Origin of the sequence: Veillonella sp. (assembly GCF_018381775.1) — a bacterium.
Taxonomy (GTDB): domain Bacteria; phylum Bacillota; class Negativicutes; order Veillonellales; family Veillonellaceae; genus Veillonella.
This window is the reverse complement of the sequence record NZ_JAGZRH010000009.1, coordinates 1-56,057: the sequence shown is the minus strand read 5'-3', so window position 1 is coordinate 56,057 and position 56,057 is coordinate 1. Positions and strand designations below refer to the sequence as shown.

The following is a 56,057-nucleotide window of genomic DNA, read 5'->3' as shown; positions in this document are numbered from 1 at the left end:
TCATGGCATTAGCCTTCTTTCTCAAGATTAAACATATCTTTGAATAAATCCCAGTACAAACCTTCTTCCTCTGTACCAGCGATTTCGTTGAAGTGAATCATCGGTTCACGCAACATCTTGCGGATGATCATGCGACTCATAGAGTCCATAATGCGACGCTCTTTATCAGAAATATCAGGTAATTTCGCTAATGCCCGATGCAATTCACGACGGCGAATGCGTTCTGCTTTTTCAGTAAGCAATGCCATCATAGGGCGCACCGTTAAATAGCTCAATTTATCCAATAATTCTTCAATAGCATCGTGAATGATAGGCTCTGCACGACGAGCTTCCTCTTCGCGCTGTGCCTTATTCTCTTCTACTACACTTTCAAGGGAGTCAATATTGAATAAATAAATACCATCCATATCTGCTACAGCAGGATCGATATCGCGTGGTACCGCAATATCAATCATAACGATTGGCTCACCCTTGCGAAGGGAGGTAATTTTCTTTGCTTCACGTTCAGTAATAATATAGTGCGGCGCCCCTGTAGATGTGATGAGGATATCCGCATCTTTAGCGTAATCTACAAAGTTATCTAGCTTAACAGCTTTACCATTAAATCGCTCTGCTAAAGCCTCTGCCTTCGTAAAGGTTCTATTGGATACAAAAATCGTTTTTACGCCCTTTGCTTGTAAGTGCGTTGCGGTCAACTCACTCATGGTACCAGCACCTAAGATGAGTACCGTCGCTTCAGATAATGGTTTATCTAGGCTGTCCTCAGCAAGATTAACAGCAGTGTAGCTAACAGATACAGGCGTATTAGCAATGCCTGTGTTCGTCCGTACCTTTTTACCAACACTAATAGCGCGTTGGAATAAGATATTAAAAATTGTGCCTGTGCAACCTGCGCTATAAGCCTGAATATAAGCCCCTTTTAATTGGCTCAAAATTTGACCTTCCCCCAACACAAGGGAATCAAGGCTTGCAGACACACGGAATAGATGTTCAATACAATCTCGTTCTTCATAGAAGAAAAAGGCATCTTCATCGATGTGGTCGGCACCTTTTAAATCCTTTAACACAGCCAGCATATATTCTTTAGGGAACTCTACACCTTCTAAGGCCGCATAAATTTCAGTTCTATTGCATGTAGACAAAATAACACATTCTGCTACACAGTCGAATTCATAGAGGCGGTTTAGTGCTGAAGCTACCTCGTCCTTATCAAACGAGAAACGTTCACGTACCTCAACAGCGGCACTTCTATGATTTAGGCCTAATACCACTAATTTCATGGTCAAGTTTCTCCTCTATAGTCGTCCACTCTCCCTTGAGAATGGCCTCAAAAGTTTCTACGGTCAGATGGTCTCGCCAAAATTTCTGTCGAGCCTCTGGAGTAGGAAGTAGTAACTTTACTTCTTCTCTAAATATTTTAAGTCTAGGCATAGCCTTTTGCAACTGACCATAACGATTCATCATATCTTGCCTTACTAGACGATTGATACGAGGGCCTACGTTATTGGCACTGATTGCGATGTGAAGATCACCTAGTTCAAGGGATGAAGGCACAGTAAATCTGCACGCCCTAGGGTCATCACTGCGATTAGTCCAGACGCGGTGTTTTTTCCCCAGCTCATATAACATATCGTTTAATTCACCATTATCTGTGCAGATAAAGAACAAACTGCCCGTTATAATGAGATTTTCATCGTCCATTGTGAAAGCACGGTCGTACCAAGTGATACGCTCATCCTTTGCCCATTGGCAAATCTTATCTGTTACAGTAGGAGCAATCAAGACAATGTTGCACGGCTCATCAATAAAGAGCTGCATTCGTCGCTCTGCGACCTCCCCGCCGCCTACGAATAGGATTGTATCTTCAGTTGTAGGTTGAAATGTTATAGATACCATGGCTGTCCTACTATATATAAAAAAATCGGCTTGATGGTCAAGCCGATTTTCAATTGCCTACATGAATCGTTTCAGATATACGCCGATACGCCCCTTACGAGATGTACCTGTAATGGCTTCTACCTTCATTCGGCCACGACCACGCATAGAGATAATATCCCCTTCTTTAACTTCTTGGGATGCCCCTTTAGCGGGTTGCCAGTTTACTTGCAATAATCCTGCATTAATAGCGCTTACCAATTTGGTACGAGATACGCTAAAACCAGAACTTGCTACCGCATCTAAGCGCAAAGAAGCAACTGTAGTGCGGACCTCTTTAATTTTTTCTTCTTTTGGTGCAATATCTGATAGGTCAATAGCCTCTACAGATACGGAAACCATAGCAATTTTTGTAAAGTTTTGAATCACAAAGTCTGCTACACTTTCATCCACCATAATTTGAGCGCCCCCTTGTTGAACGATGACGTCCCCAAATTTGGAGCGATCAATGCCAAGGCCCATTAATGAGCCAAGCACATCGCGATGGGTAAGCAATCGGAACCGTGGGTCCCAATTTACCTTAAGGGCGCGAATGCCCATGTCCACAGTACCGTTAAAGTCGCTGTCTACAAAGGCAATGCGGATGCGTTCCGCCCCTTCATAGCCACCGTCTGTCTTAACCATAAGCTGTGGGTAATTAGCCTTGATTGCGTCTGCAATAACAAGGCCTGCAGGGCTCGTAAAGTCCGCCACGCGATAGGGGCGACCTTTTACAACCTGCTCAGCCAAGTCAAGCATGCGACGAGCTTCCTCACCACTGCCACTGGCTTCAAAATATCGAATTAATTTACTAGTATCTGCCAAAATTATTTCCCCAATTCATTCGACCGAGCAAGACATGCTACTACGCCGTCTTGGAGAGCACTGCGAAGTCCACCTTTTTCCATAGCACCAATACCGGCAATGGTCGTGCCACCTGGACTTGTTACTTGATCTCGTAGTACTGCTGGATGATTGCCACTTTCAAGAGCCATCTTACCAGCACCGTACATTGTTTGAGCCGCTGCCTTGATTGCCAAGTGACGAGGCAAACCAATGCGAACGCCCGCATCAGCTAAGGCATCGAGGATGACGAACATATAGCCAGGGCCCGCACCAGATAAAGCGCCTAAGCGGTCTAAATCGGCTTCGCTTACCACGGCCACTTCGCCGACAGCCTCAAACAAGGCTTGAACATCACGACCAAGGTCTGTATGTACATCATCCCCTGCAAGAGCCGTCATGCCTGCACCGATAGAAGCCGGTGTATTTGGCATAGCTCTAAACCAGTTAGCTTGCGGAATCGCTGCATCTAGAGTATCTAAGGTGATACCTGCAGCAACGGAAATCATAACAGTCCCATAAGGTACTTCTTTTAACGCCTCTAATACAGATGGTAACACTTGTGGTTTTACAGCCAAGAGAATAGTATTGTACTCATGCACATTAGGCATAGTCGTAAAACCTACTACACCAAGCTCCTCTGTAAGAGCCTTACATTGTTCTTCGCGACGTACTAGAATGTGCGTATCACTTGCTTTCAACACGCCATGCTGTAATGCACCGCGCAATAAAGCGCCCCCCATCGAGCCAACGCCAATACATAAGGTTTTACCTAACATCGTTGTCACCACCGTTTATAGAGAAATTATTTGTTTTCCCAAGCGTATTCGTTTTGCTCAGTTTTGTTACTTTCATTATCAGAATAATCAATGGAAATATTTACAGGTACGCACATGAAAATGTCCTTACCCACCTTTTCCAATTTACCATCCAATGCAAAAGTCGCACCAGATACGAAGTCCACAATACGTGCTGCTTCATGAGGATCTGTATTTTCAAAGTTAATCAATACAGGACGCATGTCGCGTAATTGATGTGTAATATTTTCAGAATCTTCAAATACTTTTGGTTCAATTACAACTACTTTCATAGCTGTTGGACGTTGTGTCATCGTAGATTGGCCTCCTACCTTGCGTGGATGAAATTCAGATGCGCCGGATACTGGAGCTACTGGAGCTACTGGTGTAGGTTCCGCTTCGTATTCCTCTTCATCTTCATAGTCATAATCATCATATTCATAGTCATCATCATTTTTGCCTAAGAATAAGTTTTTTGCTTTGTCTAAATAATCTCCCAATGCCATTTGGATTTCCTCCTAATACATAACGCTACCGATTACTAGGCAACCCGAGCCTTAATAATACACACGTTCCCCAAAAATTGCTGTGCCTACACGAACGATGTTAGCCCCTTCTTCTAAAGCGACTTCAAAGTCGTGAGTCATCCCCATAGATAAATATTGAATCTGCCCTTCTTCAAAGTAGCCCTTCATATCCTCATACAAGGCGTTTGCTACGCGGAAGATTGGACGTGCTTCCTCTGAATCATCGAAAAATGGTGCCATACACATTAAGCCCCGAACACGGACATGAGGTAATGTCTTTGCATAGTCTCGTATTTCTGGAAACTCTTCAACGGTCATGCCTGTTTTAGATGCTTCACGAGCTACATTAACTTGCAATAACACATCTTGCACCTTATCGTGCTTGGCTGCAACCTTTTCGATTTCATCTAATAATTTACGGCTGTCTACAGAATGAATTAAATCAAACATAGGCACCGCTTGACGCACCTTATTGACCTGTAAATGACCAATCAAATGCCATGTCAATTGTGGACCTTTATAGGTAAGCTGTTTTTCTTTAGCCTCTTGTACTCGATTTTCCCCCACATGAGTAACACCGAGACGTGCGACCTCTTCCACCGCTGATACAGGGTGGTTCTTAGTAACAGCTACTAATAATGCTGTATCTACGCGACCAACGCGCGCCATAGCATCTGCCATGCGCTGCTGTATAGCGTGTAGGGATTCTTCAATCATGTGATTCCCCTTCAATCTATATTTAAAAACCATAAAATATATTTGTATAGACTATTCTATTATATAGTATTTATTATTGATTGTACATCATTTAGGTCTTATAAAGCCTATAAATCTATGTATGTATATACTACCGTTCTTGTAGCATACCAAATAAAGCCATGCGACCTGTTTTACCAGATTCCCGACGATAGGAATAACAATCTTTATCTGTTACTGTATCGGTACCGCCAATAGCGATATTTTCTTTAGGCACACCATTCACCATAAGGCCTTCGGCGATAAAGTTCCATAAGTTGATATAGGCTTTATCTAGTTTATCACCTGGATAGTTTACAATATCAGCCACACTACGGTCGGTCATACCACGCCAAGCTATTTCAAAACGTTTCCCTAACTCTACATCGACTTCAAAGGATTCTGGCCCAATGCTAGGCCCAAGATATACATAACAATCTTTGAACTCCGTACCATACGCCTCTTTCATAGCCTCAATGGTAAGTACAGGCAAATGGCCTATCGCCCCGCGCCAGCCTGCATGTACCGTAGCGATAGCGTGATGCTTAGCATCATAAATACCTACAGCTACACAATCAGCAGTAAATAAAAATAGTGGTACATTCGGTAATTTTGTAAATACAGCATCACAATCGGCTATAGCTGTATCCTCTCCAAAGGCACCTGCCCCTATGAGGCCTTCTGTGATTTCCACAGCCTTTAAACCATGTACTTGATTACCACAAGAGATTCGCTCTGGTTCAACACCTAAATATTCAGCAACAATAGCACGGTTTTCACGAACATGCTGCGGCTTATCCCCTACGTGAAAGGCTAAATTTAGTGATTCATAGGGCTCTTGAGATACACCACCATGACGGTACGTATCACCTATTGTAATAGGAAAATGGTCTGCCCAATTAGGAGTTTCATAAGACCAAGTACCATGAGGTCCTTTAACATCTATACGTTTTACAGATTGATTCATAAGTGCCTCCTATTTACATACACCACATCGCTTACAGCCTTGTACACATGGCGGTGTATACGCTTCATCCACAGAACGTTTCCATTCCATTTCAAGATATCCATCGTCCATCCCCATGTCGAGGTGACTCCATGGTAAAAATTCATCAAAGCTGCGTTCACGATAGTTCATCTCGTCCATGTCGAGGCCGGCAGCCTTCATTTCAGACTTAAAGGACTTACTGCCACGATCTGCTGCACATGCCGCAAGAACAGCACCAAGACGGCGATCACCACGAGCTAGTACGCCTTGGATATACGCCTCTTTAGGTGATTCAACGAGCACCTCTATACGACGGTTCTTTTGCAATGCTTTTTTAATATATTGAAGTTTTTTCTCCACCGTTTTTTGATGATCCATAGCCATCCATTGGAATGGTGTAAAAGGCTTTGGAATAAATGGATTGATACTGAGCGTTAAACGACCTTTACAGCCTACCTCTGCCATATGGGCTTGCGTCCTTTCTGCCAGGCCTACGATTGCCTCGATATCTTCGTCTGTTTCCGTTGGAAGGCCAATCATAATATAGAGACGCATATGCTGGATGCCAGACTTAGCAGATAAGGTGGCAGCATTTTGTAAATGCTCTTCGCTAATACCCTTATTAATTACGCGCCGCAATCGTTCACTGCCCGTTTCTGGCGCAATGGTAATCGTCTTTTGCCCACTATCTGCCAAGCCATCTACAACGGCTTGTGTTAAGGAGTCTGCCCGCAAGGATGCGCAAGAATAACGCATATCTTTAGAACGAATATAAGTAACTAACTCATCTACCTCTGGATAATCAGAAATAGCGGCCCCCATAAGGCCTACCTTTTTACCTAATTTCTCTGCTCTATCTACGCCTTCTTTTAATATTTCTAAAGGTCGTACGCGCGGTACACGGAAACAATAGCCGGCCATACAGAATCGACAATGACGACCACAACCACGCGCAACCTCGATGATGTACATAGCGCCAAATTCTGTATAGTTTGTTGCTACTACGGTTTCGCCGCCACTAGTAAGCATTTCAAAGTGGCGTTTAATCGTTGTTGGTGCGCCTTCAGCAATATCATAACCTTTAAATTCGCCGTCGTCGCTGTAAATTGGCACGTACAATGATGGTACATACACCCCAGATATATTCGCTAATTGACGCAAAATAGCATGTCGATCTAGGCCCTCCATTTTGCCATCGCGAATGATATCTAGAACGCGACTAACGATACCTTCCCCTTCTCCGATGATGAAAGCATCGATAAAGTCTGCAAAAGGCTCTGGATTAAAGGTAGCACATGGGCCACCGGCAATGACGATAGGATCAAATTCTGTGCGGTCTTTCCCCATAATAGGTACGCGTCCATGACGTAACATCAACGGAATATGAAAATAGTCCATTTCAAAGGTCACGTCAAAGGCCACCACATCAAATTGATGCATAGGCCGCTGTGTTTCAACACTCATCAATGGCGTCTTAGTCTTATCGTATGCTTCTAATTCCTTTTTCTCAGGCAAGAAGATACGTTCACATACGCTATCATTGCGTAAGTTGATTTCCTCATAAATAATGTGGAGACCAAGATTACTCATGCCTACAAAATATGTATTAGGATAGACGATTGCTACCTTCTGCCCTGCATGCGGGTTAATAGTTACGCGGCTATCTTCATCTTTATAAAGTTCTTGTAATCGATCAATTAAATCTTTACGGTTCACTAATTTCCTTTCTATATAAGCCCACTACGAATAGTGGGCTTAAAAACATTTTATATATCGTTTGTATGTCTATATTTGTATGTCTATAAGAGTAGTATATAATACTTATCTTAACTATACTATAAGACCAAGAAACATTACAATTTAGATTTCAATTTATCCTTTGTATGAGAGGTCTTATCTTTAAGTGTTTTTACAATTTGAGGGCGATGTTTTTTTTCATAAGGGTAAATAACAACTTCCCCATCTTTGTATTCTGCAATGTATACATCCTTAATTTTATAGCCTTGCTTTTCAACTTCTTCTTCTAGCCAATCCTGGCCTTTTTCAATTATATCTAATGTAAAATGGTTAATTTGACCATCATCAATAAGGTCAAATTTAATATTCTCATCACCAAATTGAACTACGCTGAGCTGACCATTTTGCTCCAATACAGCACGCTTAACATCCGTAACATATTGAACACCTGCTGTACGAAGCTTTAACTTAAGCTCCGCCGCTTGAATGCCATAACGCATACATTCTTCTGTTAAGATATGACCATTTTCAATAACAATTACAGGATGTCCATCCAAAATAGTTTTAAAGAATCGGAAATTTCCTTTTAAGAACTTAAGCGTCATTACAAGTATAGTCCATAAAATGAGGACTAACATAAACTGTAAAATACCGATTTGGTCATTGTAAATAATGGCACCGATAATACCACCAAGTACATAGTTTTGTAATTGGTCCAAAGCAGAGGTTGGCGCTAAGTTGCCCTTCCCCATTAAGTTGATTTGTAAGATAATCGCCAAGAGACCGATGGCGAGTTTGGCAAAGACCATTCCATAGACGGCCATAGCTTCTGTCATTTACGCTCCTCCTTATGGTAATACGTCCGCTTTATCATGAATACGCTCTGTTGGGCTCACCTTATACACACGAGTAATTGTATAGGTTGAAAATTCTGGATTAAACTGAACCTCATAATAATCATCACTTACCTTTAAAATCATACCATTGCGAATTTTTAAGGAGTTGACTGCTAATTGCTCACTTGGTACAGAACGATCAGCACTAAAAGAATGTAAAAATTGAGCCATACGAGAAGAGTCTTCAGAATATGTTTTCATTCGATTATACTCTTGATACTCAAGGCCTAAGAAAAATACCACTATCAAAGACAAGATGACCATTAGGTCACGATAACGACTGGTAAAGCCATTTCGCAGAACTTGTATGCCCAAAACGAGTAGTGCTAATAAAACAGCAACAAAGATAATAAAGCCCCATGTTTGGCCCCCTACAGCCAAACTTTCAACATAGGATAATGTGTAGAAATCCATATCGTTCTCCTTTCATAGATTACTTTTTATTATACCATACCTTATGCCAATATTTTCGATATAACAATGTATAGTACCAAGAAATATATTATAAAACGATAAAAAAGCGACCCCCTTAGGAGTCGCTTTGGTATGCTTTATCTTACAAGAGATTACTATATAATACTCTTATTTTAACCAGCTCATCAAGTTGCGAAGTTCTGCACCAACTGGTTCGATTGGATGGTTAGCAGCTGCTTCACGGTGTTCTTTAAGGAATTTTTGACCATTTTTGGAATCAGCCAAGAATTCATCAGCGAATTTACCGGATTGGATATCAGCCAAGATTTGTTCCATCGCTTTTTTAGTATCTGCAGTGATTACGCGAGGACCTGCATGGTAGTCACCGTATTCAGCAGTGTTGGAGATGGAGTGGCGCATTTTTTGGAAGCCACCTTCGTAGATAAGGTCTACGATCAATTTCATTTCATGTAAGCACTCGAAGTAAGCGTTTACAGGTTCATAACCAGCTTCAGTTAATACTTCGAAACCAGTTTTGATCAATTCAGTAACACCGCCACACAATACAGCTTGTTCACCGAAGAGGTCTGTTTCAGTTTCAGATTTGAAGTTAGTTTCCAAGATACCAGAACGGCCACCGCCGATACCAGATGCCCATGCCAATGCAACTTCTTCAGTGTCGCCAGATGGGTCTTTTTCTACAGCGTACAAGCAAGGAACACCGGAGCCTTCTTGGTATGTACGACGAACTAAATGACCAGGGCCTTTAGGAGCTACCATGAATACGTTTACGTCTTCACGAGGAACGATTTTGCCAAAGTGAATGTTGAAACCGTGAGCAAATGCTAAGTATGCGCCTTCTTTTAAGTTAGGAGCAATATCATTTGTATAAACGTCAGCTTGTAATTCGTCTGGAATCAATACCATAACGATGTCAGCGCCTTTAACTGCTTCAGCAGTTTCTTTTACAGTAAGACCAGCTTCTTCAGCAGCTTTCCAGCTAGAAGAACCACCGCGAAGACCGATTGTTACGTCCATACCATTTTCTTTCAAGTTCAATGCATGAGCATGACCTTGGGAACCGTAACCTAAAACTGTAATTTTTTTGCCTTCCAATTTGCTCAAATTACAATCTGCATCATAATAAACTGTAGTACCTAAAATTTTACCTGCCATACTAGACAACCTCCAAAATATATTCAATAGAATATTTAATATATATACTGTACACAATCTCACAAATAAATGCAAGATTTGTAGTGTATATCGTAATTTATCGAATAGTCAAATAGACTAATCTACAACTTAAATTTGTACCCTTTTTGTATTAAGAAAAAATGAATTACCCTAATTTTAGCTCTTATTTAACTATAATCCATGGGCGATTTTTCTCCCATACAACAGATACATCAATACCAAATACGTCGCTGAGAATTTCATCTGTTAAGATGTCCCGCTTCTTGCCTTTATACACAATGAGGCCATCTTTAATAATAGCTACATGTGTAATACTGGGCATAATCTCTTCAATTTGATGAGATACATAAACAAAAGGCTTATGTTCCTCTCGTGCCATATTCTCAACAGTTGCTAAGAATTGCTCGCGAGCAGGCAAATCAAGACCAGAGCAAGGCTCATCTAAAATGAGCAAATCTGGATTAGCCATAATAGCACGTGCTAATAATACGCGGCGCTGTTCACCAGCAGATAGTGTATGAAATCTATGGCCTTCCAAATAGGCCAAACCAAACTCAGACAATAATTGCAGTCCTCGTTCACGTACTTCAGGCTCTACCTGTTGATAAATACCAATACTATTAAAAGCACCAGAAATAACAACATCTTCTACGACTTGTTTATCCAAGGTGGACTGGAATTGTCCAAGCGCCGAACTAACAAAGCCTAATCGGGCCTTGATCTTAGGCCACGCATATTTACCAAATTCATGACCAAATACGCGTAATAGTCCTGTTGTAGGAATTTGGTAAGCTGGAATCATGCTGAGCATTGTCGATTTACCAGCCCCATTGAGACCTAATAAGGCCCAATTTTCCCCTTCTTCAACATGCCAATTAATGCCTTTTAAAATTTCGCGACCTTCACGACGAAACTTGACGTCTTCATAATGGAGTAATTCACTACTCACACAACCATCTCCTAAATCTTTTCTCCACGGCTCATTGCGGTAATGCCAGTTTTGGCAATTTCAAGGACACCATAAGTTTCCATAATTTGAATGAAACCGCGTAATTTTTCTACGCTACCAATTACTTCAATAATCATAGAAGTAGGAGAAATATCGAGCACATTGCCACGATATACATCGGCAATTTGTACAATTTGAGAGCGTGTTGCAGCAGTTGCTTTTACCTTAATAAGCATTAACTCACGGCATACCACATCATGATCTTCAAAAACTTTAACCTTTACCACATCAATGAGCTTGTAAATTTGTTTTTGAATTTGGTCTAAGATGCGATCATCTGCCTCAACGGTGAGGGTAATACGAGCGTAGCCTGGTGTATTTGTAATGCCAGATGTCATCTTTGTAACATTAAAACCACGACGGTTAAAGAGTGCCAATATACGTGCACCAATGCCTGCTGTATTTTTTGCAATTACTAAGACTTGATGTTCTCTCGCCATTATAGCACCCCTTTCTTGCCCATCATACCACTTACGGTACCGCCAGCTGGAATCATCGGCAATACATTATCTTCTCTTGCTACACGGCAATCCAAGATGATACTTTCATCAGATGTAATGAAAGATTTAAATTCTTTATTGAAATCCTCTACATTATCGATACGAGCAGCTTTCAAATCAAAGGCATCTGCCAATTTCAAGAAGTCTGGACTCACTTCCAAATCTACATAGGAGTAGCGGCGATTATTAAAGATTTGTTGCCATTGACGAACCATGCCAAGGTAACCATTGTTGATGATTAGAATTTTAATTGGCAAATTATATTGACGAACCATCATGAGTTCTTCAAAGGTCATTTGGAATCCACCATCACCAACAACAAGGATAACTTGTTTATGAGGTGCCCCCACTTGAGCCCCAATTGCAGCTGGTAAACCATAGCCCATAGTACCTGCACCACCAGATGTAACAATGGTATGAGGTTTTTTATGAGTTAAGAATTGAGCTGCCCACATTTGATGTTGGCCTACGTCAGTTACAATAACTGCATCCTCTTTGGCAATCTTGTTAAGTTCAGATAATACGTATTGTGGATGTAATACACCATCTTTAGATTCAGGAATTACCATAGGATATTCCGCTTGCCATTCACGAATTTGTCCGATCCACGCTTCATGAGTTGTAGGTTCTACAAGCGTATTAAGTTCCGTTAAAACTCTCTTTAAATCACCTACGATTGGTACGTTAATAGTAACGTTTTTATCAATTTCTGCTGGGTCGATATCAATATGAATGATTTTAGCTTTTTTACAGAAGAAATCTGGATGGCCTGTAATGCGGTCGTGGAAACGAATACCTGCAGCAATAACAAGGTCAGCTTCTTCTGTGCAGTTGTTAGCCGCTACAGATCCATGCATACCCACCATACCAAGAGCAAGCTCATGGTTACCTGGGAACCCACCAAGGCCAACTAATGTATTTGTTACAGGAATTTGAGCCTTTTCTGCCAATTCCTTTAACTCATCCATAGCGCCAGATTTCAATACACCGGCACCGGCAATGATGAGCGGACGTTTCGCATTTTTAATAAGCGTAGCCGCTTTCTTAATTTGCCCTTGATGACCTTTATATGTAGGATCATAACCTTCAAGATGGATAGGTACTTCATATAATTTATTGTATTCTGTCATGGATATTTTTTCTGTTTGAATATCCTTAGGAATATCAATAAGAACAGGACCTGGACGACCTGTACTAGCAATAAAATACGCTTCTTTAATGATGCGAGGTAAATCGCGAATATCTTGAACAAGGTAGTTATGTTTTGTAATCGGCATGGTAATACCTTGGATATCTGCTTCTTGGAAAGAATCCTTACCAATAAACGGACGACCAACCTGACCAGTAATGGCCACCATAGGTACAGAATCCATGTAAGCAGTCATAATACCGGTAACAAGATTAGTTGCACCAGGACCGGACGTAGCAAGGCATACGCCTACTTTTCCAGATACGCGTGCATAACCATCTGCTGCATGGGCAGCACCTTGTTCATGACGAACAAAATAATGTTTAATTTCAGGGAAGCTATAAATTTCATCATAAATTGGAATTACTGCGCCACCTGGATAACCGAACATCTCGGTTACACCAAGGCGATGCAATGTTTCAAGGACAATGCGTGCCCCATTGATTGTTTCTGCGCTCATAGGAACCCTTTCGACCAGCTATTCAGATAAAATCTCGCTGGAATTTAACCGTTTAATAATGTAACCATTATTTTTGAAAGTATCAATAATGTGTTGAATGTGTTCTTCACCATTTGTTTCTACAGTCACTTGCAATTCCACTTCATGGAAGCGGTCAAGGTTTTTAAACTGATTATGATCAAGTTTAATAACGTTTGCATCCGCATCTGCAAGCATTTGAGATACAGCAACCAATTGACCTGGTTTATCAGGAAGGTTTACAGAGAAAGTGAAGATACGACCACGCAATACGAGGCCTTTATTGATCATAGAGGAAATCGTAAGTACATCGATATTACCACCACTAACAATGGCTACTGCCTTTTTGCCTTTACAGTCTAATTTTTTTAGACCTGCTAATGGTAAAATACCAGAGTTTTCTGCTACTAATTTATGTTTTTCTACAAGCAACAAAAATGCTTCCATCAATTCATAGTCAGAGACAGTAATAATTTCATCTACATATTTCTTAATATATTCTAATGTAGTTTCGCCGATTTGGCGTACAGCTGTACCATCTGCGATAGTTGCCACCTCACTGAGTGGTACAGGATGATCTGCTTTTAACGCAGCTATTGCACTAGCCGCGCCTTCTGGTTCTACACCGATAATTTTAATGCTAGGATTTTTTAATTTTGCAGCAGCTGCGATACCAGAAACAATACCGCCTCCACCAACAGGAACTAGCAATACATCCGCATCAGGCAATTCCTCAAGAACTTCTAATGCAATTGTACCTTGCCCTTCGATGACATCTTCGTCATCAAAAGGATGGACGAACACATATCCGTGCTCTTGTTGTAATTCCATCGCTTTTTGGTAAGCTTCATCATAAATCTCACCATGTAGAACGACTTCGGCACCATATTGTTTTGTAGCATTAACCTTGATGAGAGGTGTATGCTTTGGCATCACGATTGTCGCTTTAATGCCGAGGCGTTTTGCAGCAAGCGCTACACCTTGCGCATGATTACCGGCAGACGCGGCAATAACGCCGCGCGCCTTTTCTTCTTCTGTTAATTTTGCAATTTTATTATAAGCACCACGAACCTTAAAAGATCCTGTTATTTGCAAGTTTTCTGGCTTGATATATACATCATTGCCACTTTCATCGGAGAACACATCACTGTGAAGAAGTTTTGTTTTTACAGTAATTGTGCTAAGTCTCTCACGAGCCTCCATAAAATCATACAACTTATGCATGTGTACCATCTCCTATTGATAGTATTAAATTAAAGTCTAATATTAGTCTTCCAATACTTCAATAGCACCTTGTGCTGCAGAGGATACGTGAAGAGCGTATTTTTTAAGGTATCCAGTTACATTGGATTTGAATGGTTTCAATGCTGCTTTACGGCGAGCGATTTCATCGTCAGATACAGCCAATTCCAATTTGCCGTTCGGAATGTCGATGTTGATGATATCACCATCTTCAACAATAGCAATTGTGCCACCTGCTGCTGCTTCTGGAGATACGTGACCGATGGATGCACCACGTGTAGCACCTGAGAAACGACCGTCAGTCAACAATGCTACGTCTTTATCAAGACCCATACCAGCGATCATGGATGTTGGTGTCAACATTTCGCGCATGCCAGGACCACCTTTAGGACCTTCGTAACGGATAACTACAACATCACCTTTTACGATTTTACCGCCTGTAATAGCTTCAACAGCTTCTTCTTCGCTGTTAAATACTTTTGCTGGGCCAGAGTGAACGAGCATATCATCATCTACGGCACCTGCTTTTACAACGGAACCGTCTAGAGCAAGGTTACCTTTAAGAACGGCAATACCACCTGTTTCATGAACAGGATTATTCCATGGATGGATAACATCTTCATCCACAACATGAGCTGCCGCTGCAATTTCACCTTGTGTTTTAAGAGCTACAGTTTTGCAATCTGTATGCAAACGACCATTTTCTGCTAAACGTTTCAACACAGCAGATACGCCGCCGGCAGCATACAAGTCTTCGATGAAGTATTTACCAGATGGAGAAAGTTTAGACAATTGAGGTGTGTTTTGTGCAATGCGATCGAAGTCGTCCAAGGACAATGGTACACCTGCTTCATGAGCGATAGCTGGCAAATGAAGTGCTGTATTAGAGGAACCACCCAAAGCCATATCTAGAGCTACTGCATTTTCAAAGGCTTCGCGTGTCATAATGTCTTTAGGACGAAGATTTGCTTTCAATACCTCTACTGCTTGCATACCTGCTAATTTAGCAAGACGTAAACGTTCAGAGTATACTGCTGGAATTGTACCATTGCCAGGAAGGCCCATACCAAGAGCTTCTGTTAAGCAGTTCATTGTATTAGCTGTGTACATGCCAGAGCAAGAACCACATGTAGGACATGCTGTATTTTCGATTTCAGCTAACTCAGCATCACCCATTTCACCAGTTTGATGTTTACCTACTGCTTCGAATACATCAGACAAACCTATTTTTTTGCCATTATGTACGCCTGCAAGCATAGCACCACCAGACACGAATACGGATGGAATGTTTAGACGAGCTGCAGCAATCAACATACCAGGTACTACTTTATCGCAGTTTGGAATGAATACCATAGCATCAAATGGTGTTGCCATAGCTGTTGCTTCGATGGAATCAGCGATGATATTACGAGTTACCAAGGAGTATTTCATACCGATGTGGTTCATCGCCAAGCCGTCACAAATACCAATTGTATTGAACTCGATTGGCACACCACCTGCGTTGCGAATGCCGTCTTTTACGGCTTGTACAATATTTTTCAAGCCCACGTGACCAGGGATAATTTCGTTGAAAGAGTTCGCAATACCAATGACTGGTCTGCCCATTTCTTCATCAACAAAACCAAGAGCTTTTAGCAAAGATCTGTGTGGTGCACGTGCTACGCCTGTTTTTAAATTGTCACTTCTACAACTCATGTTAATCTCCTCACTTTTCTTGAAAGCATCCACTTGGACACTTTTCAACTTAATAAAAAAAGACGATTCTTATGAATCGTCTTAAAAGTTTACAAATGATATTCCTTTTGTTTACAGAATTCCTATATACATAAACGACCTATGCATCCCTTGGAATAAATACACATAAGAAACAAACCGTATAGTCAAATCTTATTGATTGTATATTAAACCATTCGTGGAACTTCTAAGACAAAAACGTGTTAAGTTGTTGTTCATAATTCGAATGTCTTTAATAATCACGACGAGCGCGATAATCAACAAGCTAATGACTAAACCCAACATGTTTCCTCCTAAAGTAATCTGTAATCATAAAATAATAATAACACTTTATATAATGTCGTGCAATAAATATTCTATAGATTTATTATATAAATTTTTAAAGTTTACCATATATAAAAACTATAGCAATAATAAATAATACACTACCTATCTAATACACATAGAAAATAAATCGATAACAAACTAGTAAATAGGTAGAACAAATAGAAAATCCCTCACCGTAGTGAGGGATTTATAAGCATTATAGAATACCGAATAGCCACATGCCAAGGGTACCGCCCCAGAAGTGAATTAAGAAGCTAACCACAGAAATAGCAAAGCCTACGCGCCACCATGTGCCTTGTGGTACATAACCAGCACCGAAGAAGATTGGCGTTACACCAGAACTATAATGTGTTAATGTACAGCCAGGGCTGTTCATCAAACCAAAGAGCAAGATGGTAAATGGAATTGGTGCGCCCATTGCTACCAAGATAGCTGCAAAGGCGGAGAATAACGCTGTAATACGAGCTGTACCACTGGCAAAGAAATATTGAGAGTATACAAAGGTTGCAGAGATAATAAAGGATGCCCAGAACCAATCAATACCTACAAGATGTTGACTTACAAAATCAGCAAATACTGCAACAACACCGAGCTTGCCAAGTAAACCAGCCATACCAACGAGGGTACCCATCCAGATTAGAATATCCCAACCTGTGCGTTCACCAAGAATATCTTCCCAGGTAAGGGATCCTGTTACAACGCATGCAAGCACGCCCATCATAGCAACTACGGTAGGATGTAACTTCGTCCAAATCGCTGTGGACCACAGCAAAATACAAAGTACAAAAATAATAGCTACAGATATTTCAGCCTTTGTAATAGGACCTAGTATATCGAGCTCTTTTTGGGCCATTACTGCTGCTTGAGGTGTCTCCTTAATTTCAGGTGGATAGATTTTATAAATAAACCAAGGCATCAAAATCATGCAAATTACACCAGGGATGACACCTGCTTGGAACCATTCCCACCATGAAATATCATAGCCAAACAATTTTGCACCTAAGGATGTAATCAATAAGTTACCACTACAAGCAGTTAAGAAGATTGTTACAGTAATGGTGTTTATCGTATGAGCCGTTGTCATCAAGTATGCCCCAATACGACGTGCCGTACTACCATTTGGCTCAGAATCAAAGGCTAACGAAATGTTTTGTACAATTGGAAAAATAATACCGCCTCCACGAGCCGTATTAGATGGCGTGGCAGGAGAAATAATAAGATCTGTACAAGCCAATGCATAAGCTAGCTTTAAGGAACTAGTACCAAAGGAGCGAATCAAAGTATACGCGATACGCTTACCAAGGCCAGAATTAATAATGCCTCTAGAAAAGAATACAGCTGCTACGATAAGCCATACATTGGCTTCAGCGTAACCACCTAATGCTTGCACCATGGTAATAGAATTTGTTGCTACCGCAGCAACAATACCAAAGAGTGCCATAATACCTGTTGGCCAAGGTCGTAAAATAAAACCTACAATTGTAGCCGTGAAGATAGCTAATAAATGCCATCCTTCAGGCTTAATCGCCTCCGTGTGAGGCAAGAACCAAATTACAAGTCCTACCAGTACCGTCAGTGCGGCGCGTGTAAAGGTATTCATAGAACCTCCCTATCAAACTACACATATCAATAGTTACTGTTGATTATAAAAAACTATATGGCGGTCATCACACATAACCGCCATATAAATTAGCAACTTTCCAAAAATTCTTTAATCTTTGGATTAGAGCGCAATGTATCCATCTCTTCAGGGGTTAATAATTTTACCTTGTCCCGATCTTGGTTAACTAAGCAAAGGAACCCGATATAATCGCCTTTATTAGCCCGAAATTGATGTATCGTTTTACCTGGAATTTCAATAAAATCACCAGCTTCTACATCATGGATTTCATCGCCTAATAAGACTTGCCCCTTCCCACGGAATATCATAACCATATGTGTATGTTCATGATATTCAAGCGTAGAATACCCACCTGGCAAGCATTCAAAATAGCGGAATTGGCATGGAATATCAAAGGCCCCATCGTATAAAACTTGACGTGTTACATCTTTAAAAGGGCTACCATCTTGTTTATATACCAAGGTATCGACGCCATCCCACTTGAAATTTTTAGCATCAAACTTGCGTATCATTTTATTACCTCTTTATGAAAAAAGGCTGCATCGAAACAGTGTTTCAATACAGCCCTATGGGTTCGATTATTTGAAGAAACGTTTCAATGTTCCTAGTAAACCATGACTATGTTCTTGTACACCATCTGCAACGCTTTCTACTTCAAAGCCTGTACGTTCAATAGCTTTTGTAATAACATCAACAGATGCTTTTGCTGGATCAAAAGAAACAGTCGCTGTTTTCTCTGGCAAATTTACCTCTGCGCTCAAAACGCCAGGTAAACCAAGGGATGCACCTTCAACAGTTTCTTTACAGTTATTGCACATCATACCAGGTACAGTAAATACCTTTGTTACAACGCCATTATCTTCACCGCAACCACAATCTTTACACATAGTGATACCTCCTATTAATCATTAGATTCTTTATGTTTATCGTCGTTTTTAGCCCCTGCTGTTACGTCGATAGTAGTCGCCTTTTTAACGGCTTCTTTCGTTTCATCAACAGCTTTTTTAGGGCCCGAAATAGCATCTTTAAATTCATTGATGCCCTTACCAATAGCTTTACCTACTTCAGGTAATTTACCAGGTCCGAAGATAACTAAAGCGATCACTAATATAACTATTAATTCAGGTGTTCCTATAGATCCCATATGTATCTCCTTTATATTTACTAAAACTTACATCTTTTAGTGTACATCATTATAGGCTGCCTTGTCCACATACCAGGTCACAGCTTCTTGTGAAAGCACAGCACCAGGCAATGTACGACCAATGCGTTTTTCCCACGTTAAATCCTCGTAATCTTCGCGTTGGTATAATACCTTTGTCAATGCAGTTCGCTTGCTTTCACCAGTCACAGTAAACCAGACAGCATCAGATTTTGCTAGGAAAGAAAATGTCATAGAAATGCGTTCCCATACCTTGCCATCTTCAACGGCCACTACATCTTGATCAGCTACACGCAGTGCGTGAGAGCCTGCAAATAATCCTGCCGTATGACCATCCTCGCCTAAATCAAGCAACGCTAAATCAAGACCAGATTTTTTACATGCCTTTAGGACATTGCGAACCTCTTTTTCATATTCTTCAGCCGCTTCATGTACGGTTTTAGAATCCGTATTAATTGGCAAGAAATGAGCAGCCCCCTTTGCCTTGCATAGCAAATGAGGTTTTACGCGATTGAAGTAATTATCCTCATGCGCTTGTGGTAAGAAACGCTCATCAGTCCACAAGAAGAATATCCGTTCCCAATTAAGGCGCTCAATATATTCAGGAGAGTTAAGTAATTCTAACAAACCATTTATAACAGTACCCCCAGTAATACCAACGATGCACGTTTCAGTACGGCTAATTTCATCATTAGTAAAATCAATAAAATCCTCCGCCAATGCTTGGACTACATCACTAGGACCGTCATAACATTTAATTGTATCTTGAGCCATGTAATAATGACCTCCTAAAACTATTATAATAGTACTATTATATACACTTTTGCTTTTTTATAAAAGCAAAAACCGATGTAACTCAATATATAGAGCCACATCGGTTCGAATTATATTAGTAACTGCTTATAAAATACATGATATTTCAAAGAATTACAAGAGAATAATTATTATTTTTGACCAAATTTAGGGCGACGGCGTTCTGTGAAAGCTCGTACACCTTCCTTAAAGTCTTCAGAAAGACCTAAGGAGCATTGATTTTCTACTTCAAACTTCTTGTACTCTTCCCAGCCAGATAAGAAGCTATTCCACATCATTTCTTTCATAACGCGGTAAGATTGTGCAGGACCTTTTGCTAATTTCTCTACAAGACGTCTTGTAGCAGTTTCTAGATCTTCTAATTCACAAACTTTATATACAAAGCCAAGTTCTTTACCTTTTTCAGCAGAAACGGCTTCACCAGTCATAACGATATGCATAGCACGGTTCATACCAATGGAACGAGTTAACAAGAACAAACCACCTGCATCTGGAGCAAGACCTACGTTTACGAAAGCTTGGATAAAGCGTACATTGTTAGCCGCTACAACAAAGTCTGCAGCTAACGCCATGTTGAACGCCGCACCTGCTGCAGCGCCTTGAAGGCTCATGATAACAGGTTTAGGTAAGCGTTTCATAGCCATAGAAATTTGAGCTACGAGCTCAACGATTTCAAATAAAGACTCTGTATCACCATCGTTTACAGCGCGTTCCATTTCTGTTAAATCACCGCCAGCAGAGAATACCTTGCCTTCAGCATTGATGAGCAATGCACGAACACTATCATCATTATGTGCGTTATCTAAAACCTCAAGGATCTCCTTGCACATCTCGATATTAAAACCATTCGCCACTGTAGGGCGATTAAATGTCAACGTACCAATGCCGTTGTCCACTACGTATTGAATTGTATTATAAATCATATGAGTTCTCCTATATGAAAATCTGTTTTCGAAAAAATTCGATTATTATATATCTATTATAGGGGAATTAATTATAGATGTAAACGTAATCTTATAATCACAAAACAATACTATGTACCCTCTATCAACCCACGTTATTATAACAAACCTTTGGTGCGTAAGTATCGCTCAGCAACATCATGAGGTTTCTGTCCTTCCGATTCCACCTCATAGTTCATATATGACATATCCTGATCCGTAATCGTATGTGTCAATTTTAGTAATACCGCTTCTAGCTCAGGATGCTTCTTTAACACATCCATTCTAACGACATTACCACAAAGATACGACGGATATAAATGTTTATCGTCCTCAAGAACAACAATAGACGCATGGCTCAACTGACCGTCAGTAGTAAATATAGGCATAGCATCTACATGTCCGCTTTCAATAGCCTGATATTTCAAACCTATATCCATATCCTTCGTATCTTTAAAGTCCATGCCGTATACTCGCTGTAATCCCGAATACCCATCTTGGCGCCCGAAGAAATCATATTCCCCACCTAAAATCAACTGTGACGAAACCCTCGCTAAGTCTGAATATGTTTTTAAATTATATTTGTTAGCAATATCCTTACGTACAGCCATTCCATATGTATTATTGAAACCATACATACCGACCCATTTAAATTGATATGTATCCTCGTAAGCGCGCTGTAATTCATCAAATAAATTTTCACTATATTGCGTGTCTCGTTTTAGTACTGCATTCCAACCGGTGCCTGTATATTCAGGATAGATATCGAATTGACCGGACTCCATGGCCGGTTGAATATTTGAGGTTCCTCCGCCTACTCCGGCTGTTACTTCAACAGTTAAATCTGTATCTTGTTCAATAAGAAGTTTCAGCATATCGCCCAAAATCAACTGTTCTGTCATCGGTTTTGTAGCTACATGAATTACATTGGATTGTTGCGACGGCCACATAAACACACCAATGCCACCAATTATCACAATTGAGGATACAATACCAATACGTTTAAAAGTACGTTTGCAATGCCCTCTATATAGTATGATTTTCTCAAAAAAGCCCAATACACCATCCATAATCAATGCTAAAAAAGCAATTAGTAAACTGCCGGCTACAGTCATAGTCGTATTATTTGTAGTAATACCTCGATAAATAGCTACACCAAGACCTCCGGCACCAATAAATGATGCTACCCCAGTAAGCGCTATAGTCATAACTAGCATATTTCGTATACCGACCATGATTACTGGAAAGGCTAAAGGCAATTCAATATATCGTAAACGTTGTACACGAGATAACCCCAGTGATATAGCTGCTTCAATCATTTCCTTGTCAATACTGCTTAACCCAGTATATGTATTTCTCACCATCGGCAATAATGCATATATCACAAGAGCAATCACTGCCGTTGCGTTACCAATTCCTGAAAAGGGAATCAAAAATCCCAGCATGGATATGGATGGTATAGTATACAAGAAATTAATAACCATCATGGTCGGATTAACTGCTCGACGATACTCGTTAAGTAAAATACCCGCAACTACTCCTAGAATAATAGCAATTATACTAGAAAGCAAAGCTATGCCAATATGTTCCCATAATAGACCTGAGAAAAAGCTCCAATTCTCCACTAATAAATGATATATATTTTCTATCATACAACCCCCTATACACAGGTAAATATATTATGAAAGAACGACTACCTTTTTACCTGCATTCTTACCAGAATCAACATCACTGAATCCATCATAGAAAATATCACTCAAAGCATCACTGATTTCATTACCTTCAATCTCTTGTTCTCGTCCAAGAGTGGATACACTATAAATACGCTTTCTTTTATCATTACTATCATCATAACAGATAATTATTAGTGTCACCATAATCTAATCAACAAAAAACACCTGCAGACATTGTCTGCAGGTGTAATAACCTGTATTCCAAATATTAACGTTTGGAGAATTGGCTTGCTTTGCGGGCTTTTTTAAGACCGTATTTTTTACGTTCTTTCATACGTGGGTCACGAGTCAAGAAGCCAGCTTTTTTCAAAGATTGACGAAGTTCGCCATCTACGTCCAATAACGCACGGGAGATACCGTGACGAATTGCACCAGCTTGACCGGAAGGACCGCCACCAGCTACAGTTGCGATTACATCGTATTGTTCAACTGTGTTAGTCAAGTTCAAAGGTTGTTTTACGATCAATTCCAAAGTTTGGCGACCGAAATATTCATTAAGTTCACGTTTGTTAACAGTGATTTTACCTGTGCCCGGTACCAGACGAACTCTAGCAACGGAAGATTTTCTACGACCAGTGCCGTAATATTGTGCTACTGCCATTATATGTTCCTCCCTCTAGATTATCGTACGGAAATTTCTAATACTTCTGGTTTTTGAGCTGCATGTGGATGCTCAGGACCAGCGTATACGTTTAATTTACGGTATTGTTGTGCACCCAATTTATTTTTTGGAAGCATACCACGAACTGCCATTTCAACAACACGTTCAGGTTGTTTTTCAAGCATCATGGACAATTTAGTGAAACGGGAACCACCTGGGTAACCAGAGTGACGGAAGTATTCCTTTTGTTCCAATTTTTTACCAGTTACGCGAATTTTTTCTGCGTTTACAACGATCACATGGTCACCAGTGTCTACGTGTGGTGTGAAAGTTGGTTTATTTTTGCCCCGAAGAACTTTTGCAACTTCGGCAGCAAGGCGTCCTAAAGTTTTACCTTCAGCGTCAACAACATACCATTTCCGTTCAATTGTGTTCGGATTGGCCATAAATGTAGTTTTCATGCTGCATATCCTCCTAATAACGTCATAATTCTACCAAAATCAGCTTGTCCTTTGCTTCCGGGGCTAATGGAAACACGACTAAAGCTTACTCAAAATAGTATACAGATTTTGGTGTTCTATGTCAATTGTTTTTTACACTGTTATAGCCCTTTAACAGTGACATGTCATAAAGAAAAAACCACCCAATTCTGAGTGGTTTTCCCATAAGCGCCAAATTATTTGGAGTACAATTCGACGATAAGTGTTTCGTTAACTTCGATAGGAAGTTCTTCACGTTGAGGAAGACGAGTGAATGTAGCTTTGAAGCCTTCCAAGTCTTTTTCAATGTAAGGAAGTTCGAAAGAACGAAGTTCTTGGAAATTAGTTTTGAACATTTCGTTGTCGCGGGAAGCTTCACGAAGTTCAATAACATCACCTGGTTTACAGGAGTAGGATGGAATGTCTACACGACGACCATTTACCAAGATGTGACCATGGTTTACCATTTGACGAGCTTGACGAATGGAGTTACCGAAGCCGATGCGATATACAAGGTTATCAAGACGTTGTTCCAAAAGGATCAACATGTTTTGACCTGTAACACCTTGCATTTTTTTCGCTTTATCATAATAGCGTACGAACTGGCGTTCTAGCAAGTTGTAGTAAGCTTTAACTTTTTGTTTTTCTAATAATTGTGTGCCATACTCAGACATTTTTTTCTGACGTTGGTCTTTTTTGACGCGATTCAAGGCTTTTGCGTGACCGAATACGTTCACACCAAAGCGACGACAAAGTTTGAATCGAGCCTCTCTTCTCGTTGCCATGTGATTATCACCTCATAAGATTAATATAAACTTGTACCTACACATAAAGGTACTCATGTATAATATCATTTTCATTTACTTATGTCAATTAATGATAATTGTGAAACTTATTGAAATAAGTGCATAATAGCGAAATTATATTACACTTTTTTGCGATAATATTGCTCACTATATCGATTGTGCATGCTTCATCATATTTTATAGATTTAGATGAAAAAACAATTATAGTATGCTACAATATTAGTAAGAAAGGTAATAGGTATCATTGGAGTTTTATGTCAATATTGGGGGAATACTATGAAAGAGTTACCTACAATGCAAGAGCTACAAAGTTTTATTACCTATAATAAAACAGGAAGCTTTACATTAGCTGCACAATCTATGAACATTACACAATCAGCTTTCAGCGCTCAAATGAAAAAATTAGAGCGTCTAGTTGGTGTGAAATTAATTTCCCGCTCTACACGAGGTAGCCGTTTGACACCAGAAGGTGAATTATTCCTACCAGAAGCAGAACAAGTTCTCGACACATTGGAACGCGCTATTCAATCGATTCGTTTAGCCAGCAAGGTAGAACGTCCAATCTTAAATATTGGTGTATTGCGTAGTTTAGGGGACATTCGCCTTAACGGATATGTATCTCACTTCTTCCAAAATCACCCTGAGTTCTCTGTCAGCATTTATGACATGGAAGAAGAAGAGTTGATGCTCGACTTACGCGAAAATCGTATCGACATTGCCCTCCTCTACTTACCAAATAACAAGGATATGTCAGCATATGAATCTACAGCCCTTCGCGAGGACGAATTCGTATACTATGCACCAAACATCATCGATAATATGGAAGTTGCTAGCTTGAAAGCAATTCAACAACAACCATTACTTATGTATCCACCTAAGTACTTTATGTATCGCACATTGAAAAATTATGTTGGTAACGGTCAACAAAATCTACACATTAGAGGTAGCCGCTTATCTAACCCATATACAATGATCGACTACTGTCAAAAAAATAAATCAGGCTGCATCGTAGCACGCCAAATTCTAAATTCTTTAAATATCAATGATGGCTACATACCTTTAGAAAAACCATTTAAACTACAAGTGTGCTTCGCATTCAAGAAAAATAACTCTAAATCGGAAACAATGCATACCTTCATGGATTATGTACACAGCGAATCACCAGCTCGTTTATAAGAACGAAACAAACCCCGTACGCATATATGTGTACGGGGTTTTAATTTTATTATATCCTCTATTAATATCTATATTTAACATTTTTATCTTTTAATATCTTTGTCTTTTAACATTCTTTTCTTTACTACTAGTAACGATTCACCTTGGTCATTAAATAATTGCCCTCTCCGCTAACAAGTTGTACAATAGAGAATAGATTTCAATTAATACTGTGAGGTTATTATGCTCTTATCTATTTTCTTTTTTATATTAGCCGGTTTAGCTGAAATCGGTGGCGGCTATTTAGTATGGCTCTATATGCGCGACGATAAAAGCCCTATATATTTACTGGCTGGTGCTTTCATCCTGTTCTTATACGGCATTATCCCTACCTTCCAACCAGAAGCAAGCTTCGGTAAGGTTTATGCAGCCTACGGCGGCGTATTTATTGCCCTTTCTATCCTATGGGGCTGGCTCATCGATGGTTTACGACCAGACACATATGATATCATCGGCGGTCTCGTCTGCCTTGTGGGTGTTTATATCATCATGTACGCGCCGCGTTAATAGCTATTGTATTATATAACAAAAAGCGGTTATCCGAAGATAACCGCTTGCGTTGGTGGACGATGACAGGATCGAACTGCCGACATCCTGCTTGTAAGGCAGGCGCTCTCCCAGCTGAGCTAATCGTCCATGTGGTGACCCGTCCGGGAATCGAACCCGGGATACCGCCGTGAAAGGGCGGTGTCTTAACCGCTTGACCAACGGGCCATATGAAATTGGCTCCTCGAGTAGGACTCGAACCTACGACCGATCGGTTAACAGCCGATTGCTCTACCAACTGAGCTATCGAGGAATATTAATGGAGCGGGAAACGAGATTCGAACTCGCGACCCCCGCCTTGGCAAGGCGGTGCTCTACCGCTGAGCTATTCCCGCATGTGGTGGACGATGACAGGATCGAACTGCCGACATCCTGCTTGTAAGGCAGGCGCTCTCCCAGCTGAGCTAATCGTCCATATGTGGTGACCCGTCCGGGAATCGAACCCGGGATACCGCCGTGAAAGGGCGGTGTCTTAACCGCTTGACCAACGGGCCAGAATGGTGACTCACCCGCGACTCGAACGCGGGACACCCTGATTAAAAGTCAGGTGCTCTGCCAACTGAGCTAGTGAGTCATAAATGGCTCCTCGAGTAGGACTCGAACCTACGACCGATCGGTTAACAGCCGATTGCTCTACCAACTGAGCTATCGAGGAATGTATGGAGCGGGAAACGAGATTCGAACTCGCGACCCCCGCCTTGGCAAGGCGGTGCTCTACCGCTGAGCTATTCCCGCATACAGAACCGATAATTAATATAACATAATCATCAATCTGTCGTCAAGAAGAATTTAAGTCTGTCCTGACTGCCCTATAATAATATCAATTTACACATATAGTGTCAATGGTTTTTCCATGAAAATCTCAGTTAATTTTGCATAATTGAGCATAAAACATATAAAAAGAGGGATTTAATATTCCCTCTTTTATATAGATTACTCTTTATTCTTTTGTCTACCTTTACCGGCACCATCTTCTGCCGCTTTTACTTCAGCTTCAACGAAGGTTTTCATATCATTTAACATATGCATAGATGCATTGATAATAGATAGACCCATGGTCGAACCCAATGCTTCATCAATTTGTAAATTGTAGTGTAAACATGGTTTTATTCCAAGGAATCGGCATTGTTCCTTATGAATTGGTTCCTCATAGGCAGCCGATGGGAATACATAGTCTTTTACCAATGGTTCAATGGTAACAGCAGCCAATACAGCAGCACCTGTTACAGCATTGTCAAAAACGATAGCCATACGATGACTGGCAGCACCTAAAATAAAGCCTGTTAAAAATGCAATATCTAAGCCGCCTGCAATATGAAGCAAATGCAATACCGCATCACGGCGCTCGCTTTCACTCAAAGCAGACCAATCATCAACAGCGATATCAAAGCGATCTACAAAGGAATGAATATGAGCAGCCCGTTGCTCTACCGTAGGTCCACATTCAGTATGAACAAGAATATCATCATAGGCACAGCCCGTAATTGTAGCCGTCGTTACGAGGGAGTCAAGGAACGCCCTCTCCCCTATGTTGCCAATAGCGACCACTTGTAATCCATCAGCATGTAGTTTATCAGCATAGGTAAAGCCAAGCTCTAGAGCTCTCTCTAGTTCATCTTGAGAAATGACAGGTTCTACACCAAAGAAATGAGATCCTTTACGAATGACTTGTTGATCAATATATTCTAGATTACTAGTATCTTGCTCAAGACCTACATTTACAACATGTACGTCTGCATTTAACTTAAATGCCGCCCCCTGCGTAGCCGTTCTACCTTCATTGAAACGCTTGATAGCGGCGTAGCTTTCACTACCATGCTGACTATTTTGAGGACCATCTACCAAGTGGTCCGACGCCACCACAAGTACGCCATATCGCAAATGATTTGGTTGAGGTTCTGCCAGAATGCCTGCAAAACGCTCAGCTATTAACTCTAATGTTGCAAGGCTATAAATAGGTTTTGTTAAATTATCGATACGTAATCGGCATGCTTCCATGGATGGCGCATGTAATGGTTCAATTGTAAAAGTTCTCATGCCTTACCTCCTGTAACAGCCAAATACATATGAACGGCAAGATCTAGCATTCCCATTTGAATGGAGCCACCAGAGGCCTCACCGAGACATAGACCTAAATCAACATAGGCTTCAAGGCCTAAATTTTCTAAAGAGGATTTAGCCGCTTTTTCAGCTGATAAATGAGATGCCATTACATAATCCATCGCCTGTGGAACTAATGTTTTAGCAACCAATGCACAAGCAGATGTATTAAAACCATCAATAATAACAAGTGCATTATTCGCTGCAGCACCTAGAATAACACCTACGATACATGTAAATTCAAAGCCGCCCACAGAGGATAAAATTCCGATTGCATCATCTTTCGGAATATTTTTATATTTTTCTAATACATCATGCACAATGCGTTGCTTTAATTTTAGACGCTCATCAGAAATATTAGTGCCTCGCCCTGTAGCTTCCTCTGCAGTGAGTCCTGCAAACTTGGCAGTCATAAGAGCACTAGCAGTAGTATTGGAAATGCCCATTTCCCCTACTAAGAAAACATTAAAGCCTTCGTCGATTTTCTCTTTTACAAGGCGGATACCTGTTTCAATGCCTTCAATGGCTTGTTCACGTGTCATGGCCGGTTCTTCAACAAAGTTTTTTGTGCCCATACCAAGTTTATGACTACGGAGTCCTGGTACCCAGCTCATATCTGCATCAATGCCCATATCGATGACTTCCATTTGAGCACCACAGTAATTAGCTAACGAATTGGCACCCGCCCCTTTAGGAATTAAGTAGTTTTGTGTCATTCCAATAGTTGTTTCCTTTGGATACGCACTGACACCCATATCAGCAACACCATGATCTGCAGAGGCAATAATCATGCATGGCTTAGGAATTGTAACAGGATCTTGATTGGTAGCTGCCCCATATTGAGCTACCACATTTACAAGTCGACCATATTGCTCTACAGGTGATGCTGTATTCCAACTATCAATTATATGTTGTTCAATCTCATGACTGCGACCTCTAATAGCGTCACAAGTTTCTTGTAACAAACTCATGGTATCTCCTTAACTAAATAATATGTTAAATGTATATTCTTTACGAACCCTAGTATACACATTATACTGCATAAACCGCGTTGCTTCAGCTACATAAATATACATCAAGTTCAAATGAATGTTAATTATTCATTGTTAGTATTCTATGAGTGCTAATCAATGTATAGCCTTAGCTAATAATTATTTATCATTAGCTATTCTTTATTTGTCCTGTTAAATATGGTAATTTACCGCGAATTTCTCTTCCTCGTTCAAGATAGGATTCTAAAGCTTGACCTTCATCTTCTTGTAAAAGTATCTCTTTTACCCGTTTGATTTCGGATTCAATCTGTGAAAGACCTTCAATTACATTGTGTCTATTACCGTAAATGATTTCACGCCACATAGATGGCAAACCACCGGCAACACGTGTACAATCTCTAAAGCCTCCTGCAGATAATTTCATGCGCAACTCGCCTAATTCATCACCACCGGAAACTTGAGTTAAAATAGATGCCAATAAATGTGGCATATGACTCACCATAGCTAAATACGCGTCGTGAGCATAGATATCGACGAATTCAATACGTGATCCTACAGCGCGTCCCATTTCAGCTAGCTCTTGAGCTACTTCTTCACTATATACATCAGAGGCCTTATCCTCTAGTACAATCCAACCCATACCTTTAAATAGGTTTTTATGAGACACTTCATAGCCACCCTTTTCAGAGCCAGCCATAGGATGGACAGACACAAAAATAGTTCCTTTCGGAATGGATCTGTATACAGCTCGTACAAAGTTTTCCTTTGCACTAGACACATCCGTCACCACTTGTCCTGGTCTGAAGAGATGTGCCGTTTCTGTAAATAGTCTTGCATTTGTATCCGGTGGCAATGAAAATACGACAATATCAGAATTATCAATCAATGGTTCTACCTCAGTCCAAGCAGTTTTCACAACACCATCTTGAATAGCCGCATCACAAACCTCTTGGCGACGAGCATAGCCTACCACCTCATAATCGGTATAGGCCTTTAAAGCCTTCGCCAACGAACCACCTAGTAAACCTAAGCCAATAATGCCTACCGTCTTACTCATATAAACCTACTTTCACAAATAATTAGCCTTACACTCTCTAATGTAAGGCTAACTATATCTACAAACTACTAAATATATATTGAAATCGTGTAAATATAAGACTATGCCTCTATGAGACGTCTATTTTTCCACTTCCCACTATACCAGCGATATACAAATAATAAACCTCGTAAAATTTCATCTACCGCCATGGCAATCCATATACCTACGAGGCCCCATCCCCAGTAAATACCAAACAGGTAGGACAATGGTACAGCACATAGCCACATGCCAAAGACACCCACGAGCATCGGCGTCCGAATATCCCCTGCCGCCTGTAAACAGCTAACCATAACAATATTAACGGCGCGTCCTAATTCAAGGAAAATCTCAACCAATAATACATTATGCGCTAATGATAGGATTTCTGGATCCGTAGTAAATATGGATAGTACAATATCACTGGTACTATAAAAGAACGTAGCCAGACCTACACTAATGGCAATGGCTAACAACATAGAATGCCATACGCGATTTGTCACCTCAGCTTGTCGTTTAGCTCCCATCAGGTATCCCACAATAACTTGAGATGCATTTGCTAACGCTATTGTATATACATAGCAAAGCATGGCAATAACCGATACATACACCTTTGTATTAATAACAGCTAGCCCAAAGATGTTGACCATTTTCATAATCGTTGTCTGAGATAACTGATAACTTAAGGTTTCACCACCAGAAGGAACACTGATATGCAATAAAGACTTAATCGTATGCCACGGGAATGGTTTTAAAAATTTGAAGCTCACCTCTAAAGTAAGCAATCTCTTAAATGTATAGCCGATAATTACGAGTCCAACCACCTTAGATAACCATGTAGAAATTGATACCCCTAGTACACCAAGGCTTGGTATGGGACCATGACCAAATATTAATACATAGTTAGTTGTGATATGGATAACATTCATAACTAACGCGATATACATGGTAACACGCGTTAATGAATGGCCTCTAAATACGGCAACCAGCGCATAATACATAGCCTGAATTGGTAATCCTGCAGCCACAATGGTCGTATATATCGACGTATCACTCATTGTTTCGGTAGGTACACCTAACCATGTAAAAATCCATTCATGACAGGTAATAAAGAATACGGCCGCAACAGATGAAAATAAGAAGTTCAACACCAAACTGACCGTACATACCTCTGATAACTTCGACTGATTCCGAGCCCCTAAATATTGAGCTATCAAAATCGTCGTAGCTGTGCTCATTACAATGATGAGCATAATAAATATATTTAGAATTTGATTGGCATTAGCCACAGCTGCTACCGCTTGAGGAGAGTAATGGCTCATCATCACTTGGTCTATATTACCTACTAACAGCTGTAGGAACACTTCGATAAATATAGGCCAACTCAAAGTCCAGATAGATAAGCTAATCCCTTTTTCATAAGACTTCATAGAATCTCCTTCATATTCTAATGCCAAACTTTTTTACACACTAGAAGAAAACGCCCTTAGATTTTTCTTTAGTTTCTTGATCTGCAATAAATGGAATTCTTGTAGTTCTACCTTCTTTTGCAGCTACAATCTTTTTAAATGGGAATTCAAAGATTTCTCTATTCCAAGTATTTACAGCATCATTATACAACGTTCTAGCTGCCGTAATTTCTTTTTGTAAGTAAGAATTTTGTTGCATTGCATCACGAATTGTATCTTGGCTTTGTAATTCAGGATAATTTTCTATAGCTACGTTGAGGGCTCTTGTAGCCTTGTTAAGTTGTGCATTCACATCACTTCTAGATTCTTCAGAGAAATTACCACTTCTATACTTAGCAATGTCTACAAGGATATCCTTATCAACTTCAATAGATTTTTCCACAAGTTTAGCCGCATTAGAAAGAATCACAACACGTTGCTCCATATAGTTATCAATTTCAGATGCAGCATTTTGAATTCTTTGTTCCATCATATTAAACTCTGAGCTAATTTGTTTTAATCGCCACCATGGATAAATCAATACAATGGCGCCAATAATAGATACTAGATACTTGTCTATAACTATGCCTAAAACGATACCGATAACACCAACTGCCATAAGGATCGTTGGAAGAAGTTTTTCAAAGCCACTAGTTTCAACAGGGATTACCTTAGCGATAACATGCACATCTCTGCCTTCAGACATAATTTCCGGATTCATTTCGTCGAGTTGGTTAGCCATTTTGAGTACCTCCAAATTCTTTGTAAATAGTATTTAATAAATCGTCGAGAGACTGATTTTGTCGATATAGTTTACCTGCCATAAAGTGATCGTATGCAAAAGACCTATCTCTATTATTTTCAGATTTTTGATACTGATCTAGACCTTTAATATGATTAAAATCCTCTCCAGCAGATTTAATTTCTGAAACCTCTATAAATTCGTGTTTTGTAACAGGAACATACTCGTCCCAGCGGACTGGAACATAATAGGTTCTACCATTACCAGCTCGTACAGGTACTTGATCTACGTGTTCGATGGCCCTATAAGAATAGGCATCTACCTTAATTACCTCAGAGTCACCTTCATTTTTATGGTGGCTAGTCTTAAGAATTGTTTTTACATTATTTCGCTGAGCCGCATCAGGAGGAACAAATAAATTAAGTCCCATTTTATTTGCTAGCATTTCCGTAATGTAATCATTATATTTAAAATTATAAGACTTACTATAAATATAATCATTAGAAGCCATTTGTTGATACACAGGTATTGCTAAAATTGGCAAGAACGAGAAATACATGTGATCAAAGTAACTGCAGTTGTAATTAATGAACTTCTCTTTTATCTTTTGGAATGAAAAATCATAATACTGGGATGGTGATGTATCAAAGTCCCAATTTTGAGAGTTGTCAGCTTTAATCTCATTAATTTTGCATTCTTTGTTAAATACAAAGTCATCTCCGTGTGGGGAGTTTTCAAAAATATCCTTATAGTTGTTTTGTGCTAATGGCGTAAATAGTACGCGGAACTCAACCTCATTGTTACGATCTAATGCATTAAATTGTGCATCGAACTCTTCATTAGCTAGAGCTTGGAAACTTCCACCATTCTCCACTGAGTCCTGACCCATCTTTCTAAGGCTAGCTATTCCTTTAGCTAATCGACTCTTGGCACCACCAAAATTAAAGAATCCTGTTTCCGGCGGTTTTCTATGGAATGTTAAGTTAGGTGCCGCATGATTACCATACACTAAGGACACTCTATTAGCATAATACGGACCTGGTTGTCTTATAACGGCCCGTAGTGTTTCGTTAACATCACGAGTTTTTAGATTACCATTGGAATCAACATACTCTTCTGTATACGTAACATCTAAAGTACCCTCATACGTATAATCATCCATCCAGTGGATTATGCGTTTCATAAAAACAAAGGGATTTCCTAAGATATCACCAGATGCAATATCTAATGTGGAATGATTTACATCACCTTTTTCCAAAAATCCATAATCTTTAACGAGCTGTTCATAACGTTCAATATTAAAGTTTGAATCCAAATGAATAAAGGGAATCGCCTTTTTTAAGAGTTCACTAGTCATTTCACTATGAAATAGATTATTCAAGGGAGCCATCATCTCATAACCTTCTTGGCGCATTTTAGCTAATGTCGCATCTAGGTCATTAAGCTTTTCCTCAAGGCTCTTACAATTAGGCTTAATCCAGTAAAAGTATAAGCCTATACAGAGAGCTAGGACCGCAATGCAAACAATAAGCGATACAATATCTACGCGTTCTTGTGAAAACTGATAAACACCATAAATAATAGCGCCTATACCGATTACAAAATCAACCTTTTTGATAATGCCAAATCGTTTATATGATGTATTCGATTGGTCCCGATTTTCTGATACAGCAGTATACTTATCTATTAATACTTTGTTGTTATCTATATCAATCTTTGATTGATCTACTAATTGTTGAAAGTACTCTTCGGTTACTTGTTGAAATGCGTCCTTTAACTCTTCCCGATAATACTTAAGTGGCTCTAGTAATGATTCATTATATTCATTCGACACGTTACTCATTCCCTCTCCTTAATGAATCGCATAGTAAATGATACTTCTATACGTTTCCATTATGCCTCATATTCTGAAATAATAGCCTCTTATACTTATAAGCTTTCAAATTTTACTTAATTATAAATATCCTAAATTATAAATTAGTATATCAATTAAGAAAACCGCCGTAAAGTAAAAAACCCCTCTTTACTGGACATCCAGTAAAGAGGGGCACAGATCATAAATGATCCAATTTAAATAAGATTATTTAAATTGATTGCAAAGGCTATCAAATAGCGCTTGATCTGGTTTTACTACATCTTCTGTTAATGGACGAGGATGTGGACCACCATTTGCTGCAGCCATAGCTTTTTCAAAGGAAGGTTTAGTTGTATTTTGGTAGATAACACCTGTTACCAAACCATCTGTTTCACCCAATGTTTTAAGTGCTAATGCACGATCTGTTGGGTCATAACCTTCTGGCAATTCTAGCAAATGTTCTTTGAACCAGTCATAGCTGTTGCGTTTGTTGTATGTAACACATGGGCTGAATACGTTGATGAAGGAGAAGCCATCATGGTCCATAGCCTTTTGAATCAACTCTACAAGTTGTGCACGATTAATCATATAACCTTGTGCTACGAATGTAGCACCTGCAGCAATTGCAGTTTCACAAACGGACAATGGAGATTCGAACGCCCCACGAGGAGTTGTTTTTGTAACAAAACCGATATCGGAACGAGGGGATGCTTGACCTTTAGTCAAACCATATACATGGTTATCCATTACAATATATGTCATATTTACATTACGTTTGAAAGCATGGATAGTGTGACCCATACCGATAGCAAACGCATCACCATCACCAGAGCAAGCGATAACTTCTAAGTCTTGGTTAGCAAGTTTAACGCCTTGTGCGTAAGGAAGCGCACGACCATGAGTTGTATGAGCGCCATACGCGTAGAAATAACCACCGATACGGCTAGAGCAACCGATACCGGAAATTACTGCTAATTTTTCTGGTGGAATATTTTTCGCTACTACAGCATCAGTAATCGCTGCTTGAACCCCATAATGGCCACAGCCTGGACACCAGTTAGGACGAATATCGTTTCTGTAATCTTTAGCTGTTGTCATATTATAGGACCTCCTTAATCGCATTTTTCACATAACTTTTTGTGAATGGATTACCATCGTATTTCAAGCAGCTGGAAATTTTAGATTTCTTATGCATGTTGATTTTAAATAAGTTAGTCAATTGACCTGTTGCATTGTGCTCAACGATAACCACTTTTTTCGCAGCATCCATGAATGGTTGTAATTGTTTTGCTGGGAATGGTTTAATCAAGCGCAATTGCAAGTGGTTAACTTTAACGCCTTCTTGATCGAATTCAGCAACTGCTTCTTCGATAGCGCCACGGCTAGAAGCCATACCTACAACGAGAACATCTGCTTCGTCATATTTAGCGTTGTTCAAGAATGGTTCGTAGTTATCAGCTACAGTTTCCAATTTACGGAAACGTTTATCAGTTTGCGCTACGTGCATTGTAGGCGCTTCTGCTGGTTTACCTTCTTCATTATGTTCTAGACCTGTGGAAAGGAATAGACCATTTTTCATACCAGGAATTGTACGTGGAGAAATACCATCTTCAGTCAATTCAAAGCGTTTGAAGTATTTAGGTTGTTCCAATTCAGGAAGATCAGCTTCTTTCATCATTTTACCGCGGTTAATAGGTACACGGTTCAAGTCGAAGGAAGGAACGGATTGTTTATTCAAACCTTGTTGTAAATCAGGCATGAAGATAACTGGGCATTGGTACATTTCTGCCAAGTTGAAAGCTTTTTGAATTTCATAGAAGCATTCTTCGATAGATGTTGGAGAAATAACGATACCAGAGTAATCGCCATGTGCATTATAGCAAGCTGCATCAATATCAGATTGTTCAACCTTTGTAGCCATACCTGTGGATGGACCAGAACGTTGAACGTCGATAACAACCATTGGTAATTCAGCCATGGAAGCCATGGATAAGGATTCAGCCATCAAGGAAAGACCAGGGCCAGAAGTACATGTGAAGCCACGAACACCTGCGTATACGCCACCCATAGCTGTCATACATGCTGCGATTTCGTCCTCTGTTTGAACGATAGTAGCACCCAATTTATCCATATTTTTAATCATATATTCCATTACTTCAGATGCTGGAGTAATAGGATAAGATGCCATGAAACGGGAGCCCGCAGCAATAGCACCTAAAGCACATGCTTCATTACCTAATAAGAACATTTGATCTTTCTTACCAGGAGCTGGCAATGTATCGATTTCCACATCGCCCAATTTTTCCATTACAAGGCTATAACCATCGTCAAAGGCAGCTAAGTTTTTATCCACGATTTCTTGGGATTTTTTCGCAAATTTAGCAGCAATCGCATCTTTAAACATCTTAGTATCGAAACCAAGAAGTGCAACAGACATACCAAGTGCTACGATATTACGCATCAACAAGGAACCTTGTTTCATTGCAGTTTCAGAGATTGGCAAGGACAAGCAATTAACCTTTGTACCTTCAAATTTAGAGAAGTCAGGATTTACTTTGCTGTCACAGATGATGTAACCGCCCTCACGAACTTCAGAACCATGCATATCAACTGTTTCTTGATCAAGAGAAAGCAAGAAGTCTACGCCTTCACCAATAGACATAACTTGTTCTAATGCAACGCGCAATGCGAATGTAGTATGACCACCTTTGATACGAGATGCAAATAAACGTTGGCTATACAAGGAATAACCTTCTTTAGCGAGGATTGTCGCCATGATTTCGCCACAACTCTCGATACCTTCACCTTGTTGGCCGCCCATTTTCCAGATAAAATCTTTACGTTTTTGCAAGAGATTCACCCTCCTTAGGATAAAAATTACACTGCTGACAAGAGTCTACCTTACTATGTTAATGTTTTATAGTACGAACCTGTCCATATCGTCATTGTATCATGTATATATTGGGTTTACAATGTATCATTTCACATAATAATAGGTATAAATTAAGGCATTATAACTAAAACTTATAAGAAAAAAGGATACTACATGCTAAGTAGTATCCTTTTAGTATTAATAGTTATCGTTTTAAATAAATTCTAGAAGAATGCAGTCTATACAAAATTATATAGAATATTTATTCTGTAACACCTCTTGCTGACGTTCTTCCGTAAAGAATATCTCCTCTAAACATAACCCTTGGGCTGGCGCCGTTTTACCTATAACACGACGATCTTTAGCAGCCAAATAGTCCTTAATATCCTCCACCTTGCGTCTTCCAAGGCCTACATCGACGAGGAGCCCTGCAATATTGCGAACCATGTGGTATAAGAACCCATCCCCCACTACAGAAATGGTAACATGAGATCCTTCTGCCTCTACATGAATTCCTATAATTGTTTTTACCGGATCAGCGGGCGTTGAATTCGTCCCTTTTAAGGTAGTAAAGTCATGGGTGCCTAATAATTCATTGCCTGCAGCTTGCATGAGGTCGATATTAAGAGGCTTCTTAACATGCCAATGGTATCGTTTTGTCAAAGGATTAGCAATAAGCTGATTATGAATGGTATATACATACTCTTTACCGTATATATTCCAGCGTGGCTTCCAATCGAGTGGAATTTCCAGGGCTTCAAGAACAACGATATCCTTTGGAATATGTGCAATCATAGCACGAGGAATATTTTCTACTGGTATAGATCCAGATGTTTGGAACGTACATACTTGAAACTTCGCATGTACACCTGCATCTGTTCTAGAAGCTCCATAGATTTGTATGGGTTCATTACAAATTTTAGATAATCCATATTCTAAGCAACCTTGTACGGTTAAGCCCTTATCATCAGGTTGCTTCTGATAGCCTGCCAAATCGGTGCCGTCATAAGCAACTATGATTCGTATATTTCTCATAGATCAAGCCACCATAAAACGATGAGTACAATGGTAATCAAAATAACAGCACCGACGCCAATATAATCAACATAAGTAACTTGTAGTTCCTTCATACGCGTACGGTTTACACCACCTCGATAGCAACGCGCTTCCATAGCAATAGCCAGTTCATCAGCACGTCTAAATGCACTAATGAATAAAGGAACCAACAAAGGTACCATATTTTTTGCCCGTTGAATGATAGACCCTGTTACAAAGTCTGCACCACGAGCAGATTGAGCTTTCATAATACGATCTGTTTCATCCAATAAAGTAGGAATGAAACGCAATGCAATGGTCATCATCATAGCCAATTCATGAGCAGGTACGCCAATACAACGGAATGGGTTTAGCAAATGCTCAATACCATCAGTCAAACGAATTGGTGATGTCGTATAGGTCAATAGGGAGGAGAATAAGATTAAAAAGATTAATCGTGCCGCCATTTGTAGACCCATAGCTAAGCCTTGATCTGTAATATTAATAATGCCCCATTGGAAAAGTGAATTACCTGGGGTCGTAAAGATATGAATCCCCATAGTAAATACAATAATAATCCAAAGAGGTTTAATAGCTGACCACATCAAGCGTAATGGTAATCTTGATAATAGCATCGCAAAGATGGTAAATGCCCCTACCAAGCCATACGCAAGAGGAGAGTTCGCTAAGAAGATGGCTACTACGAATATTGTGGTAGCAATAATCTTTGCGCGAGGATCCATACGATGTAAGAAGGAGTTTCCTGGGAAGTATTGCCCAATGGTAATGTTATTTAACATGGCTACCTCCTTCTAGAATGGCTTGTACTGCATCATCTACAGATAATACACGATTAGACACATCTAGTCCTTGTTCACGCAAATATTCCATGGTTACAGACACTGGTGGTACGTCTACACCTACCGCTTGTAATTCATCGCGATGGTTATTAAAGATATCCATCGGTTCCCCATCGAGAACGATGCGACCTTTATCGAGTACTACTAGGCGAGAGGCCATGCGAGAAATATCCTCCATGTTATGTGATACAAGGATTACAGTAATGCCCTTTTCTTTATGAAGTCGAATGATCTCTTCAAAGATTTCTTCACGACCAAATGGGTCGAGGCCTGCAGATGGCTCATCAAGGACTAGGAAATCTGGATTCATAGCCACTACACCAGCGATGGCAACACGGCGCATTTGTCCACCAGATAGGTGAAATGGAGAGCGCTCCGCGTAGGTGTCGTAATCAAGACCTACAAATTTCATTGCCTCCCGTACCCGTTCATCTACTTCATCAGCACTGAGGCCTAAGTTTTTAGGACCAAAAGCAATATCTTCGGCAATAGTTTCTTCAAATAACTGATGCTCTGGATATTGAAAAACCATGCCTACCTTATGGCGCATCTTTTTAGCTTCCTCTGTAGAAGCACTAATATCTACACCATTAACGGTAACCGTTCCTGTTGTAGGGTGTAATAAGCCATTTAAATGTTGTACAAAGGTAGATTTACCAGAGCCGGTATGACCAATGATGCCTAAAAACTCACCGTTTTCAACAGTAAGAGATACACCGTGAAGGGCTGTCTTTTCAAATGGAGTACCTACACCATAGGTATAAGTAATATTATCTAATACAATCGCCATTAGTGTGTGCCCTCCCCTCTTACTGCATTTACATCTTCATTGGTAGAAGAACTTATAGTGTTAGCCCCTACATTATGCTCACCTAGTAGTTGATCAGCTAATTTAGAATGTTTAAGACCTACAGCTAATTCTTCATTATTGATGATACTTTTACCGATTTCATAACCTTTTTCATTTAATTTAAAAGCAATTTCAGACGCAACCGGAACATCAAGGCCAAGGCCTTTTAAGGTATCTACATGACTAAAGATTTCACGAGGAGTGCCATCATTTAATTTCACACCATTTTTCATAACTACCACACGATCAGCTGTGACAGCTTCCTCCATAAAGTGTGTAATGTACACGATAGTGATACCTTCTTCTTTATTGAGCTTATGAACTGTCTCTAATACCTCACGACGACCTTTGGGATCGAGCATAGCCGTTGGTTCGTCAAGAACGATACAATCAGGTTTCATGGCAAGTACGCCAGCAATAGCAATACGTTGCTTTTGACCACCAGACAACAAATGAGGACCATGCTCTCTATATTCAGTCATATTAACAGCCTCTAATGCTGCATCGACACGTTTTCTAATTTCAGCACTAGGAATTCCAAGATTTTCTGGACCAAAGGCAACATCTTCTTCTACGACAGCTGCCACAATTTGGTTATCCGGATTTTGGAACACCATACCTACATGTTGGCGTATATCCCAAATATGTTCTTCATCACGCGTGTCATAGCCACATACATTGATATACCCTTCACTAGGTTGTAATAACACGTTGAAATGCTTGGCTAGTGTACTTTTACCACTACCATTAGTACCGATAATACAAACAAACTCACCACGCTTGATGGATAAACTCACATCATTTAATGCATGTACATCATTGCCATTTTCATCAGTATAAATATGACTCATATGATTGACCTCAATCATAATGTCTTTTTCATTCATGGATAACCTCATATCTTTCTAGTCAATTTCGTTTCTATGAAAGTAAACCCCTTTGCGGTTAACAATACATATTCAATATTACGATAACTGCTAACATATTACGATATTATACTAATCGATTGTACCATAAAATTGACAATAAAAAAACGGTGCTGCAACATAAGTTACAACACCGTATGAGTTTGATTAAACTAACTCGATAATAGCCAAAGGTGCAGCGTCACCTTTGCGAAGACCAGTTTTGATTACACGAGTGTAACCACCTTGACGGTCTGCATATTTTGGAGCAATTGTATCAAACAATTTTTTTACTACGCTTTCATCCATGAGGTATGCAAGAACTTGGCGACGTGCATGAAGATCACCACGTTTAGCCAAAGTTACCATTTGATCAGCTAAAGAGCGAAGTTCTTTCGCTTTAGCTTCTGTAGTTTCAATACGCTCATATTGGAAGAAAGATGTTAACATGCTACGGAACAACGCTTTACGAGCGGAGCTGTCGCGGCCTAATTTTCTGTACATTCGTCTTCCTCCTTATTCGCCTTTTTGTTTAAGGTGAAAACCACCTGGATGATTGTTGAGTTTTTCCTCAATTTCATCGATGGATTTTTTACCTAAATTGCGAACTTTTCCTAAGTCATCAATGGTTTTGTCTAGCAAATCTGCAATTGTATTAATGCCAGCACGTTTCAAGCAGTTATACGCACGAACAGAGAGTTCCAACTCATCGATGGAAATCTTTGCTGGGCCGTCATCTACAGCCGGTTCTTCATTCTCGGAACCTACTGGATCAACAACGATACCGCCTTCACCTGTGTTTACATCTACAACATCTGCAGAGTGCGCTAATTTAGTGAAGTTCCCTAAATAACCAATCATAATGGCAGCAGATTTTGCTACTGCATCAGCAGCAGTAATGGAACCATCAGTCCAAACTTCTAATGTAAGTTTGTCAAAGTCCATTTCATTGCCTACACGAACATCACTCACTTCGTATTTGGCACGAAGAATTGGAGAGAAGATGGAATCGATTGGAATACAACCGATTACATCTGTATCTTTTTTATTCTTCGTGGAAGGAACGTAACCTTTGCCACGTTCGATTACTACGTCCATTACGAGATGAGCTGTCTCATCCATTGTCGCAATCACTAGTTCAGGATTCAATACTTCTACTTCTGGTGGGAATTGTTCAGCCAAGTCAGCAGCTGTCAATACGCCGTCCTTTTGGAAGTCAAAATGAACTTCCAAAGGTAATTGAACATCTTCTTCAACTTTAATGCACAATTGCTTTAAGTTAAGGATGATATCCGTAACGTCTTCGCGAATACCAGGAATAGTAGAGAACTCATGAAGAACTCCATCAATTTTGATAGAGGTGATAGCTGCCCCATCCAAGGATGAAAGCAAAATTCTGCGTAAGCTATTACCGAGAGTGATACCATAACCACGGTCTAATGGTTCACATACGAACTTACCATAGCGACCGCCTTCGGCGATGTCCACCTTCTCGATTTTAAGTTTCTTTTCTTCGCTCATCAGGAACATCCTCCTATACAACACACGTTCATAGTTTAATTATAGCACCGTATCAAATCGGCCGCTATAAATTATACACGACGGCGTTTTGGAGGGCGACAACCATTGTGAGGAATTGGAGTTACGTCTTTAATGGAAGTAACTTCAAGACCTGCAGCTTGTAAAGCACGGATTGCAGCTTCACGGCCGGATCCAGGACCTTTTACGAATACTTCAACAGTGCGAAGACCATGTTCCATTGCAGCTTTAGCAGCTTGTTCAGCAGCCATTTGAGCAGCGAATGGAGTGGATTTACGGGAACCACGGAAGCCCAAGCCACCAGCGGAAGCCCAAGACAACGCATTACCGTTTGTATCTGTCAAAGTTACGATAGTGTTATTGAATGTAGAACGAATATGAGCCGCACCGGATTCAATATGTTTCTTTTCTTTTCTTTTAGTTCTAACAACTTTTTTAGCCACGCTTTATCCCTCCTTTATCTTATTTCTTTTTACCAGCAATTGCTTTTCTAGGACCTTTGCGAGTACGTGCATTCGTTTTAGTACGTTGACCACGAAGTGGTAAACCCATACGATGACGTTTGCCTCGATAGGAGTTGATTTCAATTAAGCGTTTAATGTTAAGAGCTTCTTCACGACGAAGGTCACCTTCAACTTTGTAATCAGCATCTAACAATTCACGGATTTTCGCTACTTCATCTTCAGAAAGATCACGAACACGTGTGTCAGGATTGATGCCAGTTTTAGCAATGATTTCAGATGCTAAAGTTGGACCAATACCATAAATATAAGTTAAACCAATTTCCACTCGTTTATCACGAGGTAAATCTACACCGGCGATACGTGCCATCTAATCATCCACCTCCTATCAGATTATCCTTGTTTTTGTTTATGTTTTGGATTTTCGCAAATAACCATTACACGGCCTTTGCGTTTAATGATTTTACATTTTTCGCATATCTTTTTAACTGATGGTTGAACCTTCATTAGTACCTCCTTTGTGGACCCTATGCTTATTTGAAGCGATAGGTGATGCGACCACGATTTAAGTCATACGGTGTCAGTTCCATAGTAACTTTATCACCAGGAAGAATACGGATAAAATTCATACGCATTTTACCTGACACATGAGCCAATACGATATGACCATTTTCCAATTCAACTTGGAACATGGCATTCGGTAAAGCCTCAACTACCGTACCTTCCACCTCAATAACGTCTTCTTTTGACATATCTTTTCCTCCGGTTACCTGTTTTATTTAATTAACCGCGGTTCATCACGCATGGTTAATATTTCAGGGCCGTTTTCTGTAACAACCACTGTATGTTCGAAATGAGCAGCAGGTTTACCATCTACGGTAACTGCTGTCCAGTCATCCCCTAATACATGAACACGATAACTACCTAATGTAATCATCGGTTCAATACACAATACCATACCTGGTTTCATTAAAGGTCCTTGGTCAGGACTACCATAGTTTGGTATTTGCGGATCTTCATGCATTTCGCGGCCTAAACCATGACCTACGAAGTCGCGAACGACACCGTAACCATGTTTCTCACAATACGTTTGAACAGCATGACCGATAGCACCGATACGGTTGCCAACTTTCACTTGTTCAATTCCCTTGAACAGACTTTCTTCTGTAACTTTTAACAATTTCATCACATCAGGTTTGACGTGACCGATAGGAATCGTCACAGCCGAATCGCCATGATATCCATCAATAGATGATACAAGATCAATACTGAGGACATCACCATTTTTAAGCTTACGCTTAGCGCTCGGAATACCATGAACAACTTCATCATTGATAGAAGCACAGATTGTAGCAGGGAATCCATAGTACCCTTTACAACTTGGTATACCACCGTGGCTGCGAATATATTCTTCGGCAATTGTATCTAACTCAAGCGTCGTGATGCCAGGTTTAGCCTTTTCTACTAACAAGGACAACGTGTCTGCTGTAAGCTTACTTGCCTTGCGGATACATTCAATTTCATGGGGCGATTTCAAAATAATCATGGATTATTTCTCCAAAGCCTTAATGATGTCAGCAAATACTGCGTCTACATCTTGTAAACCATTAATTTCTTCATATAAACCGCTATTGCGATAGTAGTCGATTAAAGGTTTAGTAGATTCTTCGTACACAGCTAGACGTTTCTGTACTGTTTCAGGGTTATCATCAGCACGATTTTCTAGAACAGCTCGTTCGCTAATACGTTTAACTAATTCCTCGGAAGGAACGTTTAGGTTAAGTACAGCGTCCAAAGAAATTCCTAATTCTTTAAGGATTGCATCCAAGGACACAGCTTGCGCTGTAGTTCTTGGGAATCCATCAAGAATAAATCCAGATTTGCAGTCATCTTTCACCAAGCGATCACGTACGATACCAACAGTTACACTGTCTGGTACCAATTGACCAGCATCGATGTATTTCTTAGCCTCAACTCCAAGAGGTGTTTCGTTCTTAATCGCAGCGCGGAACATATCACCTGTTGAAATTTGGGGAATACCGTATTTTTCAATAAGTCGAGCTGCCTGAGTGCCTTTACCAGCACCAGGAGGTCCCATTAATAGAATATACATATTGTTTCCCTCCTATTTCACAAAGCCTTTATAGTGGCGTGTTACCATGAGCGACTCGATTTGTTGCATTGTATCAAGTGCTACACCTACAACGATGAGAAGAGCCGTACCACCAAAGTATACGCCTTGGACGCCGGTAATGCTACCGAGGAAATTCGGTATAATAGCAACGACAGCTAAGAATACAGCGCCAGCCAAAGTGATTTTGGTCATCACGTTATCCACATAATCAGCAGTTGGTTTACCCGCACGAATACCTGGGATAAAACCACCGTATTTTTTCATATTATCTGCCATATCTGTAATGTTGATAGAGATTGCAGTATAGAAATACGTAAAGATAAAAATCAATATTGCATACAATGCCGTTTGTAACGGCGTACCCCATGTAAAGAGATCAGCTAATTTATGAACATATTCATTGTCAATAAATTGCGCAATCGTCACAGGGAACATCAACACAGATGACGCAAAGATAATTGGGATTACACCTGCCTGATTAACTTTCAACGGCAAGAATGTAGAGTGACCACCGTACATTTTACGACCTACTACGCGTTTAGCGTATTGAATCGGAATACGACGTTGGCCTTGTGTAACTGCAACTACGACAGCAATCATCGCAAGAGCAATTACAGCAAATAAGAATGCTTGGAACATATTGATTGTTCCGTTTTGGATATATTGATAAATAGTTTCTAAACCATCAGGTAATCGAGCTACGATACCAGCAAAGATGATCAAGGAAATACCATTACCTATACCATATGCTGTGATTTGTTCACCAATCCACATCAACAAGCATGTGCCTGCTGTTAAGATGATGGCCACAACGAATACACTAAGGAAATCATTATTTACCAAAGCGTTGTTTGCTCTAAGAGCAAATGCCATGCCTGCGGCTTGTACAAAGCCAAGCACTACGGTGCCATAACGAGTTACCTTCGCTATTTTCTTACGGCCCTCTTCACCATCTTTACTCCATGCTTCGAACTGAGGAACTACAGCTTGAAGCAGTTGCATGATGATGGAAGCATTGATGTAAGGTGTAATACTCATCGCAAAGATAGAGAACTTACTTAGCGCACCACCAGCAAACAAGTCTAATAGACCGAATAGGTTACCAGATGTAAACAAGGATTCAATAACAGATGCATCAACACCTGGAACAGGAATGTGAATACCAGCTCTAAAGATGGCAAACATCATTAATGTGTAAAGAATCTTATTACGTAATTCGGTAATCTTAAAGATGTTCGAGAGGCTATCTAGCACCCTAGATCACCTCTACTTTTCCGCCTGCTGCTGTAATTTTTTCTTCAGCAGATTTAGTGAAGCCATTAGCGATAACAGTTAAGTTTTTAGTTTCCAATGTACCGTTACCTAAAATACGAATGCCATCGCGTACATTTTTCAAAATGCCAGCTTCAATAAGAGCTACTGGATCAACTGTTGCACCGTCTTCAAAACGGTTCAATTGTTCTACGTTAACTTCAGCATATTGTTTAGCAAAAACGTTGTTGAAACCACGTTTTGGTAAACGACGATAAAGAGGCATTTGGCCGCCTTCAAAACCGGAGCGAACGCCACCGCCAGAACGGGAGTTTTGACCTTTTTGACCACGACCAGATGTTTTACCCAAGCCAGAACCTAAACCACGGCCTACACGAGTACGAGTTTTTTTGGAACCAGCAGCTGGTTGTAATTCATGAAGTTTCATTCAGTGCACCTCCTTATCAGTATTAAACTTCTTCAACTTTTACTAAATGTCTAACTTTGTGAAGCATACCTTCGATTTGAGGTGTTACTTCTTTTACAACTTGAGAATTAGTTTTTTTCAAGCCCAAAGCTTTAACTGTCGCGCGTTGATCTTCAGGACGACCGATTAAGCTTCTTGTTAATGTTACTTTAACTTGTGCCATTTCTTGTCTCCTTATTACGCGTTATAAATTTCTTCAACGGTTTTACCACGAAGTTCTGCAACTTCGCTAGCGCGTTTCAAATCTTTCAAACCTTCGATAGTAGCGCGAACCATATTGTTAGGGTTAGAAGAGCCCAAAGATTTAGTTAAGATGTTACGAACACCTACTAATTCCAATACGGCACGAACAGGGCCACCAGCGATAACGCCAGTACCTTCAGCAGCTGGTTTCAAGAATACGCGGCCTGCACCGAATACGCCTGTTACGCTGTGAGGGATTGTACCATTTTTAATTGCTACGTTTACAATATTTTTCTTAGCATCATCAATACCTTTGCGAATTGCTTCTGGTACTTCCGCTGCTTTACCTAAGCCAACGCCTACATAACCGTTGCCATCACCAACAACTACAAGAGCGCTGAAGGAAAAACGACGACCGCCTTTAACTACTTTGGCTACGCGGTTGATGAATACTACTCTTTCTTTAAGATCAAGACTGGTGTAGTCAATTCTCGCCATGTCTATAGTTCCTCCTTCTTAGAATTTTAAGCCTGCTTCACGAGCACCTTCTGCAAGGGCTGCTACGCGGCCGTGGTAAATGTAACCACCACGGTCAAACACTACTGTGTCAATACCTTTAGCGATAGCTTTTTTAGCAACTGCTTCACCAACAGCTTTAGCAGCAGCTACGTTACCACCATAGGATAAGTTCAAATCTTTATCTAAAGAGCTAGCAGCTACCAAAGTTGTACCTGCTACGTCATCGATAACTTGAGCATAGATGTTGCCTAAAGAACGGAATACGTTCAAACGTGGGCAAGTTGCCGTACCAGAGATGTGACGGCGAATACGAAGATGACGTTTTGCTCGAGCGATGTTTCTACTAGATTTACGAGGCAAGATATTCACTCCTTTCATTCATATAGATGATATTACTATTTACCTTTTGCACCAGCTTTACCAGCTTTACGACGAACAACTTCGCCTTCATAGCGGATACCTTTACCTTTGTAAGGTTCTGGTTTTCTCCATTTACGGATATCAGCTGCTACTGCGCCTACAACTTCTTTGTCTGCACCAGAAACAACGATTTTGTTAGGAGCTGGAACTTCAATTGTAATACCAGCTGGAGCTTCCATTTCTACTGGATGAGAGAAGCCAAGTGTAAGAGCTAATTTATTGCCTTGTTTAGCCGCTCTGTAACCAACACCGTTGATTTCAAGAGTTTTTGTGAATCCTTCAGATACGCCTGTTACCATATTAGCAACAAGAGCGCGAGTCAAACCGTGAAGGGAACGATGAGCTTTATTGTCGGAAGGACGAGCTACTGTAATTGTGTTACCTTCAACAGTGATATTCATATCTGGATGCAAATCGCGAGATAATTCACCTTTAGGACCTTTTACGTTCATATGATGGTTATCATATGTAACAGTAACGCCTGCAGGGATCTCGATAGGCATTCTACCGATACGTGACATTATTTCTACCTCCTATTGCTACTATTACCAAACGTATGCGATTACTTCGCCACCAAGACCTTCTTTACGAGCTTGTTTGTCGCTCATAACGCCTTTGGATGTAGAAATAACTGCGATACCCAAACCACCAAGTACACGAGGAAGTTCTTCCTTTTTCGCGTAAACACGTAAACCAGGTTTGGAAATACGTTTAATTCCTGTAATAACTTTTTCGTTATTGGAACCATATTTCAAAGTTACTTTTAAAGTGTTTTCTTCTTTTTCTACGTTCTTTACGAAACCTTCTTGTAAAAGGATGTCAAGAACAGCTGCTTTCATTCTAGATGCAGGAATGTTTACCGTTTCATGAAGTGCAGCATTTGCATTACGGATGCGCGTAAGCATATCCGCGATAGGATCGGTCATTACCATAATCTAAAAACCTCCTCTCGTCTAATATTACCAGCTGGCTTTTTTAACACCAGGAATTTGTCCTTTGTACGCCAATTCACGGAACGCAATACGGCTGATACCGAATTTGCGCATATAGCCGTGAGGACGACCAGTTAAGTTGCAACGGTTGTGTAAGCGTGTTGGGGATGCATTTGCTGGTAATTTGGACAAGCCTTCATAATCACCTGCTGCTTTTAACGCTGCACGTTTAGCTGCATATTTTTCAACGATTTTAGCGCGTTTCTTTTCGCGTTCAATCATAGATTTTTTAGCCATCTATATGTTCCTCCTATTATTTTTCAAAAGGCATACCAAATTGAGTCAACAATTCACGAGCTTCTTCATCTGTTTTAGCAGTTGTTACTACGATGATATCCATACCAGTAACACGTTCTACTTGATCATATTCGATCTCAGGGAAGATGAGCTGTTCTTTAAGACCCAAAGCGTAGTTACCACGGCCATCAAATGCTGTTGCGCTGATACCGCGGAAGTCACGTACACGAGGTAATGCCGCATTGATCAATTTGTCGAGGAATTCATACATGCGTTCGCCACGAAGAGTAACTTTTGTACCCAACGCCATACCTTCACGAACTTTGAAGTTCGCAATGGATTTTTTAGCTTTTGTGATTACAGGTTTTTGACCAGCAATGATAGTCAAATCATTAACTGCTGCTTCCAATGCTTTTGCATTGCCTACTGCATCACCAACGCCGATGTTGATAACGATTTTTTCCAATTTAGGGATTTCCATAACGTTGCCGTATTGGAATTTTTCTTGCAAACTCTTTTTAATTTCAGAGTTGTATTGTTCAAATAAACGAGACATTTATTTAGCTCCTCCTTTCCTGATTATTTAAGTACTGTACCAGATTTAACTGTAGCGCGAACGAATTTACCGTCTTTGCCTTCAACTTTTTTGATACGAGTAGCTGTTTTAGTTTCTGGGTCAACAACCATTACGTTAGAAACATGGATGCCAGCTTCTTTAGTAACGATGCCGCCTTGTGGGTTAGCTTGAGAAGGTTTTGTGTGACGTTTTACAGTGTTAACGCCTTCAACAAATACGCGTTCTTTTTTAGGTTCAGTTGCAATTACTGTACCTTGCTTACCTTTATCTTTACCGGAGATAACAACAACTGTATCGCCTTTTTTGATTTGTAGTTTAGCCATATGCTGCGTTCCTCCTTCTTATAATACTTCTGGAGCCAAGGAAACGATTTTCATGAAGTCTTTTTCACGAAGTTCTCTTGCTACAGGTCCGAAAATACGAGTACCACGAGGGGTTTTATCGTCTTTAATAACTACTGCTGCGTTTTCATCGAAACGGATATAGGAACCGTCTTGACGGCGGATACCTTTTTTAGAACGAACAATAACAGCTTTGACTACGTCGCCTTTCTTGACAACGCCACCGGGTGATGCATCTTTTACAGAAGCAACGATTACGTCACCGATATTGCCGAATTTGCGATAAGAACCGCCCATGACTTGGATACACATAATACGTTTTGCACCAGTGTTGTCGGCAACATTCAAAATTGTTTGTTGCTGGATCATCGTCTATTCCTCCTTACATCACTCTTATTTTTGTCTTTCAAGAATTTCAACAACTCTCCAACATTTATCTTTAGAAAGTGGACGAGTTTCTACAATTTTAACTGTATCGCCAATTTGGCACTCATTATTTTCATCATGAGCTTTGAAGCGTTTAGTGCTAACCATTGGCTTGTTATATAATGCGTGAGGTACTTTACGTTCTACAGCAACAACAACAGTTTTATTCATTTTGTCGCTAACAACTTTACCTACGCGGACTTTACGTACGTTTCTTTCTTCTGCCACGATTTTAAGCCTCCTTTTCAACCTTTAACAAATCTGTTATTATGCGTTTTCAGATTTAAGTTCAACTTCACGTTGTACAGTTTTAATACGAGCGATTGTCTTCTTAACTTCACGAATGCGCATAGGATTTTCTAATTGACCTGTTGCAAGCTGAAAACGGAGGTTAAATAACTCTTCCTTAAGACCGGAAACTTTTTGTTCCATTTCGGCAGCGCTCATATTGCGAATGTCATTAACCTTCATTTACGTCACCACCCAATTCTTTACCCTTAACAACAAATTTGCATTTGATTGGAAGTTTATGGCTTGCAAGACGCATAGCTTCACGAGCTGTAGCTTCTGGCACACCGTCCATTTCAAACATTACACGACCTGGTTTAACTACTGCTACCCAGTATTCAGGAGAACCTTTACCGGAACCCATACGAGTACCAGCTGGTTTAGCTGTGATTGGTTTGTCAGGGAAAATTTTAATCCATACTTTACCACCACGTTTGATATAACGAGTCATAGCAATACGGGCAGCTTCGATTTGACGGTTAGTGATCCAAGATGGTTCGCATGCTACCAAGCCGAACTCACCATGAGACACTGTATTACCGCGCATAGCACGACCTTTCATACGGCCGCGGAATTGCTTACGATGTTTTACGCGCTTTGGAATAAGCATTACTTGCCACCTTCTTCCTTCTTAGCAGGTTGTTTTGCTTCTGGCAAAACTTCACCTTTGTAAATCCATACTTTAACGCCGATACAACCATATGTTGTATGAGCTTCAGCAGTACCGTAGTCGATGTCTGCACGAAGTGTATGCAAAGGAATAGAACCTTCACGGTAGGATTCGCTACGAGCGATTTCAGCGCCGCCAAGACGACCACTTACCATGATTTTGATACCTTTTGCACCTAAGCGCATTGTACGACCTACAGCTTGTTTCATTGCACGACGGAAACCGATACGGCGTTCCAATTGGCTAGCAATGTTTTCTGCAACCAAGATTGCATCCATGTCTGCTTGTTTAATTTCTGCGATATTAACGTCCACTTGTTTGTCAGTGAAACGAGTCATTGCTTTTTTGATATCTTCGATACCAGCACCACCACGACCGATAACCATACCTGGTTTTGCAGTGTGGATAGTCAATTTAATACGTTTATTTGTACGCTCGATTTCAATGCGGGAAATACCAGCAATGAAAAGGGTTTCTTTCAAGAAGTTACGAATTTTTACGTCTTCATGAAGATTAGCAGCGAAATCTTTATCTGCATACCATTTTGCGTCCCAATCTTTTACGATACCGACACGCAAACCGTGTGGATTAACTTTTTGACCCACTCTGTTTCCCTCCTTCTTAAGCTCTTTCTTTAACTACTACTGTTACATGGCTAGTGCGTTTCAAAATTTTGAAAGCTTGACCACGGGAACGAGGATGAATGCGTTTTAATGTAGGGCCTTGATCAACGAAGATCTCGGATACGTAAAGATTGTCAACATTCATATCGAAATTATGTTCAGCGTTTGCGATTGCAGAACGCATAACTTTTTCTACTACATCAGCGCCAACTTTCGGAGTGAACTTCAAGATGGCAAATGCTTCGCCGATGTTTTTACCGCGCACTAAATCTGCAACGATACGGATTTTACGAGGCGCGATTCGGATATGTCTAGCGATTGCTTTTGCTTCCATGTATTATTTCCTCCTATTTTTTGCCTGTAGATTTTTCGTCCTTACCATGACCTTTATAAGTACGTGTAGGAGCGAACTCACCTAATTTATGACCTACCATATCTTCTGTAATGAATACAGGTACATGTTTGCGACCATCATGCACAGCAATTGTGTGGCCTACAAAACTTGGGATAATAGTAGAGGCACGGGACCAGGTTTTTACAACTTTCTTTTCGTTAGTTTCGTTTAAAGCTTCAACTTTCTTAAGCAAATGATCTGCTACGAAAGGGCCTTTTTTAATAGATCTGGACACTATTTTATCTCCTTTCCTTTATCCTATTTTGTACGACGTTTAATGATTAAGCTGTTAGAAGCTTTTTTCTTGTCGCGAGTTTTAACACCATGTGCTGGTTTGCCCCAAGGTGTAACAGGATGTTTACGACCAACAGGAGATTTACCTTCACCACCACCATGTGGATGGTCACAAGGGTTCATTACAACACCACGGTTGCCAGGGCGAACGCCCATCCAACGATGACGACCAGCTTTACCAATTACAAGGTTGCTGTGGTCAGCGTTACCAACAACACCTACTGTTGCACGGCACTCTTGACGAACACGACGCATTTCACCAGATGGTAAACGAAGAATAGCATAGCCATTATCTTTACCCATCAATTGAGCAGATGTACCAGCGGAACGAACGATTTGGCCACCTTTACCGATTTTCAATTCGATATTGTGGATTTGTGTACCGTCTGGAATATTAGCCAATGGTAAGCAGTTACCAGGTTTAATATCGGACTCAGGACCGGAGAATACAACGTCACCAACTTTTAGACCGTTAGGAGCTAAAATGTAGCGTTTTTCACCATCAGCGTAGTTAAGCAAAGCGATACGAGAAGAACGGTTAGGATCATACTCGATTGTTGCTACTTTAGCTGGAATATTATCTTTAGTACGTTTGAAGTCAATAATACGATATTGACGTTTATGACCGCCACCTTGGTGACGAACTGTCATTTTACCAGTATTGTTACGACCACCTTTTTGAGAAATCTTAGCTAGCAAAGATTTTTCTGGTTTGCTTGCTGTGATTTCGTCGAAGGCGGATACTGTCATAAACCGGCGACCAGCGGAGTACGGTTTAAATGATTTAATTGCCATTAGTGGGCCTCCTTACAACTAGACTCTTAGACACCTTCAAAGAATTCAATGGATTCGCCAGCTTTCAAAGTAACGATAGCTTTTTTGTAATCGCTGCGTTTACCTTGTGTACGACCCATGCGTTTAGTTTTGCCTAAAACACGAATAGTAGCTACTTTTTCTACTTTTACATTGAAGATTTTTTCAACTGCTTGACGGATTTGCACTTTATTTGCAGTCAAAGGCACACGGAAAGTGTATTTGCCTTCTTCCATAAGCATAGTGGATTTTTCGGTAATAACCGGGCGGATTAGTACATCATGTAATTGCATTATCCAAGTACCTCCTCGATTTTTGCGACAGCACCTTTAGTAATGAAGAGCTTATCGTAATGAAGAAGATCGAAAATGTTCATACCTTCGCAAGCCAATGCTTTAACACCTTGGATATTGCGAGCGGAACGTTCAACATTTACATCACCTTCAGTGATGAACAATACTTTTGCATCACCAACATTGAAGCTATTGATAATATTCAATACTTCTTTAGTTTTAGGAGCTGCTAATGTGATTTCTTCCAAAACGTATAATTCGCTATTATTCACTTTATCGCTAAGAGCAGATTTAACTGCTAAACGTCTAGCCTTACGAGGCATAGCTTTGTAATAGCTGCGAGGTTGTGGACCAAATGTAGTACCGCCACCAATCCAGATTGGGGAACGGCTGGAACCGGAACGTGCACGACCAGTACCTTTTTGTTTCCAAGGTTTGCGGCCACCGCCACGAACCATACCTCTAGTTTTTGTTGCATGTGTGCCGAGACGTTCGTTAGACAATTGACGAACTACGGCTTGATGCATTACGGCTTCGTTAACTTCAACGCCGAATACTGCATCGTTTAACTGTATTTCACCGACTTTAACGCCGGATTGATTATATGTTGCTACTGTAGGCATTACATAATCCTCCTTTCGACAAATGATTATTTAACAGGTTTAACCGTGTTGCGAACCATAACCAAGCTACCTTTAGCGCCTGGGATACCACCTTTAACCAATAAAAGGTTACGTTCAGCATCAACTTTCACAACGGATAAGCGTTGTACGGTAACTCTGTAACCACCCATTTGTCCAGGGAGTTTTTTACCTTTGTATACCTTACCGCCGCCACCGGAGATCATAGGACCGATGGAACCAGGTTCACGGTGAGATTTAGAACCATGAGTTTCAGGACCACGGGAGAAGTTATGGCGTTTAATTGTGCCAGCAAAACCCTTACCTTTACCTGTACCCACTACGTCCACCAATTCACCTTCTGCGAAGATATCAGCTGCCAGAGTTTGGCCTACTGTGTAGTCAGCTGCATTAGCTACGCAAACTTCGCGAAGATATTTAACTGGAGCTACGCCAGCTTTGTCGAACTGACCTTTTACAGGTTTTGTTAAATGTTTTTCTTTAATGGAACCGTAACCAATTTGTACTGCTTCGTAGCCGTCTGTTTCAACAGTCTTAACGCGCACTACAACACTTGGGGTAGTTTCCACTACTGTTACAGGAACTAATTGGCCTTCAGCTGTGAAGACTTGAGTCATTCCTAATTTTTTACCCAAAATAGCTTTAGACATTATCGCACCTCCTTATAGTTTTATTTCAATAGATACACCAGCTGGTAAATCTAAACGAGTGATAGCATCTACTGTTTTCGAATTTGGTTCAAGAATATCGATTAAGCGTTTATGTGTACGCATTTCGAATTGTTCACGAGAATCTTTGTTTACGTGTACAGAACGAAGAATTGTGAAGATATTCTTTTCTGTTGGCAATGGAATCGGACCAGATACCATAGCGCCATTTCTTTTTGCAGTGTCTACGATCTTAGCAGCGCTTTGATCGAGAGCTTTGTGGTCGTATGCCTTAAGGCGAATACGGATTTTTTGCTGTTTAGCCATTATTAATAATTCCTCCTGTCGTCCATTTCATGAATGGGCTGCTCCATAGAAATTCTCCTCCGCAGAGGCAACCTTCTACTTCATAGTTTAAAAACACAACACTAGAGCGGCATTACTGCCGCTCTGAATGCTGCATGTATTGTGCTCAACGCATCACTACGATGAGCATAAAAGGTTAAATTAACCTTCGATTTCAGTTACAACGCCAGCGCCTACTGTATGACCACCTTCGCGGATCGCGAAACGAAGACCTTCTTCGATAGCGATTGGAGTGATCAATTCGATATCCATTGTTACGTTATCGCCAGGCATACACATTTCT

Annotated in this window: 72 protein-coding genes, 9 tRNA genes and 1 pseudogene (1 of these 82 running past the window's edge); 2 read left to right on the top strand and 80 right to left on the bottom strand. The window is 40.3% G+C overall.

The annotated features are described in order from the left end of the window. From hemC to rpsD, 28 genes are all read right to left on the bottom strand, one after another. A protein-coding gene (gene hemC, locus KH109_RS06885; RefSeq protein ID WP_295217073.1) for a hydroxymethylbilane synthase crosses the window boundary here: on the bottom strand, positions 1–4 show its 5' end (the start). The gene continues 935 nt to the left of window position 1, outside the view; only the first 4 of its 939 coding nucleotides appear in the window; its start codon is at positions 2–4; its stop codon lies beyond the left edge, outside the window. Between the two features lie 4 nt (positions 5–8). Next, positions 9–1,280, bottom strand: coding sequence for a glutamyl-tRNA reductase (gene hemA / locus KH109_RS06880; protein ID WP_295217070.1), 1,272 nt, complete (start codon positions 1,278–1,280; stop codon positions 9–11). Then, the gene (locus KH109_RS06875) at positions 1,249–1,896 is read right to left on the bottom strand and encodes a bifunctional precorrin-2 dehydrogenase/sirohydrochlorin ferrochelatase (RefSeq protein WP_295217067.1); all 648 of its coding nucleotides are present in this window, start codon (positions 1,894–1,896) and stop codon (positions 1,249–1,251) included. The genes hemA and KH109_RS06875 overlap by 32 nt, the downstream gene beginning before the upstream one ends. Positions 1,897–1,953: 57 nt before the next feature. Then, positions 1,954–2,739 (bottom strand): YlmH/Sll1252 family protein, encoded by a 786-nt coding sequence (locus KH109_RS06870; RefSeq protein WP_295217064.1) that lies wholly within the window; start codon positions 2,737–2,739, stop codon positions 1,954–1,956. Between the two features lie 2 nt (positions 2,740–2,741). After that, positions 2,742–3,536 (bottom strand): pyrroline-5-carboxylate reductase, encoded by a 795-nt coding sequence (proC, locus tag KH109_RS06865; protein ID WP_295217061.1) that lies wholly within the window; start codon positions 3,534–3,536, stop codon positions 2,742–2,744. 26 nt (positions 3,537–3,562) lie between these two features. Then, complete coding sequence (gene sepF, locus KH109_RS06860) at positions 3,563–4,060, bottom strand: cell division protein SepF (RefSeq protein WP_105089674.1); 498 nt, start codon at positions 4,058–4,060, stop codon at positions 3,563–3,565. 51 nt (positions 4,061–4,111) lie between these two features. Continuing rightward, positions 4,112–4,798 carry a YggS family pyridoxal phosphate-dependent enzyme gene (locus tag KH109_RS06855; RefSeq protein ID WP_295217057.1) on the bottom strand — a complete coding sequence of 229 codons (687 nt, stop codon included), beginning with the start codon at positions 4,796–4,798 and terminating at the stop codon, positions 4,112–4,114. A 130-nt stretch (positions 4,799–4,928) separates the two neighbouring features. Further along, positions 4,929–5,783: a peptidoglycan editing factor PgeF gene (gene pgeF / locus KH109_RS06850; RefSeq protein WP_295217054.1), complete on the bottom strand. Its 855-nt coding sequence runs from the start codon at positions 5,781–5,783 to the stop codon at positions 4,929–4,931. A 9-nt stretch (positions 5,784–5,792) separates the two neighbouring features. Then, entirely contained in the window at positions 5,793–7,520 is a 1,728-nt protein-coding gene (locus KH109_RS06845; protein WP_295217051.1) for a radical SAM protein, read from the bottom strand. A 137-nt stretch (positions 7,521–7,657) separates the two neighbouring features. Beyond that, positions 7,658–8,377 (bottom strand): DUF421 domain-containing protein, encoded by a 720-nt coding sequence (locus tag KH109_RS06840; RefSeq protein WP_105084899.1) that lies wholly within the window; start codon positions 8,375–8,377, stop codon positions 7,658–7,660. A gap of 12 nt (positions 8,378–8,389) precedes the next feature. Next, the gene (locus tag KH109_RS06835; protein ID WP_105084900.1) at positions 8,390–8,851 is read right to left on the bottom strand and encodes a DUF3290 family protein; all 462 of its coding nucleotides are present in this window, start codon (positions 8,849–8,851) and stop codon (positions 8,390–8,392) included. A 168-nt stretch (positions 8,852–9,019) separates the two neighbouring features. Continuing rightward, positions 9,020–10,027: a ketol-acid reductoisomerase gene (ilvC, locus tag KH109_RS06830; RefSeq protein ID WP_105084901.1), complete on the bottom strand. Its 1,008-nt coding sequence runs from the start codon at positions 10,025–10,027 to the stop codon at positions 9,020–9,022. A 184-nt stretch (positions 10,028–10,211) separates the two neighbouring features. Further along, positions 10,212–10,997, bottom strand: coding sequence for an ABC transporter ATP-binding protein (locus KH109_RS06825; RefSeq protein ID WP_295217041.1), 786 nt, complete (start codon positions 10,995–10,997; stop codon positions 10,212–10,214). A gap of 11 nt (positions 10,998–11,008) precedes the next feature. Then, positions 11,009–11,497, bottom strand: a complete 489-nt coding sequence (ilvN, locus tag KH109_RS06820; protein ID WP_024066649.1) for an acetolactate synthase small subunit — start codon at positions 11,495–11,497, stop codon at positions 11,009–11,011. Then, positions 11,497–13,206: a biosynthetic-type acetolactate synthase large subunit gene (gene ilvB, locus KH109_RS06815; protein WP_295217038.1), complete on the bottom strand. Its 1,710-nt coding sequence runs from the start codon at positions 13,204–13,206 to the stop codon at positions 11,497–11,499. Before ilvB ends, ilvN begins: the two co-directional genes overlap by 1 nt. Positions 13,207–13,224: 18 nt before the next feature. Then, complete coding sequence (gene ilvA, locus KH109_RS06810; protein WP_295217035.1) at positions 13,225–14,448, bottom strand: threonine ammonia-lyase; 1,224 nt, start codon at positions 14,446–14,448, stop codon at positions 13,225–13,227. 42 nt (positions 14,449–14,490) lie between these two features. Continuing rightward, positions 14,491–16,161: a dihydroxy-acid dehydratase gene (ilvD, locus tag KH109_RS06805; protein ID WP_295217032.1), complete on the bottom strand. Its 1,671-nt coding sequence runs from the start codon at positions 16,159–16,161 to the stop codon at positions 14,491–14,493. 562 nt (positions 16,162–16,723) lie between these two features. Beyond that, on the bottom strand, positions 16,724–18,127 hold the full coding sequence (locus KH109_RS06800) for a DASS family sodium-coupled anion symporter (protein ID WP_295217029.1): 1,404 nt from the start codon (positions 18,125–18,127) through the stop codon (positions 16,724–16,726). Positions 18,128–18,216: 89 nt separating this feature from the next. Beyond that, positions 18,217–18,660 carry a cupin domain-containing protein gene (locus tag KH109_RS06795; protein WP_024066644.1) on the bottom strand — a complete coding sequence of 148 codons (444 nt, stop codon included), beginning with the start codon at positions 18,658–18,660 and terminating at the stop codon, positions 18,217–18,219. Positions 18,661–18,726: 66 nt separating this feature from the next. After that, positions 18,727–19,035 carry a heavy metal-associated domain-containing protein gene (locus tag KH109_RS06790; protein ID WP_024066643.1) on the bottom strand — a complete coding sequence of 103 codons (309 nt, stop codon included), beginning with the start codon at positions 19,033–19,035 and terminating at the stop codon, positions 18,727–18,729. Between the two features lie 14 nt (positions 19,036–19,049). Beyond that, entirely contained in the window at positions 19,050–19,292 is a 243-nt protein-coding gene (locus KH109_RS06785; protein ID WP_024066642.1) for a twin-arginine translocase TatA/TatE family subunit, read from the bottom strand. Positions 19,293–19,328: 36 nt separating this feature from the next. Continuing rightward, the gene (gene pgl, locus KH109_RS06780; protein WP_060923795.1) at positions 19,329–20,084 is read right to left on the bottom strand and encodes a 6-phosphogluconolactonase; all 756 of its coding nucleotides are present in this window, start codon (positions 20,082–20,084) and stop codon (positions 19,329–19,331) included. A gap of 170 nt (positions 20,085–20,254) precedes the next feature. Beyond that, positions 20,255–21,046: an enoyl-CoA hydratase gene (locus KH109_RS06775; RefSeq protein WP_227283217.1), complete on the bottom strand. Its 792-nt coding sequence runs from the start codon at positions 21,044–21,046 to the stop codon at positions 20,255–20,257. Between the two features lie 137 nt (positions 21,047–21,183). Beyond that, positions 21,184–22,716, bottom strand: coding sequence for a glycine betaine ABC transporter substrate-binding protein (locus tag KH109_RS06770; RefSeq protein ID WP_295217022.1), 1,533 nt, complete (start codon positions 22,714–22,716; stop codon positions 21,184–21,186). A 27-nt stretch (positions 22,717–22,743) separates the two neighbouring features. After that, positions 22,744–22,941: a hypothetical protein gene (locus KH109_RS06765; RefSeq protein WP_295217020.1), complete on the bottom strand. Its 198-nt coding sequence runs from the start codon at positions 22,939–22,941 to the stop codon at positions 22,744–22,746. Positions 22,942–23,005: 64 nt separating this feature from the next. After that, complete coding sequence (gene rpsI / locus KH109_RS06760; protein ID WP_005377846.1) at positions 23,006–23,398, bottom strand: 30S ribosomal protein S9; 393 nt, start codon at positions 23,396–23,398, stop codon at positions 23,006–23,008. 20 nt (positions 23,399–23,418) lie between these two features. Beyond that, positions 23,419–23,859 (bottom strand): 50S ribosomal protein L13, encoded by a 441-nt coding sequence (gene rplM, locus KH109_RS06755; protein WP_005381375.1) that lies wholly within the window; start codon positions 23,857–23,859, stop codon positions 23,419–23,421. A 215-nt stretch (positions 23,860–24,074) separates the two neighbouring features. Further along, positions 24,075–24,662, bottom strand: coding sequence for a 30S ribosomal protein S4 (gene rpsD, locus KH109_RS06750; RefSeq protein ID WP_005377187.1), 588 nt, complete (start codon positions 24,660–24,662; stop codon positions 24,075–24,077). 297 nt (positions 24,663–24,959) lie between these two features. Here rpsD and KH109_RS06745 point away from each other — a divergent pair, with 297 nt between their 5' ends. Both KH109_RS06745 and KH109_RS06740 read left to right on the top strand, forming a co-directional pair. Beyond that, positions 24,960–25,859, top strand: a complete 900-nt coding sequence (locus tag KH109_RS06745) for a LysR family transcriptional regulator (protein WP_060923797.1) — start codon at positions 24,960–24,962, stop codon at positions 25,857–25,859. Positions 25,860–26,081: 222 nt separating this feature from the next. Continuing rightward, on the top strand, positions 26,082–26,405 hold the full coding sequence (locus tag KH109_RS06740; RefSeq protein ID WP_295217017.1) for a YnfA family protein: 324 nt from the start codon (positions 26,082–26,084) through the stop codon (positions 26,403–26,405). Positions 26,406–26,458: 53 nt separating this feature from the next. Here KH109_RS06740 and KH109_RS06735 read toward each other — a convergent pair. The 52 genes and pseudogenes from KH109_RS06735 to tuf form a co-directional block, all read right to left on the bottom strand. Continuing rightward, positions 26,459–26,534: transfer RNA gene (locus KH109_RS06735), tRNA-Val, on the bottom strand. 3 nt (positions 26,535–26,537) lie between these two features. Then, positions 26,538–26,612 (bottom strand) — tRNA-Glu (locus tag KH109_RS06730). Positions 26,613–26,621: 9 nt separating this feature from the next. Then, positions 26,622–26,697, bottom strand: a tRNA-Asn gene (locus KH109_RS06725). Positions 26,698–26,704: 7 nt separating this feature from the next. Next, a tRNA-Gly gene (locus tag KH109_RS06720) sits at positions 26,705–26,779 on the bottom strand. A gap of 3 nt (positions 26,780–26,782) precedes the next feature. After that, a tRNA-Val gene (locus tag KH109_RS06715) sits at positions 26,783–26,858 on the bottom strand. A gap of 5 nt (positions 26,859–26,863) precedes the next feature. Continuing rightward, positions 26,864–26,938: transfer RNA gene (locus KH109_RS06710), tRNA-Glu, on the bottom strand. 4 nt (positions 26,939–26,942) lie between these two features. Then, positions 26,943–27,018, bottom strand: a tRNA-Lys gene (locus tag KH109_RS06705). A gap of 5 nt (positions 27,019–27,023) precedes the next feature. Beyond that, positions 27,024–27,099, bottom strand: a tRNA-Asn gene (locus KH109_RS06700). Positions 27,100–27,104: 5 nt separating this feature from the next. Continuing rightward, positions 27,105–27,179, bottom strand: a tRNA-Gly gene (locus KH109_RS06695). A 198-nt stretch (positions 27,180–27,377) separates the two neighbouring features. Then, positions 27,378–28,481: a nicotinate-nucleotide--dimethylbenzimidazole phosphoribosyltransferase gene (locus tag KH109_RS06690; protein ID WP_295217014.1), complete on the bottom strand. Its 1,104-nt coding sequence runs from the start codon at positions 28,479–28,481 to the stop codon at positions 27,378–27,380. After that, positions 28,478–29,515 carry a nicotinate-nucleotide--dimethylbenzimidazole phosphoribosyltransferase gene (locus tag KH109_RS06685; RefSeq protein ID WP_295217012.1) on the bottom strand — a complete coding sequence of 346 codons (1,038 nt, stop codon included), beginning with the start codon at positions 29,513–29,515 and terminating at the stop codon, positions 28,478–28,480. The genes KH109_RS06690 and KH109_RS06685 overlap by 4 nt, the downstream gene beginning before the upstream one ends. Positions 29,516–29,705: 190 nt before the next feature. Further along, positions 29,706–30,593, bottom strand: coding sequence for a prephenate dehydrogenase/arogenate dehydrogenase family protein (locus tag KH109_RS06680; RefSeq protein ID WP_295217010.1), 888 nt, complete (start codon positions 30,591–30,593; stop codon positions 29,706–29,708). A gap of 101 nt (positions 30,594–30,694) precedes the next feature. Continuing rightward, entirely contained in the window at positions 30,695–32,041 is a 1,347-nt protein-coding gene (locus KH109_RS06675) for an MATE family efflux transporter (RefSeq protein WP_295217007.1), read from the bottom strand. A 40-nt stretch (positions 32,042–32,081) separates the two neighbouring features. Continuing rightward, the gene (locus KH109_RS06670; protein ID WP_105089697.1) at positions 32,082–32,801 is read right to left on the bottom strand and encodes a LemA family protein; all 720 of its coding nucleotides are present in this window, start codon (positions 32,799–32,801) and stop codon (positions 32,082–32,084) included. Beyond that, positions 32,794–34,644 carry an MAG1210 family protein gene (locus KH109_RS06665; RefSeq protein ID WP_295217002.1) on the bottom strand — a complete coding sequence of 617 codons (1,851 nt, stop codon included), beginning with the start codon at positions 34,642–34,644 and terminating at the stop codon, positions 32,794–32,796. Before KH109_RS06665 ends, KH109_RS06670 begins: the two co-directional genes overlap by 8 nt. A gap of 237 nt (positions 34,645–34,881) precedes the next feature. Next, positions 34,882–35,754 carry a 2-oxoacid:ferredoxin oxidoreductase subunit beta gene (locus KH109_RS06660; RefSeq protein ID WP_295217000.1) on the bottom strand — a complete coding sequence of 291 codons (873 nt, stop codon included), beginning with the start codon at positions 35,752–35,754 and terminating at the stop codon, positions 34,882–34,884. A gap of 1 nt (position 35,755) precedes the next feature. Next, positions 35,756–37,507, bottom strand: coding sequence for a 2-oxoacid:acceptor oxidoreductase subunit alpha (locus KH109_RS06655; RefSeq protein ID WP_295216996.1), 1,752 nt, complete (start codon positions 37,505–37,507; stop codon positions 35,756–35,758). A 270-nt stretch (positions 37,508–37,777) separates the two neighbouring features. Further along, positions 37,778–38,563 carry a tRNA pseudouridine(38-40) synthase TruA gene (gene truA, locus KH109_RS06650; RefSeq protein ID WP_295216993.1) on the bottom strand — a complete coding sequence of 262 codons (786 nt, stop codon included), beginning with the start codon at positions 38,561–38,563 and terminating at the stop codon, positions 37,778–37,780. Then, positions 38,560–39,363, bottom strand: a complete 804-nt coding sequence (locus tag KH109_RS06645) for an energy-coupling factor transporter transmembrane component T (protein WP_295216990.1) — start codon at positions 39,361–39,363, stop codon at positions 38,560–38,562. The genes truA and KH109_RS06645 overlap by 4 nt, the downstream gene beginning before the upstream one ends. Further along, positions 39,353–40,213: an energy-coupling factor transporter ATPase gene (locus KH109_RS06640; protein ID WP_295216987.1), complete on the bottom strand. Its 861-nt coding sequence runs from the start codon at positions 40,211–40,213 to the stop codon at positions 39,353–39,355. The genes KH109_RS06645 and KH109_RS06640 overlap by 11 nt, the downstream gene beginning before the upstream one ends. Next, positions 40,213–41,160: an energy-coupling factor transporter ATPase gene (locus KH109_RS06635; protein WP_295216985.1), complete on the bottom strand. Its 948-nt coding sequence runs from the start codon at positions 41,158–41,160 to the stop codon at positions 40,213–40,215. The genes KH109_RS06640 and KH109_RS06635 overlap by 1 nt, the downstream gene beginning before the upstream one ends. 186 nt (positions 41,161–41,346) lie before the next feature. Next, positions 41,347–41,682 carry a 50S ribosomal protein L17 gene (gene rplQ, locus KH109_RS06630; protein WP_004695155.1) on the bottom strand — a complete coding sequence of 112 codons (336 nt, stop codon included), beginning with the start codon at positions 41,680–41,682 and terminating at the stop codon, positions 41,347–41,349. A 12-nt stretch (positions 41,683–41,694) separates the two neighbouring features. Beyond that, positions 41,695–42,699, bottom strand: coding sequence for a DNA-directed RNA polymerase subunit alpha (locus tag KH109_RS06625; protein ID WP_156720027.1), 1,005 nt, complete (start codon positions 42,697–42,699; stop codon positions 41,695–41,697). A gap of 71 nt (positions 42,700–42,770) precedes the next feature. Next, positions 42,771–43,160 (bottom strand): 30S ribosomal protein S11, encoded by a 390-nt coding sequence (rpsK, locus tag KH109_RS06620; RefSeq protein WP_004695151.1) that lies wholly within the window; start codon positions 43,158–43,160, stop codon positions 42,771–42,773. A gap of 19 nt (positions 43,161–43,179) precedes the next feature. Next, entirely contained in the window at positions 43,180–43,548 is a 369-nt protein-coding gene (gene rpsM, locus KH109_RS06615) for a 30S ribosomal protein S13 (RefSeq protein ID WP_004695149.1), read from the bottom strand. A 23-nt stretch (positions 43,549–43,571) separates the two neighbouring features. Further along, a complete protein-coding gene (rpmJ, locus tag KH109_RS06610; RefSeq protein ID WP_004695148.1) occupies positions 43,572–43,685 on the bottom strand; it encodes a 50S ribosomal protein L36 in 114 nt (37 codons plus the stop codon). Between the two features lie 26 nt (positions 43,686–43,711). Next, positions 43,712–43,930, bottom strand: coding sequence for a translation initiation factor IF-1 (infA, locus tag KH109_RS06605; RefSeq protein WP_004695147.1), 219 nt, complete (start codon positions 43,928–43,930; stop codon positions 43,712–43,714). A gap of 23 nt (positions 43,931–43,953) precedes the next feature. Next, a complete protein-coding gene (map, locus tag KH109_RS06600; protein ID WP_295216980.1) occupies positions 43,954–44,724 on the bottom strand; it encodes a type I methionyl aminopeptidase in 771 nt (256 codons plus the stop codon). Positions 44,725–44,727: 3 nt separating this feature from the next. Next, complete coding sequence (locus tag KH109_RS06595) at positions 44,728–45,291, bottom strand: adenylate kinase (RefSeq protein ID WP_005385513.1); 564 nt, start codon at positions 45,289–45,291, stop codon at positions 44,728–44,730. A 12-nt stretch (positions 45,292–45,303) separates the two neighbouring features. Further along, positions 45,304–46,566, bottom strand: a complete 1,263-nt coding sequence (secY, locus tag KH109_RS06590; RefSeq protein ID WP_295216978.1) for a preprotein translocase subunit SecY — start codon at positions 46,564–46,566, stop codon at positions 45,304–45,306. 1 nt (position 46,567) lies between these two features. After that, positions 46,568–47,011, bottom strand: coding sequence for a 50S ribosomal protein L15 (gene rplO / locus KH109_RS06585; RefSeq protein WP_005385511.1), 444 nt, complete (start codon positions 47,009–47,011; stop codon positions 46,568–46,570). Positions 47,012–47,033: 22 nt separating this feature from the next. After that, positions 47,034–47,213, bottom strand: a complete 180-nt coding sequence (gene rpmD, locus KH109_RS06580; protein WP_004695138.1) for a 50S ribosomal protein L30 — start codon at positions 47,211–47,213, stop codon at positions 47,034–47,036. 14 nt (positions 47,214–47,227) lie between these two features. Continuing rightward, on the bottom strand, positions 47,228–47,731 hold the full coding sequence (rpsE, locus tag KH109_RS06575) for a 30S ribosomal protein S5 (RefSeq protein ID WP_004695136.1): 504 nt from the start codon (positions 47,729–47,731) through the stop codon (positions 47,228–47,230). A gap of 18 nt (positions 47,732–47,749) precedes the next feature. After that, positions 47,750–48,112, bottom strand: a complete 363-nt coding sequence (gene rplR / locus KH109_RS06570; protein WP_009350984.1) for a 50S ribosomal protein L18 — start codon at positions 48,110–48,112, stop codon at positions 47,750–47,752. A 35-nt stretch (positions 48,113–48,147) separates the two neighbouring features. Beyond that, the gene (gene rplF, locus KH109_RS06565; protein WP_039968986.1) at positions 48,148–48,693 is read right to left on the bottom strand and encodes a 50S ribosomal protein L6; all 546 of its coding nucleotides are present in this window, start codon (positions 48,691–48,693) and stop codon (positions 48,148–48,150) included. Between the two features lie 24 nt (positions 48,694–48,717). Next, entirely contained in the window at positions 48,718–49,104 is a 387-nt protein-coding gene (gene rpsH, locus KH109_RS06560) for a 30S ribosomal protein S8 (RefSeq protein ID WP_004695128.1), read from the bottom strand. A gap of 27 nt (positions 49,105–49,131) precedes the next feature. Next, positions 49,132–49,401 (bottom strand): 30S ribosomal protein S14, encoded by a 270-nt coding sequence (rpsN, locus tag KH109_RS06555; protein ID WP_005377140.1) that lies wholly within the window; start codon positions 49,399–49,401, stop codon positions 49,132–49,134. A gap of 16 nt (positions 49,402–49,417) precedes the next feature. After that, on the bottom strand, positions 49,418–49,957 hold the full coding sequence (rplE, locus tag KH109_RS06550; protein WP_024065152.1) for a 50S ribosomal protein L5: 540 nt from the start codon (positions 49,955–49,957) through the stop codon (positions 49,418–49,420). 23 nt (positions 49,958–49,980) lie between these two features. Then, complete coding sequence (gene rplX, locus KH109_RS06545) at positions 49,981–50,301, bottom strand: 50S ribosomal protein L24 (RefSeq protein ID WP_004695118.1); 321 nt, start codon at positions 50,299–50,301, stop codon at positions 49,981–49,983. 18 nt (positions 50,302–50,319) lie between these two features. Then, positions 50,320–50,688, bottom strand: coding sequence for a 50S ribosomal protein L14 (rplN, locus tag KH109_RS06540; protein ID WP_004695117.1), 369 nt, complete (start codon positions 50,686–50,688; stop codon positions 50,320–50,322). Positions 50,689–50,712: 24 nt separating this feature from the next. Further along, positions 50,713–50,973, bottom strand: coding sequence for a 30S ribosomal protein S17 (gene rpsQ / locus KH109_RS06535; RefSeq protein WP_005385504.1), 261 nt, complete (start codon positions 50,971–50,973; stop codon positions 50,713–50,715). Positions 50,974–51,012: 39 nt separating this feature from the next. Continuing rightward, positions 51,013–51,216, bottom strand: coding sequence for a 50S ribosomal protein L29 (gene rpmC / locus KH109_RS06530; protein WP_004695115.1), 204 nt, complete (start codon positions 51,214–51,216; stop codon positions 51,013–51,015). Beyond that, a complete protein-coding gene (gene rplP / locus KH109_RS06525) occupies positions 51,206–51,643 on the bottom strand; it encodes a 50S ribosomal protein L16 (RefSeq protein ID WP_004695114.1) in 438 nt (145 codons plus the stop codon). Before rplP ends, rpmC begins: the two co-directional genes overlap by 11 nt. Continuing rightward, complete coding sequence (gene rpsC, locus KH109_RS06520) at positions 51,643–52,308, bottom strand: 30S ribosomal protein S3 (protein WP_295216973.1); 666 nt, start codon at positions 52,306–52,308, stop codon at positions 51,643–51,645. The genes rplP and rpsC overlap by 1 nt, the downstream gene beginning before the upstream one ends. A gap of 16 nt (positions 52,309–52,324) precedes the next feature. Further along, complete coding sequence (rplV, locus tag KH109_RS06515) at positions 52,325–52,660, bottom strand: 50S ribosomal protein L22 (protein WP_004695112.1); 336 nt, start codon at positions 52,658–52,660, stop codon at positions 52,325–52,327. 13 nt (positions 52,661–52,673) lie between these two features. Next, positions 52,674–52,955: a 30S ribosomal protein S19 gene (gene rpsS / locus KH109_RS06510; RefSeq protein ID WP_005385498.1), complete on the bottom strand. Its 282-nt coding sequence runs from the start codon at positions 52,953–52,955 to the stop codon at positions 52,674–52,676. A 23-nt stretch (positions 52,956–52,978) separates the two neighbouring features. Further along, positions 52,979–53,809, bottom strand: a complete 831-nt coding sequence (gene rplB / locus KH109_RS06505; RefSeq protein ID WP_005385496.1) for a 50S ribosomal protein L2 — start codon at positions 53,807–53,809, stop codon at positions 52,979–52,981. Between the two features lie 26 nt (positions 53,810–53,835). Then, on the bottom strand, positions 53,836–54,120 hold the full coding sequence (rplW, locus tag KH109_RS06500) for a 50S ribosomal protein L23 (RefSeq protein WP_004695108.1): 285 nt from the start codon (positions 54,118–54,120) through the stop codon (positions 53,836–53,838). Further along, positions 54,120–54,743 carry a 50S ribosomal protein L4 gene (gene rplD / locus KH109_RS06495; protein WP_005377066.1) on the bottom strand — a complete coding sequence of 208 codons (624 nt, stop codon included), beginning with the start codon at positions 54,741–54,743 and terminating at the stop codon, positions 54,120–54,122. Before rplD ends, rplW begins: the two co-directional genes overlap by 1 nt. Positions 54,744–54,769: 26 nt before the next feature. Beyond that, entirely contained in the window at positions 54,770–55,411 is a 642-nt protein-coding gene (gene rplC, locus KH109_RS06490; protein WP_295216968.1) for a 50S ribosomal protein L3, read from the bottom strand. Positions 55,412–55,423: 12 nt separating this feature from the next. Beyond that, positions 55,424–55,735 (bottom strand): 30S ribosomal protein S10, encoded by a 312-nt coding sequence (gene rpsJ, locus KH109_RS06485; protein ID WP_004695100.1) that lies wholly within the window; start codon positions 55,733–55,735, stop codon positions 55,424–55,426. Positions 55,736–55,915: 180 nt separating this feature from the next. Further along, a pseudogene (gene tuf, locus KH109_RS06480) lies at positions 55,916–56,057 on the bottom strand (elongation factor Tu); the annotation flags it as partial.

What these genes read in the sequence shown, in the direction of transcription:
- rpsJ (WP_004695100.1), bottom strand. Translation starts at nt 55,735, where the DNA reads ATGGCTAAACAGCAAAAAATCCGTATTCGCCTTAAGGCATACGACCAC.
- rpmJ (WP_004695148.1), bottom strand. Translation starts at nt 43,685, where the DNA reads ATGAAGGTTCAACCATCAGTTAAAAAGATATGCGAAAAATGTAAAATC.
- KH109_RS06800 (WP_295217029.1), bottom strand. Translation starts at nt 18,127, where the DNA reads ATGAATACCTTTACACGCGCCGCACTGACGGTACTGGTAGGACTTGTA.
- rplE (WP_024065152.1), bottom strand. Translation starts at nt 49,957, where the DNA reads ATGTCTCGTTTATTTGAACAATACAACTCTGAAATTAAAAAGAGTTTG.
- pgl (WP_060923795.1), bottom strand. Translation starts at nt 20,084, where the DNA reads ATGGCTCAAGATACAATTAAATGTTATGACGGTCCTAGTGATGTAGTC.
- KH109_RS06840 (WP_105084899.1), bottom strand. Translation starts at nt 8,377, where the DNA reads ATGACAGAAGCTATGGCCGTCTATGGAATGGTCTTTGCCAAACTCGCC.
- rplB (WP_005385496.1), bottom strand. Translation starts at nt 53,809, where the DNA reads ATGGCAATTAAATCATTTAAACCGTACTCCGCTGGTCGCCGGTTTATG.
- proC (WP_295217061.1), bottom strand. Translation starts at nt 3,536, where the DNA reads ATGTTAGGTAAAACCTTATGTATTGGCGTTGGCTCGATGGGGGGCGCT.
- KH109_RS06645 (WP_295216990.1), bottom strand. Translation starts at nt 39,363, where the DNA reads ATGTTAAATAACATTACCATTGGGCAATACTTCCCAGGAAACTCCTTC.
- KH109_RS06770 (WP_295217022.1), bottom strand. Translation starts at nt 22,716, where the DNA reads ATGATAGAAAATATATATCATTTATTAGTGGAGAATTGGAGCTTTTTC.
- KH109_RS06625 (WP_156720027.1), bottom strand. Translation starts at nt 42,699, where the DNA reads ATGAGCGAAGAAAAGAAACTTAAAATCGAGAAGGTGGACATCGCCGAA.
- KH109_RS06875 (WP_295217067.1), bottom strand. Translation starts at nt 1,896, where the DNA reads ATGGTATCTATAACATTTCAACCTACAACTGAAGATACAATCCTATTC.
- KH109_RS06660 (WP_295217000.1), bottom strand. Translation starts at nt 35,754, where the DNA reads ATGACAACAGCTAAAGATTACAGAAACGATATTCGTCCTAACTGGTGT.
- rplD (WP_005377066.1), bottom strand. Translation starts at nt 54,743, where the DNA reads ATGCCTACAGTAGCAACATATAATCAATCCGGCGTTAAAGTCGGTGAA.
- hemA (WP_295217070.1), bottom strand. Translation starts at nt 1,280, where the DNA reads ATGAAATTAGTGGTATTAGGCCTAAATCATAGAAGTGCCGCTGTTGAG.
- rplM (WP_005381375.1), bottom strand. Translation starts at nt 23,859, where the DNA reads ATGAAAACTACATTTATGGCCAATCCGAACACAATTGAACGGAAATGG.
- rplW (WP_004695108.1), bottom strand. Translation starts at nt 54,120, where the DNA reads ATGCAATTACATGATGTACTAATCCGCCCGGTTATTACCGAAAAATCC.
- rpmD (WP_004695138.1), bottom strand. Translation starts at nt 47,213, where the DNA reads ATGGCACAAGTTAAAGTAACATTAACAAGAAGCTTAATCGGTCGTCCT.
- KH109_RS06690 (WP_295217014.1), bottom strand. Translation starts at nt 28,481, where the DNA reads ATGAGAACTTTTACAATTGAACCATTACATGCGCCATCCATGGAAGCA.
- KH109_RS06665 (WP_295217002.1), bottom strand. Translation starts at nt 34,644, where the DNA reads ATGAGTAACGTGTCGAATGAATATAATGAATCATTACTAGAGCCACTT.
- ilvN (WP_024066649.1), bottom strand. Translation starts at nt 11,497, where the DNA reads ATGGCGAGAGAACATCAAGTCTTAGTAATTGCAAAAAATACAGCAGGC.
- KH109_RS06635 (WP_295216985.1), bottom strand. Translation starts at nt 41,160, where the DNA reads ATGAATGAAAAAGACATTATGATTGAGGTCAATCATATGAGTCATATT.
- rplO (WP_005385511.1), bottom strand. Translation starts at nt 47,011, where the DNA reads ATGAAACTTCATGAATTACAACCAGCTGCTGGTTCCAAAAAAACTCGT.
- rplP (WP_004695114.1), bottom strand. Translation starts at nt 51,643, where the DNA reads ATGCTTATTCCAAAGCGCGTAAAACATCGTAAGCAATTCCGCGGCCGT.
- pgeF (WP_295217054.1), bottom strand. Translation starts at nt 5,783, where the DNA reads ATGAATCAATCTGTAAAACGTATAGATGTTAAAGGACCTCATGGTACT.
- map (WP_295216980.1), bottom strand. Translation starts at nt 44,724, where the DNA reads ATGATTATTTTGAAATCGCCCCATGAAATTGAATGTATCCGCAAGGCA.
- KH109_RS06685 (WP_295217012.1), bottom strand. Translation starts at nt 29,515, where the DNA reads ATGAGTTTGTTACAAGAAACTTGTGACGCTATTAGAGGTCGCAGTCAT.
- KH109_RS06785 (WP_024066642.1), bottom strand. Translation starts at nt 19,292, where the DNA reads ATGGGATCTATAGGAACACCTGAATTAATAGTTATATTAGTGATCGCT.
- KH109_RS06790 (WP_024066643.1), bottom strand. Translation starts at nt 19,035, where the DNA reads ATGTGTAAAGATTGTGGTTGCGGTGAAGATAATGGCGTTGTAACAAAG.
- ilvC (WP_105084901.1), bottom strand. Translation starts at nt 10,027, where the DNA reads ATGGCAGGTAAAATTTTAGGTACTACAGTTTATTATGATGCAGATTGT.
- truA (WP_295216993.1), bottom strand. Translation starts at nt 38,563, where the DNA reads ATGAGAAATATACGAATCATAGTTGCTTATGACGGCACCGATTTGGCA.
- rplC (WP_295216968.1), bottom strand. Translation starts at nt 55,411, where the DNA reads ATGTCTAAAGCTATTTTGGGTAAAAAATTAGGAATGACTCAAGTCTTC.
- rpsN (WP_005377140.1), bottom strand. Translation starts at nt 49,401, where the DNA reads ATGGCTAAAAAATCTATGATTGAACGCGAAAAGAAACGCGCTAAAATC.
- infA (WP_004695147.1), bottom strand. Translation starts at nt 43,930, where the DNA reads ATGTCAAAAGAAGACGTTATTGAGGTGGAAGGTACGGTAGTTGAGGCT.
- rpmC (WP_004695115.1), bottom strand. Translation starts at nt 51,216, where the DNA reads ATGAAGGTTAATGACATTCGCAATATGAGCGCTGCCGAAATGGAACAA.
- rplN (WP_004695117.1), bottom strand. Translation starts at nt 50,688, where the DNA reads ATGATCCAGCAACAAACAATTTTGAATGTTGCCGACAACACTGGTGCA.
- rpsH (WP_004695128.1), bottom strand. Translation starts at nt 49,104, where the DNA reads ATGGTAATGACCGATCCTATCGCGGATATGCTTACGCGCATCCGTAAT.
- KH109_RS06855 (WP_295217057.1), bottom strand. Translation starts at nt 4,798, where the DNA reads ATGATTGAAGAATCCCTACACGCTATACAGCAGCGCATGGCAGATGCT.
- rpsM (WP_004695149.1), bottom strand. Translation starts at nt 43,548, where the DNA reads ATGGCACGTATCGCCGGTGTAGATTTACCTCGTGATAAACGAGTGGAA.
- KH109_RS06745 (WP_060923797.1), top strand. Translation starts at nt 24,960, where the DNA reads ATGAAAGAGTTACCTACAATGCAAGAGCTACAAAGTTTTATTACCTAT.
- rplX (WP_004695118.1), bottom strand. Translation starts at nt 50,301, where the DNA reads ATGGCTAAACTACAAATCAAAAAAGGCGATACAGTTGTTGTTATCTCC.
- KH109_RS06740 (WP_295217017.1), top strand. Translation starts at nt 26,082, where the DNA reads ATGCTCTTATCTATTTTCTTTTTTATATTAGCCGGTTTAGCTGAAATC.
- KH109_RS06835 (WP_105084900.1), bottom strand. Translation starts at nt 8,851, where the DNA reads ATGGATTTCTACACATTATCCTATGTTGAAAGTTTGGCTGTAGGGGGC.
- KH109_RS06670 (WP_105089697.1), bottom strand. Translation starts at nt 32,801, where the DNA reads ATGGCTAACCAACTCGACGAAATGAATCCGGAAATTATGTCTGAAGGC.
- ilvA (WP_295217035.1), bottom strand. Translation starts at nt 14,448, where the DNA reads ATGCATAAGTTGTATGATTTTATGGAGGCTCGTGAGAGACTTAGCACA.
- ilvB (WP_295217038.1), bottom strand. Translation starts at nt 13,206, where the DNA reads ATGAGCGCAGAAACAATCAATGGGGCACGCATTGTCCTTGAAACATTG.
- KH109_RS06680 (WP_295217010.1), bottom strand. Translation starts at nt 30,593, where the DNA reads ATGAGTAAGACGGTAGGCATTATTGGCTTAGGTTTACTAGGTGGTTCG.
- rplF (WP_039968986.1), bottom strand. Translation starts at nt 48,693, where the DNA reads ATGTCACGTATCGGTAGAATGCCTATCGAGATCCCTGCAGGCGTTACT.
- rplQ (WP_004695155.1), bottom strand. Translation starts at nt 41,682, where the DNA reads ATGTACAGAAAATTAGGCCGCGACAGCTCCGCTCGTAAAGCGTTGTTC.
- sepF (WP_105089674.1), bottom strand. Translation starts at nt 4,060, where the DNA reads ATGGCATTGGGAGATTATTTAGACAAAGCAAAAAACTTATTCTTAGGC.
- KH109_RS06595 (WP_005385513.1), bottom strand. Translation starts at nt 45,291, where the DNA reads ATGTATATTCTATTAATGGGACCTCCTGGTGCTGGTAAAGGCACTCAG.
- rpsE (WP_004695136.1), bottom strand. Translation starts at nt 47,731, where the DNA reads ATGGCGAGAATTGACTACACCAGTCTTGATCTTAAAGAAAGAGTAGTA.
- KH109_RS06640 (WP_295216987.1), bottom strand. Translation starts at nt 40,213, where the DNA reads ATGGCGATTGTATTAGATAATATTACTTATACCTATGGTGTAGGTACT.
- rplV (WP_004695112.1), bottom strand. Translation starts at nt 52,660, where the DNA reads ATGGAAGCAAAAGCAATCGCTAGACATATCCGAATCGCGCCTCGTAAA.
- KH109_RS06765 (WP_295217020.1), bottom strand. Translation starts at nt 22,941, where the DNA reads ATGGTGACACTAATAATTATCTGTTATGATGATAGTAATGATAAAAGA.
- KH109_RS06675 (WP_295217007.1), bottom strand. Translation starts at nt 32,041, where the DNA reads ATGAAGTCTTATGAAAAAGGGATTAGCTTATCTATCTGGACTTTGAGT.
- rpsD (WP_005377187.1), bottom strand. Translation starts at nt 24,662, where the DNA reads ATGGCAACGAGAAGAGAGGCTCGATTCAAACTTTGTCGTCGCTTTGGT.
- rpsI (WP_005377846.1), bottom strand. Translation starts at nt 23,398, where the DNA reads ATGGCAGTAGCACAATATTACGGCACTGGTCGTAGAAAATCTTCCGTT.
- KH109_RS06795 (WP_024066644.1), bottom strand. Translation starts at nt 18,660, where the DNA reads ATGATACGCAAGTTTGATGCTAAAAATTTCAAGTGGGATGGCGTCGAT.
- KH109_RS06775 (WP_227283217.1), bottom strand. Translation starts at nt 21,046, where the DNA reads ATGATTTATAATACAATTCAATACGTAGTGGACAACGGCATTGGTACG.
- ilvD (WP_295217032.1), bottom strand. Translation starts at nt 16,161, where the DNA reads ATGAGTTGTAGAAGTGACAATTTAAAAACAGGCGTAGCACGTGCACCA.